This window comes from Ruegeria sp. AU67 (assembly GCF_900312795.1).
In the GTDB taxonomy this organism is placed as follows: Bacteria; Pseudomonadota; Alphaproteobacteria; order Rhodobacterales; family Rhodobacteraceae; genus Ruegeria; species Ruegeria atlantica.
This window is the reverse complement of the sequence record NZ_OMPH01000006.1, coordinates 1-55,564: the sequence shown is the minus strand read 5'-3', so window position 1 is coordinate 55,564 and position 55,564 is coordinate 1. Positions and strand designations below refer to the sequence as shown.

Annotated in this window: 59 protein-coding genes; 24 read left to right on the top strand and 35 right to left on the bottom strand. The window is 58.1% G+C overall.

All coding sequences use genetic code 11. From position 1 onward, the window contains the following. Positions 1–27: 27 nt before the first annotated feature. From DK510_RS01680 to DK510_RS01670, 3 genes are read left to right on the top strand one after another with little or no spacing between them, the layout of a single operon-like run. On the top strand, positions 28–1,239 hold the full coding sequence (locus tag DK510_RS01680) for a flagellar hook-length control protein FliK (protein ID WP_109310639.1): 1,212 nt from the start codon (positions 28–30) through the stop codon (positions 1,237–1,239). Beyond that, on the top strand, positions 1,236–1,907 hold the full coding sequence (locus DK510_RS01675; protein WP_234998852.1) for a flagellar hook capping FlgD N-terminal domain-containing protein: 672 nt from the start codon (positions 1,236–1,238) through the stop codon (positions 1,905–1,907). The genes DK510_RS01680 and DK510_RS01675 overlap by 4 nt, the downstream gene beginning before the upstream one ends. Positions 1,908–1,961: 54 nt before the next feature. Further along, positions 1,962–2,828, top strand: a complete 867-nt coding sequence (locus DK510_RS01670; RefSeq protein ID WP_234998851.1) for a phosphotransferase family protein — start codon at positions 1,962–1,964, stop codon at positions 2,826–2,828. Here DK510_RS01670 and DK510_RS01665 read toward each other — a convergent pair. The 5 genes from DK510_RS01665 to DK510_RS01645 all read right to left on the bottom strand — a co-directional run bounded on the left by DK510_RS01665 (position 2,825) and on the right by DK510_RS01645 (position 8,119). Further along, positions 2,825–4,135, bottom strand: coding sequence for an FAD-binding oxidoreductase (locus DK510_RS01665; RefSeq protein ID WP_109310638.1), 1,311 nt, complete (start codon positions 4,133–4,135; stop codon positions 2,825–2,827). The genes DK510_RS01670 and DK510_RS01665 overlap by 4 nt on opposite strands. Beyond that, the gene (locus DK510_RS01660; protein WP_058272596.1) at positions 4,132–4,950 is read right to left on the bottom strand and encodes an ABC transporter permease; all 819 of its coding nucleotides are present in this window, start codon (positions 4,948–4,950) and stop codon (positions 4,132–4,134) included. Before DK510_RS01660 ends, DK510_RS01665 begins: the two co-directional genes overlap by 4 nt. Next, positions 4,947–5,837, bottom strand: coding sequence for an ABC transporter permease subunit (locus tag DK510_RS01655; RefSeq protein ID WP_109310741.1), 891 nt, complete (start codon positions 5,835–5,837; stop codon positions 4,947–4,949). The genes DK510_RS01660 and DK510_RS01655 overlap by 4 nt, the downstream gene beginning before the upstream one ends. Next, on the bottom strand, positions 5,837–6,964 hold the full coding sequence (locus DK510_RS01650) for an ABC transporter ATP-binding protein (protein WP_109310740.1): 1,128 nt from the start codon (positions 6,962–6,964) through the stop codon (positions 5,837–5,839). Before DK510_RS01650 ends, DK510_RS01655 begins: the two co-directional genes overlap by 1 nt. A gap of 69 nt (positions 6,965–7,033) precedes the next feature. Then, positions 7,034–8,119, bottom strand: a complete 1,086-nt coding sequence (locus tag DK510_RS01645) for a polyamine ABC transporter substrate-binding protein (protein ID WP_108861091.1) — start codon at positions 8,117–8,119, stop codon at positions 7,034–7,036. Between the two features lie 140 nt (positions 8,120–8,259). On the opposite strand from DK510_RS01645, the gene DK510_RS01640 reads away from it, so the two are divergent. Beyond that, positions 8,260–8,943: a GntR family transcriptional regulator gene (locus tag DK510_RS01640; RefSeq protein WP_109310637.1), complete on the top strand. Its 684-nt coding sequence runs from the start codon at positions 8,260–8,262 to the stop codon at positions 8,941–8,943. A 76-nt stretch (positions 8,944–9,019) separates the two neighbouring features. Next, on the top strand, positions 9,020–10,417 hold the full coding sequence (locus DK510_RS01635; protein WP_109310636.1) for an aspartate aminotransferase family protein: 1,398 nt from the start codon (positions 9,020–9,022) through the stop codon (positions 10,415–10,417). Positions 10,418–10,809: 392 nt separating this feature from the next. On the opposite strand, the gene DK510_RS01630 is transcribed toward DK510_RS01635, so the two are convergent. The 3 genes from DK510_RS01630 to DK510_RS01625 all read right to left on the bottom strand — a co-directional run bounded on the left by DK510_RS01630 (position 10,810) and on the right by DK510_RS01625 (position 12,885). Further along, complete coding sequence (locus DK510_RS01630) at positions 10,810–11,943, bottom strand: lytic murein transglycosylase (RefSeq protein WP_234998850.1); 1,134 nt, start codon at positions 11,941–11,943, stop codon at positions 10,810–10,812. 10 nt (positions 11,944–11,953) lie between these two features. Continuing rightward, the gene (locus DK510_RS23100) at positions 11,954–12,100 is read right to left on the bottom strand and encodes a hypothetical protein (protein WP_234998849.1); all 147 of its coding nucleotides are present in this window, start codon (positions 12,098–12,100) and stop codon (positions 11,954–11,956) included. A gap of 71 nt (positions 12,101–12,171) precedes the next feature. After that, positions 12,172–12,885, bottom strand: a complete 714-nt coding sequence (locus DK510_RS01625; RefSeq protein WP_109310634.1) for a YafY family protein — start codon at positions 12,883–12,885, stop codon at positions 12,172–12,174. 82 nt (positions 12,886–12,967) lie between these two features. Between DK510_RS01625 and DK510_RS01620 the strand changes: the two genes are divergently transcribed. Together DK510_RS01620 and DK510_RS01615 are read left to right on the top strand one after the other, a co-directional pair. Then, positions 12,968–13,666: a glutathione S-transferase family protein gene (locus DK510_RS01620; protein WP_200833189.1), complete on the top strand. Its 699-nt coding sequence runs from the start codon at positions 12,968–12,970 to the stop codon at positions 13,664–13,666. Continuing rightward, positions 13,663–14,049, top strand: a complete 387-nt coding sequence (locus DK510_RS01615) for a DUF1801 domain-containing protein (protein ID WP_109310633.1) — start codon at positions 13,663–13,665, stop codon at positions 14,047–14,049. Before DK510_RS01620 ends, DK510_RS01615 begins: the two co-directional genes overlap by 4 nt. Here the strand turns inward: DK510_RS01615 and rnr are convergent. From rnr to dapE, 3 genes are read right to left on the bottom strand one after another with little or no spacing between them, the layout of a single operon-like run. Continuing rightward, positions 14,040–16,298 (bottom strand): ribonuclease R, encoded by a 2,259-nt coding sequence (rnr, locus tag DK510_RS01610; RefSeq protein WP_109310632.1) that lies wholly within the window; start codon positions 16,296–16,298, stop codon positions 14,040–14,042. The genes DK510_RS01615 and rnr overlap by 10 nt on opposite strands. 46 nt (positions 16,299–16,344) lie before the next feature. Next, entirely contained in the window at positions 16,345–16,920 is a 576-nt protein-coding gene (locus DK510_RS01605; RefSeq protein WP_109310631.1) for a TIGR04282 family arsenosugar biosynthesis glycosyltransferase, read from the bottom strand. Positions 16,921–16,923: 3 nt separating this feature from the next. Beyond that, positions 16,924–18,063, bottom strand: coding sequence for a succinyl-diaminopimelate desuccinylase (gene dapE / locus DK510_RS01600; RefSeq protein ID WP_109310630.1), 1,140 nt, complete (start codon positions 18,061–18,063; stop codon positions 16,924–16,926). A 209-nt stretch (positions 18,064–18,272) separates the two neighbouring features. Between dapE and DK510_RS01595 the strand changes: the two genes are divergently transcribed. Beyond that, entirely contained in the window at positions 18,273–19,331 is a 1,059-nt protein-coding gene (locus tag DK510_RS01595; RefSeq protein ID WP_109310738.1) for a transporter substrate-binding domain-containing protein, read from the top strand. On the opposite strand, the gene DK510_RS01590 is transcribed toward DK510_RS01595, so the two are convergent. Then, positions 19,328–19,672, bottom strand: coding sequence for a hypothetical protein (locus DK510_RS01590; RefSeq protein WP_058279829.1), 345 nt, complete (start codon positions 19,670–19,672; stop codon positions 19,328–19,330). The genes DK510_RS01595 and DK510_RS01590 overlap by 4 nt on opposite strands. A 114-nt stretch (positions 19,673–19,786) precedes the next feature. On the opposite strand from DK510_RS01590, the gene DK510_RS01585 reads away from it, so the two are divergent. After that, entirely contained in the window at positions 19,787–20,122 is a 336-nt protein-coding gene (locus tag DK510_RS01585; RefSeq protein WP_109310629.1) for a cupin domain-containing protein, read from the top strand. Between the two features lie 57 nt (positions 20,123–20,179). On the opposite strand, the gene dapD is transcribed toward DK510_RS01585, so the two are convergent. The 3 genes from dapD to DK510_RS01570 form a co-directional block, all read right to left on the bottom strand. Further along, positions 20,180–21,007 (bottom strand): 2,3,4,5-tetrahydropyridine-2,6-dicarboxylate N-succinyltransferase, encoded by an 828-nt coding sequence (dapD, locus tag DK510_RS01580; protein WP_058279709.1) that lies wholly within the window; start codon positions 21,005–21,007, stop codon positions 20,180–20,182. 109 nt (positions 21,008–21,116) lie between these two features. Continuing rightward, positions 21,117–21,716, bottom strand: a complete 600-nt coding sequence (locus DK510_RS01575; RefSeq protein ID WP_058279708.1) for a GntR family transcriptional regulator — start codon at positions 21,714–21,716, stop codon at positions 21,117–21,119. Between the two features lie 44 nt (positions 21,717–21,760). Beyond that, positions 21,761–22,678 carry a threonine/serine dehydratase gene (locus tag DK510_RS01570; protein WP_109310628.1) on the bottom strand — a complete coding sequence of 306 codons (918 nt, stop codon included), beginning with the start codon at positions 22,676–22,678 and terminating at the stop codon, positions 21,761–21,763. 79 nt (positions 22,679–22,757) lie between these two features. Between DK510_RS01570 and DK510_RS01565 the strand changes: the two genes are divergently transcribed. Together DK510_RS01565 and DK510_RS01560 are read left to right on the top strand one after the other, a co-directional pair. Next, a complete protein-coding gene (locus DK510_RS01565; protein WP_109310627.1) occupies positions 22,758–23,600 on the top strand; it encodes a TIGR00730 family Rossman fold protein in 843 nt (280 codons plus the stop codon). 3 nt (positions 23,601–23,603) lie between these two features. Beyond that, positions 23,604–24,704 carry a cystathionine gamma-lyase gene (locus DK510_RS01560; RefSeq protein ID WP_109310626.1) on the top strand — a complete coding sequence of 367 codons (1,101 nt, stop codon included), beginning with the start codon at positions 23,604–23,606 and terminating at the stop codon, positions 24,702–24,704. Here DK510_RS01560 and DK510_RS01555 read toward each other — a convergent pair whose 3' ends face one another. After that, positions 24,705–25,088: a hypothetical protein gene (locus tag DK510_RS01555; RefSeq protein ID WP_058272613.1), complete on the bottom strand. Its 384-nt coding sequence runs from the start codon at positions 25,086–25,088 to the stop codon at positions 24,705–24,707. Between the two features lie 158 nt (positions 25,089–25,246). Between DK510_RS01555 and DK510_RS01550 the strand changes: the two genes are divergently transcribed. Continuing rightward, entirely contained in the window at positions 25,247–26,164 is a 918-nt protein-coding gene (locus DK510_RS01550; protein WP_109310625.1) for a DnaJ C-terminal domain-containing protein, read from the top strand. Then, on the top strand, positions 26,161–26,505 hold the full coding sequence (locus tag DK510_RS01545; RefSeq protein WP_109310624.1) for a hypothetical protein: 345 nt from the start codon (positions 26,161–26,163) through the stop codon (positions 26,503–26,505). Before DK510_RS01550 ends, DK510_RS01545 begins: the two co-directional genes overlap by 4 nt. Before the next feature lie 7 nt (positions 26,506–26,512). Here the strand turns inward: DK510_RS01545 and DK510_RS01540 are convergent, their stop codons facing one another. The 5 genes from DK510_RS01540 to DK510_RS01525 form a co-directional block, all read right to left on the bottom strand. After that, positions 26,513–27,139, bottom strand: coding sequence for a cytochrome P460 family protein (locus DK510_RS01540; RefSeq protein WP_109310623.1), 627 nt, complete (start codon positions 27,137–27,139; stop codon positions 26,513–26,515). A 232-nt stretch (positions 27,140–27,371) separates the two neighbouring features. Next, positions 27,372–28,559 (bottom strand): 23S rRNA (adenine(2503)-C(2))-methyltransferase RlmN, encoded by a 1,188-nt coding sequence (gene rlmN, locus DK510_RS01535; RefSeq protein WP_109310622.1) that lies wholly within the window; start codon positions 28,557–28,559, stop codon positions 27,372–27,374. Between the two features lie 79 nt (positions 28,560–28,638). Beyond that, the gene (locus DK510_RS01530) at positions 28,639–29,016 is read right to left on the bottom strand and encodes a lysozyme inhibitor LprI family protein (protein ID WP_109310621.1); all 378 of its coding nucleotides are present in this window, start codon (positions 29,014–29,016) and stop codon (positions 28,639–28,641) included. A 147-nt stretch (positions 29,017–29,163) separates the two neighbouring features. Continuing rightward, the gene (locus DK510_RS22905; protein WP_186437396.1) at positions 29,164–29,331 is read right to left on the bottom strand and encodes a hypothetical protein; all 168 of its coding nucleotides are present in this window, start codon (positions 29,329–29,331) and stop codon (positions 29,164–29,166) included. A gap of 171 nt (positions 29,332–29,502) precedes the next feature. Next, entirely contained in the window at positions 29,503–30,036 is a 534-nt protein-coding gene (locus DK510_RS01525) for an invasion associated locus B family protein (protein ID WP_058272619.1), read from the bottom strand. Positions 30,037–30,214: 178 nt separating this feature from the next. Here DK510_RS01525 and DK510_RS01520 point away from each other — a divergent pair, with 178 nt between their 5' ends. Beyond that, the gene (locus DK510_RS01520) at positions 30,215–31,213 is read left to right on the top strand and encodes an asparaginase (RefSeq protein ID WP_109310620.1); all 999 of its coding nucleotides are present in this window, start codon (positions 30,215–30,217) and stop codon (positions 31,211–31,213) included. A 2-nt stretch (positions 31,214–31,215) separates the two neighbouring features. On the opposite strand, the gene DK510_RS01515 is transcribed toward DK510_RS01520, so the two are convergent. The 8 genes from DK510_RS01515 to hutI form a co-directional block, all read right to left on the bottom strand. Beyond that, positions 31,216–31,536: a YciI family protein gene (locus tag DK510_RS01515; RefSeq protein ID WP_109310619.1), complete on the bottom strand. Its 321-nt coding sequence runs from the start codon at positions 31,534–31,536 to the stop codon at positions 31,216–31,218. A 23-nt stretch (positions 31,537–31,559) separates the two neighbouring features. After that, the gene (locus DK510_RS01510) at positions 31,560–31,988 is read right to left on the bottom strand and encodes an SRPBCC domain-containing protein (protein ID WP_109310618.1); all 429 of its coding nucleotides are present in this window, start codon (positions 31,986–31,988) and stop codon (positions 31,560–31,562) included. Beyond that, positions 31,976–32,305 (bottom strand): helix-turn-helix transcriptional regulator, encoded by a 330-nt coding sequence (locus DK510_RS01505; protein WP_109310617.1) that lies wholly within the window; start codon positions 32,303–32,305, stop codon positions 31,976–31,978. The genes DK510_RS01510 and DK510_RS01505 overlap by 13 nt, the downstream gene beginning before the upstream one ends. A gap of 40 nt (positions 32,306–32,345) precedes the next feature. Next, positions 32,346–33,224 carry a phosphoserine phosphatase SerB gene (serB, locus tag DK510_RS01500; RefSeq protein WP_109310616.1) on the bottom strand — a complete coding sequence of 293 codons (879 nt, stop codon included), beginning with the start codon at positions 33,222–33,224 and terminating at the stop codon, positions 32,346–32,348. 68 nt (positions 33,225–33,292) lie between these two features. After that, a complete protein-coding gene (gene hutU, locus DK510_RS01495; RefSeq protein WP_109310615.1) occupies positions 33,293–34,975 on the bottom strand; it encodes a urocanate hydratase in 1,683 nt (560 codons plus the stop codon). Further along, entirely contained in the window at positions 34,972–35,790 is an 819-nt protein-coding gene (gene hutG, locus DK510_RS01490; protein WP_109310614.1) for an N-formylglutamate deformylase, read from the bottom strand. The genes hutU and hutG overlap by 4 nt, the downstream gene beginning before the upstream one ends. Then, on the bottom strand, positions 35,790–37,325 hold the full coding sequence (gene hutH / locus DK510_RS01485) for a histidine ammonia-lyase (RefSeq protein ID WP_109310613.1): 1,536 nt from the start codon (positions 37,323–37,325) through the stop codon (positions 35,790–35,792). The genes hutG and hutH overlap by 1 nt, the downstream gene beginning before the upstream one ends. Next, on the bottom strand, positions 37,325–38,530 hold the full coding sequence (gene hutI, locus DK510_RS01480) for an imidazolonepropionase (protein WP_109310612.1): 1,206 nt from the start codon (positions 38,528–38,530) through the stop codon (positions 37,325–37,327). The genes hutH and hutI overlap by 1 nt, the downstream gene beginning before the upstream one ends. A gap of 81 nt (positions 38,531–38,611) precedes the next feature. Here hutI and DK510_RS01475 point away from each other — a divergent pair, with 81 nt between their 5' ends. The 3 genes from DK510_RS01475 to DK510_RS01465 all read left to right on the top strand — a co-directional run bounded on the left by DK510_RS01475 (position 38,612) and on the right by DK510_RS01465 (position 42,301). Then, positions 38,612–39,967, top strand: a complete 1,356-nt coding sequence (locus DK510_RS01475; RefSeq protein ID WP_109310611.1) for a formimidoylglutamate deiminase — start codon at positions 38,612–38,614, stop codon at positions 39,965–39,967. A 29-nt stretch (positions 39,968–39,996) separates the two neighbouring features. Beyond that, a complete protein-coding gene (locus tag DK510_RS01470) occupies positions 39,997–40,701 on the top strand; it encodes a GntR family transcriptional regulator (RefSeq protein ID WP_109310610.1) in 705 nt (234 codons plus the stop codon). 82 nt (positions 40,702–40,783) lie between these two features. Continuing rightward, complete coding sequence (locus tag DK510_RS01465) at positions 40,784–42,301, top strand: malonyl-CoA synthase (RefSeq protein WP_109310609.1); 1,518 nt, start codon at positions 40,784–40,786, stop codon at positions 42,299–42,301. On the opposite strand, the gene DK510_RS01460 is transcribed toward DK510_RS01465, so the two are convergent. The 5 genes from DK510_RS01460 to DK510_RS01440 all read right to left on the bottom strand — a co-directional run bounded on the left by DK510_RS01460 (position 42,288) and on the right by DK510_RS01440 (position 47,932). After that, positions 42,288–43,025: a metallophosphoesterase family protein gene (locus tag DK510_RS01460; RefSeq protein WP_109310608.1), complete on the bottom strand. Its 738-nt coding sequence runs from the start codon at positions 43,023–43,025 to the stop codon at positions 42,288–42,290. The genes DK510_RS01465 and DK510_RS01460 overlap by 14 nt on opposite strands. 118 nt (positions 43,026–43,143) lie before the next feature. After that, positions 43,144–44,739, bottom strand: coding sequence for a phosphoglycerate dehydrogenase (gene serA / locus DK510_RS01455; protein WP_109310607.1), 1,596 nt, complete (start codon positions 44,737–44,739; stop codon positions 43,144–43,146). 58 nt (positions 44,740–44,797) lie between these two features. Next, positions 44,798–45,952, bottom strand: a complete 1,155-nt coding sequence (locus tag DK510_RS01450; protein ID WP_109310606.1) for a phosphoserine transaminase — start codon at positions 45,950–45,952, stop codon at positions 44,798–44,800. Between the two features lie 159 nt (positions 45,953–46,111). After that, positions 46,112–47,209 (bottom strand): Gfo/Idh/MocA family protein, encoded by a 1,098-nt coding sequence (locus tag DK510_RS01445; RefSeq protein WP_109310605.1) that lies wholly within the window; start codon positions 47,207–47,209, stop codon positions 46,112–46,114. Positions 47,210–47,221: 12 nt separating this feature from the next. Continuing rightward, positions 47,222–47,932, bottom strand: a complete 711-nt coding sequence (locus DK510_RS01440) for a GntR family transcriptional regulator (RefSeq protein ID WP_058272636.1) — start codon at positions 47,930–47,932, stop codon at positions 47,222–47,224. Positions 47,933–48,038: 106 nt separating this feature from the next. Between DK510_RS01440 and DK510_RS01435 the strand changes: the two genes are divergently transcribed. Genes DK510_RS01435 through dctP form a run of 6 tightly spaced genes read left to right on the top strand, consistent with a single transcriptional unit; the run spans position 48,039 to position 53,614 of the window. Then, positions 48,039–49,193 carry an LLM class flavin-dependent oxidoreductase gene (locus DK510_RS01435; RefSeq protein ID WP_058272637.1) on the top strand — a complete coding sequence of 385 codons (1,155 nt, stop codon included), beginning with the start codon at positions 48,039–48,041 and terminating at the stop codon, positions 49,191–49,193. Next, positions 49,193–50,083 carry an aldo/keto reductase family oxidoreductase gene (locus DK510_RS01430; RefSeq protein WP_109310604.1) on the top strand — a complete coding sequence of 297 codons (891 nt, stop codon included), beginning with the start codon at positions 49,193–49,195 and terminating at the stop codon, positions 50,081–50,083. Before DK510_RS01435 ends, DK510_RS01430 begins: the two co-directional genes overlap by 1 nt. Next, positions 50,083–50,598 (top strand): flavin reductase family protein, encoded by a 516-nt coding sequence (locus DK510_RS01425; RefSeq protein ID WP_058272664.1) that lies wholly within the window; start codon positions 50,083–50,085, stop codon positions 50,596–50,598. Before DK510_RS01430 ends, DK510_RS01425 begins: the two co-directional genes overlap by 1 nt. A gap of 52 nt (positions 50,599–50,650) precedes the next feature. Beyond that, complete coding sequence (locus tag DK510_RS01420) at positions 50,651–51,238, top strand: TRAP transporter small permease (protein WP_109310603.1); 588 nt, start codon at positions 50,651–50,653, stop codon at positions 51,236–51,238. Then, complete coding sequence (locus DK510_RS01415; RefSeq protein ID WP_058279679.1) at positions 51,239–52,528, top strand: TRAP transporter large permease; 1,290 nt, start codon at positions 51,239–51,241, stop codon at positions 52,526–52,528. 24 nt (positions 52,529–52,552) lie between these two features. After that, a complete protein-coding gene (dctP, locus tag DK510_RS01410) occupies positions 52,553–53,614 on the top strand; it encodes a TRAP transporter substrate-binding protein DctP (protein ID WP_109310602.1) in 1,062 nt (353 codons plus the stop codon). 34 nt (positions 53,615–53,648) lie between these two features. Here the strand turns inward: dctP and DK510_RS01405 are convergent, their stop codons facing one another. Further along, positions 53,649–54,119, bottom strand: a complete 471-nt coding sequence (locus DK510_RS01405) for a tetratricopeptide repeat protein (protein WP_109310736.1) — start codon at positions 54,117–54,119, stop codon at positions 53,649–53,651. A gap of 84 nt (positions 54,120–54,203) precedes the next feature. On the opposite strand from DK510_RS01405, the gene DK510_RS01400 reads away from it, so the two are divergent. Further along, positions 54,204–55,403, top strand: a complete 1,200-nt coding sequence (locus DK510_RS01400) for a cytochrome-c peroxidase (protein WP_370246097.1) — start codon at positions 54,204–54,206, stop codon at positions 55,401–55,403. Positions 55,404–55,564 lie beyond the last annotated feature (161 nt).

Here is a 55,564-nt window from a genome sequence, read left to right as displayed (position 1 = left end):
CGGTCACACAACCGGAGTCGGAGCAAAATGCCCAACCCTCTTTCAGTGATGTCATCCTCGCCGACCGCAACCGCCAAACCCCACGGAATCAATCCCGAGCAGGGGGATGAAAACGGCGCGACGTTTGAGACCGTGCTCAATCAACACAAAGGTGAGAACAAGGAAGAAGCAGCCGCTCTTAAAGGCGCTGAACCTGAACAGGACGTCGACGTTGAAACGGACGAGGCTGTCTTGCTTGAAGATGCAGAAGTGTCCGCTGATCGCAACCAGAGTGAGCGGACACCCCTTCTGGACACGCGTCTTGAAGTGAGCACAAAACGCGATCCTGCCGAAACACCCGTGTCAGCTGCGTTACCCGACTCGCGCAGTCCGAAAGTGCCTGAAACCGAGCAAACCGGCCTAGCCAACACGGTCGATAGACTGGATGCAGGCATCAATGATTCGCGCATAGTCACCCCGGATTTTCGGCACAGCGCGGCTCTGAGCCCTGCGTCACAACCAATGGCAACGCGGGGGCAGGCGGACCTCGCGACTTCTGTGTTTCAACCTGTGGGTATATCCCCAAAAGAGACCGCAGACCGGACCGTTCATCCAGAGCGGCACCAGCGTGAAACGCAACATCCGCCGCTAAGCAATCTTGCGCCTCAACAAACGACCAACCCGGATCGCGCACCAAGCATCGCTCAATTGCAGATGTTCGCGCCGGAAAAAACCCGTGCTCAGACTGACGCGCCAGCATTTCACGAGGTCGAAGACGTTCACGTCCTCAGAGCAGATTCGCCCGTTTCGGCGGGGCGGGATCCGGTAATTTCTACACAAGCCATGGCACAGACTGCCCGGGCCGAGACAACGCGCGCCGTCGCCGGGCAAATGGCTGCCGTCATCACCGCACAGCCGAAATCCGGTTCCGTTGAAATTGCGCTGAACCCCGAAGAACTGGGGCGGGTGTCCATCATTTTGAACGGCCGCGATGACGGATTGCATCTGACAATTTCCGCCGAGCGCCCGGAAACCCTGGATATGATGCGGCGTCATTTGGCGGTGTTGGAGGAAGAGTTCAAAAATTTTGGCTTGGGCGATCTGTCAATTGACCTTGGGACATCCGAAGACGCCGAGCATAACCGGACCGGCCACCAGGATGGATCGCCTACTGAGACCGCGCAACTCACCGATTCCTCTTCAAACGCATCACCCATTCCCAAAACCGGCCCCGTTGGCCGCATCGACATGAGGTTGTGAAATTGATTACCCCGACCCAACCCAACGCCCAACCGTCAGCCACAGCGCAATACAAAGACGCGCCAAAGCAAACAGGTCTGGCATCAGACTTTGAGACATTCCTTACAATGCTGACCGTACAGGCCCAGAATCAGGATCCTTTGAAACCATTGGATGCCTCAGAATATGCATCGCAACTGGCGCAATTCTCGATGGTCGAACAACAGGTTCAGACAAATGATTTGTTGGCGACACTTGGACAGGCGCTGGGTGGCGCAAATCTGGACAAACTCGGCAAATGGATCGGGATGAACGTGCGAGCGCCCGCGGCTTTCCAATATGAGGGCGAGCCTGTGACGCTGTTTGCCACACCTGCACCCGAGGCTGACAAGGCGGTCATGGTCAACCGCGACAGCGACGGTGCCGTTGTCGATCGTGTGGCTGTTTCCACGACCGACAACAAAACAGTTTGGACTGGTCAGGGAAGCGATGGGCAGCCTCTGGTGGCGGGAAGTTACTCGGCCACACTGGAAAGTTATGATGGCGACGAACTGTTATCGACACAGCTGGCAGAGACCTATGGCGAAGTTGTCGAAGCTCAGGTTACGGACAATCAGGTTATGCTGACCCTCGAAAGCGGGCAGGTTGTCGCTGCCACGACGGTAACCGGGGTCAGAGCCGGAACTTGATCTGCCGGGCAGGACAGTTCACACCTTGGCAGATTCGACTCGCTAACTGCATTGGTGACACTCCTGCCTGCCCTAACCCACCCCCCTTCTGATCTGATCGACGATCTGCGCGCCCGTGGCCTTGTTCAGCCCGGCGCAGAGTTTCAAACGTTGTATGGCGGGCGAACAAATCAGGTCTGGAAAGTACTGGGTGGCAGCGGTGACAAGGTTCTGAAGCTGTATCGCGCTACACCGCGCAATCCACTGTTTCGCAACGATCCCGAACTCGAAGCGCAATGCCTGCGCGCCCTTGAGCCCACCGGATTTGTTCCCCGCCTGCGTGCGACCGGAACACATGATACAGGCCATTGGGTGTTCTACGATCACGCCCCCGGATCACCGTGGCAAGAAGGGCCTGAGAGTGTCGCCGGTTTGCTGCGTGAATTGCATAGGCTTGATGTTTCGGTCCAAGCGCCGGATGGCTGCAATGGCAGCAGGGATCTGGCTGAACATGCCGAACGTATTCTCAGCGTCTGCACCACTGATACACGCGCACGGCTCGCGCAGCTGCGCCCCAAAGGCCATGTGCCCGCGACCGCACACACATGCCTGATCCATGGCGATACCGTGGCCGGAAACATCCTTGTCGCGCCGACTGGCATAACCCTGATCGACTGGCAGTGCCCGGCTTGGGGCGATCCGTGCGAGGACATTGCAATGTTCCTGTCCCCAGCCATGCAACGGCTTTACCGCGGCGCACCCCTGAGCGTGACCGAGGAAGAGCGGTTTCTGGCTGCATACGGTCACGATGAAACTGTCGCGCGATACCAGAATTTGCGCCCGTGGTATGCGTGGCGCATGGCCGCCTACTGTTTGTGGCGCATCGAAAACGGGGCTGCGGATTATGCCCAAACGCTCGAACTGGAAATCGCCGCGCTTTAGAGCGATAGCCGATCCGCGATTGCCATCGCGGCATAGGCGGGCGGCATCAAGGCGCGCCGCCAGAACCCAAGGGGAAACCGTCCCGGTGGCTGTGCAATCGGCGCGGGCAACTCGGTCTGTTTATCCAAAACCACGAGGGCAAGAGCGCCTCCGCAATACGTCCCCATGGCAACGCCGTTCCCGTGATAGGCAAAGGCGGCAAACATTCCGGGTTGATCGGGAACCGGCCCGACATAAGGCGTCAGCTTGCGCGACAGGCACACCATTCCGGACCACATATGGGTCACATCCACATCTTTCCATTCTGGAAACATGGCCTGAAAGTCCCGACGCATTGTCCGGCGAATGGCGGCCTCGGCCCGAGGGGACGACTGTAACCCTCCGCGCATGCCGAACAGGAACCTCCGATCAGGCATCAGGCGGAAATAGTGCAGCAGGTTTCGGGTGTCATAACACATCTGCTCCGAGGTCCACCCCTGCGCTTGCAACTCAGCGTCTGTCAGGGGCCGGGTCGCCAGAACCGTGGATTGCGTGGGCATGTAGCGTCCCGACAACCAGGGCGGCATATCCTCGCTGGAGTATCCGTTCGTACAAATCAGAACATTCGCGGCGCGGATGTGACTTGATCCGGATTCAATATCGAACCCGACCTGAGTTTTCCTGATGGTTTCAACCGGCGATTTCTGGAAAATCTGTACGCCCCGCGCCTGGGCGGCCCCTGCCAAGCCAAACAGATACTTTCGAGGGTTAAGGGCGAAACCAACCGGATTTGTATAGGCACCATGAAAGGAACCGCCCAGACCCAGGCGCTGCAGGTCACCAGAACCGTGCAAGACACCTGATGCTTCTGCGTTACGACGTAGCTTTTCCATCGCCCGTGCCGAATGGGCCAGTTGGGTTTCCCCTTTCGAATGGGTATCGGCGTCGATCTGATGCTGTTCCAGCAAATCCGCGACAAGCTGAACAGCATCTTCTTCCGCTTGTTCGTAGGACTGCGCAGCCTCAGCGCCAAACCCACGGACCAAAGACCCATGGCTCAGCTTGGACCCTCCGAGACAGCAAAATCCTCCGTTCCTGCCCGAGGCACCCCACCCCGGGGTTGCGGCCTCAAGAACCGCAACTTTCACTCCTGCCTCGGCCAGATGCAGGGCTGCCGAAAGCCCCGTGAAGCCGCCGCCGACGATTGCGACGTCAACGTTCAGATCACCTTTATGGGTCGGCCAATCAGGTGCCGAAATTGTCTGATCCCACCAGCAGTTCTGACGGGGTCCAGGCCCATAGGTGTAGTCCGGAAAAAGACGCTTCATTCGGTGCGCGCAGCGGCAAGTTCATCCTGCTTTTGCCGAACCATTGCGCGTTTCGTCACCAGCGAGGCGGTGATAACGCCAACCGTGACGACTGCAATCATGATGGTAGACAGCGCGTTGATCTCGGGGCTGACGCCCAGACGCACCGCCGAGAATATCTTGATCGGCAGCGTTGTCGCCGACGGGCCCGAGGTAAAGGACGCGATAACCAGATCGTCCAGCGATAGGGTAAAAGCCAGCAGCCAGCCTGAAATCACCGCGGGCGCAATGATCGGCAGTGTCACAAGACGGAACGCCTGCGCTGGCGAACATCCCAGATCCAAAGCGGCCTCTTCCAGCGATTTGTCAAAGGTCACAAGACGCGAGGACACGACGACCGACACAAAGCACATCGAAAAGGTTGTGTGGGCCAGAACGATGGTCAGAATGCCCCTGTCCAGCCCAATGCCGATAAACAGCAGCAGCAACGACAGGCCGGTGATCACTTCGGGCATTACCAGAGGCGCGTAAATCATTCCGGAAAACAGTGTCCTGCCAAAAAACCGCCCGCCACGGACCAGAACATATGCGGCAGCGGTGCCAAGAACCGTGGCCAATGTGGATGAGAACACCGCAACACGTATTGTCACCCAGGCCGCGTTCAGAAATGCCTCGTTTTGGGCAAGCTCACCGTACCATTTGGTCGAGAACCCCGCCCATACTGTGACCAGCTTGCTTTCGTTAAAGCTGAAGATGATCAGGATGACCATCGGGATATAGAGGAACGCAAACCCCAGTGTCAGAGACACCGCGTTGAACCAACTCAGCCTGTTCATTGCTCGGCCTCCGTCTGTTTCTGCTGGTTGCGCTGGAACAGCACAATCGGGATCACGAGGATAAGCAACAACACAACGGCAACGGCACTGGCCACCGGCCAATCGCGGTTTGAGAAGAACTCTTCCCACAGCACCTTGCCGATCATCAGCGTGCTGGACCCGCCCAACAGCGACGGGATCACGAATTCACCGATCACCGGGATCATCACTAGGAAACAGCCGGCAATGATGCCAGGGCGCGACAGCGGTATAGTCACCAGCCAGAACGCCTTCAGACGGGAACAGCCCAGATCTTCGGCTGCTTCGATCAGGGATTCATCCATGCGCTCCAACGACGAATAAATCGGCAGGATCATGAAGGGCAAATAGGTGTAGACGATACCGATGTAGACGGCAGTGTTGGTGTTCAAAATGGTCAGCGGGGTCGAAATGATACCCAGCCACAACAGAATCTGGTTCAGATAGCCTTCATTGCTGAGAATTCCCATCCACGCGTAAACGCGGATCAGGAACGAGGTCCAGAACGGCAGGATCACCAGCATCATCAGCGTCGGGCGCCATTCGGCTGGCGCACGGGCCATTCCATAGGCAATCGGATAACCCACCAGCAACGTCAGAACCGTCGAGATCAGAGCGATCTTGACGCTGGACAGGTAGGCTTTCCAGTAAAGGTCATCTTCGGTCAGCCAGACGAAGTTTTCGAAATCCAACTGGCTGAAAAAGTCGGTTATCCCAGCCCAACCCTGCGACAGATCCAGTGTCGGCGTATATGGCGGGATCGCCAGTTCGACATCCGACAGCGAAATCTTCAGAACGATAAAAAACGGTATCAGAAACAGGGCCAGCAGCCAGACATATGGAACAGCGATCAGAAGGGCGCGGCGCATCAGTTTGCCAACAAAACCGCAGCCGTTGCCGTCCATGACAGCCAGACCGGGTCTTCCCATGTAAACGAACGGCGCGAGATTCGGCGCGTGTTGGCCGATTGCGCCTTTATTATCGTGCCATTCGGCAATTCGACGTAGTAGGTGGACAGGTTGCCCAGATAGGCGATGTCAAGCACCTTGCCCTGTACCGCATTGATGGCATCCGCCGGGCGGTCGGCCGAGATCGTCACCTTTTCGGGGCGGATCGCCAGATGGCAGCTTTGCCCGTTCGAGAATTCTGTCGACGAGGTTGCGGTCAGCGGGGATTGCCCCTCGGCCCAGTCGATTTGGTAGGCTTCATCGCCGTTCGCGGTCGCCCGACCTTCGATGATATTCACATCCCCGATAAAGTCAGCGACATAGACTGAGTTGGGATTTTCATAGATCCTGTCCGGCGTCGATACCTGCATCAACTTGCCTTGATCCATCACGGCGACGCGGCTGGCGACAGTCATCGCCTCTTCCTGATCATGGGTCACGATCACAAAGGTGGTGCCGGTCTTTTCCTGAATGTCCATCAGCTCGAACTGGGTGTCCTGCCGGAGTTTTTTGTCCAGCGCACCCAAGGGTTCGTCCAGCAACAGCAGTTTTGGCGCTTTGGCCAGTGACCGTGCCAGCGCAACCCGTTGTCGTTGGCCACCAGAAATCTGGTGCGGTTTACGGCGGGCGAATTGCTCAAGCCGGGTCAGGCGCAACATCTCTTCCACGCGGTCTTCAAGATCCCGCTTGGGCATGTTGTCCCGGCGCAAACCGAAGGCGATGTTCTCCCAGATACTGAGGTGAGGAAACAGCGCATAGGACTGGAACATCATGTTCACAGCCCGCTTGTTTGGCGGGATCGGGTCGATGTCCTGCCCGCCCAGCATGATGTGCCCTTCGGTAGGCTTTTCAAACCCTGCCAACATCCTCATCATGGTCGTCTTGCCGCAGCCGGATGGGCCGAGCAAAGCAAAGAATTCCTGTTCGAATATGTCCAGTGACAGGTTGTCGATCGCCGTGAATCCGCCAAAACGTTTGGTCACATTCTGGAATTGGATCAATGGTTTCGCCTGTGGATCTTCCCACGGCGCAAAGACGTTTGTGTTCAAGGCGGCCCCCGTTCGACGGTCTGATTGAAAGGGCAAGGCGGTCGGGCCGCCTTGCTCAGATACTTCGGTTCAGGTGCCCGATTTGATTTTGGTCCACAGGCGGGTCACGCTCCGCTGCGTTTTGACGGGATAAGGCGTCGTGATGTAGAGATTCTGCATCGTGGCATCACTCGGGTAGATTGCCTGATCACCAATCACGTCTTCCTCGAGAAACTCCTGAGAAGCCTTGTTGCCATTGGCATAGTACACATAGTTCGATGCGGCAGCCATGTTGTTGGCGTCCAGAATGAAGTTCAAGAACTGGTGTGCGCCTTCCGGGTTCGGAGCATCCGCCGGGATGGCCATCTGGTCGAACCACATCAGCGAACCTTCAGCGAATGGGTGGTATTCAATTTCCACGCCATTTTCGGCCTCGGCCGCGCGATCCCGCGCTTGCAGGATGTCACCTGACCAACCGACAGCTACGCAGATATCGCCATTTGCCAGCGCGTTGATGTATTCCGAGCTGTGGAATTTCTGGATATGCGGGCGAACGCCAGCCAGGACTTCTTCGGCTTTACCGATCACATCGGTGTCATGGCTGTCCGGATCTTCTCCGATATACTGCAGCACCATCGGAATAATCTCGGCCGGAGCGTCCAGGAAATGGACGCCGCACGAGGCCAGCTTTTCCATATTCTCCGGCTTCAGAACCAAGTCCATGCTGTCCAAAGCAACGTCGTCGCCCAGCACTTCCTTAACCTTACCAACGTTAACGCCGAGGCCGGTCGTCCCCCACATGTAGTTGATCGAATAGGCGTTGTTCGGGTCATAGCCTGCGGTACGTTCCTGAATCACGTCCCAAAGGTTTCCTGAATTCGAAAGCTTTGCTTCGTCCAGTTCCTGAAAGGCGCCAGCCTGAATCTGACGCTGTAGAAACGTGCCCGACGGCACAACCACGTCATAGCCTGATCCACCGGCCAGCATCTTGGTTTCCAGAACCTCGTTGCTGTCAAACACGTCGTAGATCAGGGTCAGCCCTGTCTCTTCTTCGAATTTTTTCAGTAGATCCTCGTCGATATAGTCGGACCAGTTGTAGACGCGCACCTCTTCGGCAAAAGCCGCCGAAGTCCCCAGCGCGACAATCGCTGTCATCGTCAGCGTTTTGATTGACATATTTCTCTCCCTGCAAGTGTACGGGTATTCTCCCGTTTTTTTTGATTTGATCAAGTTTTGCGTTTTCCCCCGATCCATCGTATGGTTTCACGAGGTCAGGCGTCTGGCAAGTCGACACCACGCGAAACAGGGTAAACCACTTGGATTTGATCAAAAATAAAGCATCCAGCTCGAAGGTGGATGAGGGAAAAAGACCGGCGCATGAACAGGTGTACCAAACCCTGAGATCGCAGATCATGTACGGTGATCTGGTCCCGGGACAACCCGTCACGATACAGGGTTTGACCGAATCGCTCGGGGTTGGAATGACCCCCGTCCGCGAGGCGATCCGGCGACTGATTTCGGACGGCGCGCTGGTGTTTCAGGGCAATCGGCGCGTCAGCGTGCCTTTGTTGTCGGGCACCGATGTCGAGCAGATGATTTTTGCCAGAATATCAATAGAATCAGAGCTTTCCAGACGGGCAACCGCGAATCTAAAACCTGCTGATATCGATCAGCTCGAAAAGCTTGATCAGCGATTGGATCAGACCATCACAGACGGCGACGTCAGTGGTTATTTGCGCTTGAACCACCAGTTTCATGAAACGCTCTATGCGCATGCGGATGCTCCGATTCTCAACGATCTGGCCGAGCGGCTTTGGCTGCGGTTCGGCCCCTCACTACGCGTTGTCTGCGGACGGTTCGGAACACATAGCCTGCCGGATCGGCACAAAGACATCATCGCAAGCTTGCGGGCGAAAGATGCGGAAAAGGTCGCGAAAGCAACCGCTCAGGACATTGAGCAGGGTATGGAATTGATGTCGGACGCTTTGATCTCCGCCTGATTCAGGTCGATTCGATTGACACGAAAAAATTTGATCATATTGTGACGGGTAACCGCCTTTTGCAGGAGATTCTCTGATGTCGACCATCACCAATCACATGCCGACCGCCGAATTGCAGGCGCTGGATGCGGCGCATCATATGCACCCGTTTTCGGCCAACGGATCATTGGGCGAGGAAGGTGCGCGCGTCATCACTCGTGCCAAAGGCGTGTACCTGACCGATAGCGAAGGCGAAGAGATTCTGGACGCCATGGCGGGTCTTTGGTGCGTCAATATCGGTTACGGTCGTGATGAACTGGCCGAGGTTGCTGCCCGTCAGATGCGTGAACTGCCTTATTACAACACGTTCTTCAAAACGACCCATATTCCGGCCATTGCTTTGGCAGCCAAGATCGCAGAACTGGCACCGGGGGATCTGAATCACGTATTCTTCGCGGCAGGCGGGTCCGAGGCAAATGACACCAACATTCGCCTGGTGCGCACCTATTGGGCTGAGAAGGGTCAGCCGGACAAGAACATCATCATCAGCCGCCACAATGCCTATCACGGGTCCTCCGTTGGTTCGGCCTCTCTGGGCGGTATGGCGGGCATGCATGCGCAGGGCGGCATCCCGATCCCGAACATCCACCACATCAACCAGCCGAACTGGTGGGCAGAAGGCGGCGACATGGCGCCGGAAGAGTTTGGCCTGGCCCGCGCGCGTGAGCTGGAAGAAGCCATTCTGGAACTGGGCGAAGACCGCGTCGCGGCCTTTATTGCCGAACCCGTGCAGGGTGCGGGCGGGGTGATCGTTGCCCCCGATACCTACTGGCCCGAGATCCAGCGCATTTGCGACAAATACGATATCCTGTTGATCGCCGATGAGGTGATCTGCGGCTTTGGGCGCACAGGCAACTGGTTCGGGTCCGAAACCGTTGGTATCAAACCGCATATCATGACCATCGCCAAGGGCCTCAGCTCGGGTTACGCGCCCATCGGCGGATCCATCGTGAATGACGAGATTGCCGAGGTGATCGGCGGCACCGAGTTCAATCACGGCTATACCTATTCCGGCCACCCGGTCGCTGCGGCAGTCGCATTGGAGAACCTCCGCATCCTCGAAGAAGAAGGCATCGTCGACCACGTCCGCGACGTGGCCGCCCCCTATCTGAAAGAGAAATGGGAGGCCCTGGCCGATCATCCACTCGTCGGTGAGGCCAAGATCGTCGGCATGATGGCCTCGATCGCGTTGACGCCGGACAGGGCCAGCCGCGCCAAATTCGCGTCCGAGCCCGGTACGGTCGGCTACATCTGCCGCGACCGCTGCTTTGCCAACAACCTGATCATGCGCCATGTGGGCGACCGGATGATCATCTCACCCCCGCTGGTCCTGACTCCTGCGGAAATCGACGAGATGTTCGTGCGGATTCACAAGTCACTGGACGAGGCGCAGGCCGAGATCATCGCGCAGGGGCTGATGAAAGCAACGTCATAGTCCAGATTGCTACTTTCCGGGTTTAAGGGGCGCACTAAAATGCGCCCCTTCTCACTTTCTAAATCGCAATTACACGTCAATCGATCCAGCTCAATTGCTGAACACAGCTAGATTCAATCAAATCGATCGACAAAAAGAAGTAATCTTGTATCGCGCGGCAACTAAAAATTTATCGCGCGATAAATATCTTGATTTGATGTATTTCAGATTCAAGTATGCGAATGCGAGTCGGTTATTTGTATTACCTCTACCGGCGTCGCGACCCGCTCTTCTGCTGGGTCCACCTCCCGTCTATCGTAGTGAGTGCCGGTAGTCGGGAGGTTGCACAGCTAATAACTGAGAGAGTATCCGCGGCGCATACCCAGCAATAGATCAACGCCCCTACATTATTGTCACCGCAACGCTTCCAAGAGGTTCAGACTGGCATATCCGTCTGGCAGCAACCCCTGTGCCAATTGATAAGCCCGAACAGCTTTGACTGTGTTTGGCCCTGTGCGCCCGTCGACGCCTTGGGTATCAAATCCAGCCTCTGTCAGTCGGGATTGCAGTTCCTTTTTCTCGGTGAAACTCAACACCCGGTCACCTCGCGGCCATTCGGTCTGGAACGACCCACGTCCAGCCAGACGGTCGGACAGATGGCCGATGCCGATCACATAGGCGTCGGCACCATTGTATCTCTCGATGACTTTGAAATTATCGAAGATCATCAGCGCGACGCCCTGCCCTCCGGCAGGCAACAGGATCGCCGCCTGCCCGTGATCCGATACAGGCGCGCCGTTCGCCGCCGCCACGCCACGTGCGGCCCATTGTGAGGGCATCAATGTGTGATCCCGCCTTGCGGTGGAATAGTCAAACCCTTTGGGCAGGGTCACCTCAACGCCCCACGGCTGCCCCTTGGTCCACCCATGCCGCGCCAGATAGGCGGCGGCCGAGGCCAGCGCATCGGTTGGATCGTCCGACCAGATATCGCGTCGCCCGTCCCCGTCAAAATCAACCGCATGGTCCAGAAACGAGGTTGGCATGAACTGCGTATGCCCCATCGCCCCGGCCCAGCTGCCCTTCATGTTGCGAGGGCTGACGTCGCCCGCCTGAATGATCTGCAATGCGGCGATTAACTGGGTTTCGAAAAACTGGGCCCGCCGTGCGTCATACGCCAAAGTTGCCAGAGATCGGATGGTGTGGTCGTTGCCACGAAACGTTCCAAACGACGTCTCAAGTCCCCAGATCGCTGTCACGACCTCTTTTTCGACGCCGTACTTGGCTTCGATGCGGGTCAGTGCTTCGCGATGGCGCTCCAACCCCGCCCGGCCGTTCCTGATGCGCGTGTCTGAGACGGCAGAATCCAAATACTCCCAAATTGGTTTCGAAAATTCCGCCTGATTGCGGTCGCGCCTGATCACGTCCTTATCGTAGGTCAAACCCGCCAACGACCTGTCCAGTGTTGAGGCTGAAATCCCCTGCTCGGACGCCCGTTCACGAAATGCTCCAAGCCACGCCTGAAACCGCGCGTTTCCTTCCGTCGACACCCGGTACTCCTTAGCTGAGGGTCTTAAAACTGGCCGGATCGATATCGCCACGCCAGCTGACGCCAGCTGTATGGCCTGTGATCCGCCCAGAGTATTGATAGATTCCGCCTGCACAATGGATGCCCATAATGCGGCGGTCATAACGCCACCTATGCATTTACGCATTCCGAATTTTCCTGGTTACTGCTCGACTTCAGAATACCTCAAAATTCGCGTTTTCCAAAGCGTTCAGCTTGACCCATCGCGATCTTTTGCTTTGTGCTGTGCGCGGATCTGGGCAAGGGCCTCGCGCAACAAAGGGATACGGTTCGGCCTAAAGCTTTCATCTGTCACGGACATTTCGCGGATCCGATCCAGCCGGAAGACGCGGAAATCCTGCCTCAGATGGCACCAGGAAATCAGAACGTTGGAGCGATCCATATAGACGATACTCAGCGGGTTCACCTTGCGGCGCGTGTCATCGCCCTTGGCATCGGTGTAGGCAAACTCGATCGTGCGTTCGTCCCATGTGGCCTGCCGCAGGTCAGCCACCGCGATGGTGGGCTTGGCCGGGCGACCAAACCGCGTCGCTGTCAGCACTGCATGGGACAAGCGGTGTGATTGGCGCTGCGGCAATCGCCCCTGCAATTTGCGCAACGTATTGCTGGCGGCGTCTGCCAACCCAGGATCGCCTATGGCCTGAACCTCTCGCAGCCCCAAAACCAGCGCTTCAAGTTCATCATCTGTGAACCCAAGCGGCGGCAGGGTTGCGTCTTCGATCAGGGTAAAGCCAAAACCGGCCTCACCGTCGATCACCGCCCCAAGCCCGCGCAACGATTCAATATCGCGATGCACGGTACGCGGCGAGACGCCCAGATCCTGCGCCAGTTGCTGGGACGTCTTCGGCGAAGGACCAGAGCGCAAGGCTTGCATCAATTGGAACAGGCGGGCGGTTCGGGACATAGTGCAGATTAATCTAAACCTGATGACAGAAACTGTCATCAGGCAAAGCTATTCCTCGGGCATCCCGAATTTGGAGCCTCCGATGTTGACCCTTATGATTTACCCTTCGGCCTTTGGCCTGTTCAGCGCCAGCCCCTTTTGCGTCAAGGCCGCTTACATGTTGGAACACGCGGGCCAGCGTTGGCAGCGGTCCGATATGTTGGACCCCCGCAAGATGCCCCATCAGAAACTGCCGGTTCTGCGCACGCCAGAGCGTCTTGTCCCCGATAGCGACCTGATCCGCGATTGGCTTGAGGCGCAGGGCGCAAACTTCGACGCTGGGCTAAGCGACATACAAAAGGCGCAGGCGCGAACGCTGATCCGCATGTCAGAAGAACATATCTATTTTCAGGTCGTCCAGGACAGATGGGCCAATGACGAGTTTTGGCCAATTCTGCGCAAGACCTTCTTTTCGGTCATTCCTGCGGTGATCCGAACGCCGGTGTCGAACTCAGTCCGGAAAAAGGTCGTACAAGGATTGGGGTTTCAGGGTGTCGGCCGGTTCTCACCTGCTGAGCGTCAGGATCGATTGGAGCGGGACCTTGAAGCGATATCCGCTTATTTGTGGCAATCACCGTACCTTATGGGCGACCGGCCAACCTCAGCAGATATGAGCGTTGTGCCTATGTTGGCCGCAATGCGCGCAACACCGGTGGAAACCCCGCTGACCCAGCGGATCAAACAGGATAGGCTGCTCAACGACTACGTAGACCGAATGGAGCAGGCAATACCGCTGCCATGACACCTTTTGACGACCCTGCGGTGCAAACCGCCTTTGAAGCGTTCCCCGAAGACACCCGTTCGGGTGTTCTCGTCTTGCGCGAGCTGGTGTTTTTAACCGCTGGGACTTTGCCTAAAGCTCAGCCATTGAATGAGGCGTTGCGTTGGGGCCAACCCGCCTATCTGGCGCCCAAAGGGTCAACCATCCGGTTGGGCGGGCACAAGTCGGCACCCTTTGCCCTGTTCGTGCATTGTCAGAGCCGACTAATGGGTGATTTCACCACCGCCTTTCCGGGCGAGGATCGGTTGGACGGCAACCGGGCCATTCTGTTTGATGACCCGGATCAGATTGATGAAACCCGTCATGGCTGGCTGATCGCACGGGCGTTGACCTATCACCTTTGACGGCGTTTGCGTTCGACCTTGCGCTTGATCTTGTCTTTCTTGCGCTTGGTACTGACGGCCTTGCGTCTTGCACCCCGCTTAGCAGGCCCGCCTCCGCGTGGCAGGGCCTGATCGTCGATGGACAGCAGCTCAAGTTCCAGCCCGCCGGTGACGGGCGTGGCCTCGGTCAGGCGCACGGTGACGCGCTGACCGATAGCAATGATCAACCCGGTGTCCGAGCCCATCAACGTTCCGGCTTCGCGGTCGAAATGGAAAAACTCCCGCCCCAATGATCGGACGGGGACCAGCCCATCTGCACCAGTTTCATCCATCTTCACAAATGCGCCGAACCGGGCGATGCCGCTGATGCGACCAGAGAATTCGTTGCCTACACGCTCGCTCAGATAAGCGGCGAGGTAACGATCCGTTGTATCCCGTTCCGCCATCATTGAGCGGCGCTCGGTGTCCGAAATATGCGTCGCCGTTTCATCAAGGCGCGCGATCTCATCCTCGGTCAGCCCGTCATCGCCCCAGCCATGCGCCGTGATCAGTGCGCGGTGCACGATCAGGTCCGCATAGCGGCGAATGGGCGAGGTGAAATGCGCATAATTCCGCAGCGCCAGACCGAAATGTCCGAAGTTTTCCGGATTGTAATAAGCCTGTGCCATCGAGCGCAGGGTTGAAAGGTTGATCAGCTCTGCATCCTCGGTCCCGGCGGCAGCGTTCAGCAATGCATTCAGGTGCCGGGTTTGCAGCACCTGACCCTTGGCCAGGTTCAGACCAGCTGCCTGCGCGGTTTCCCGCAGGCTTTCTAGCTTTTCTTGCGCCGGTTCCTCGTGCACACGGAACAGCAACGGGCGGCGCTTGGCGATCAATGTCTCGGCGGCGGCCACATTGGCGAGGATCATAAATTCCTCAATCAGCTTGTGCGCGTCCAGCCGGTCGCGGAAAGCCACACTTTGGACCTCGCCCGCGTCACTGAGAACGATCTTGCGTTCGGGCAGGTCCAGTTCCAGCGGCTGCCGTTCTGCCCGCGCTTTCTTTAGCGCGGCATAGGCATCATAGAGCGGCTTCAAAACAGGCTCTAACAACGGCCCTGTGCGGTCGTTTGGATTGCCGTCGATAGCGTCTTGAACTTCGGCATAGTGCAGCGAGGCGGCCGAGCGCATCAGACCACGTACAAAGCGATGAGCAATCTTGTTTCCATCCGCATCGATCTGCATTCGAACAGCGATACAGGCGCGCGGAACACCTTCGTGCAACGAACACAGGTCTCCAGAGAGGCGATCCGGCAGCATTGGCACAACTCGATCCGGGAAGTAGCTGGAGTTGCCGCGCTTGCGCGCCTCACGATCCAGTGCGGTACCGGGCTGCACATAGGCCGCAACGTCGGCGATGGCGACCCAGATCACATGCCCGCCTGGGTTCTTGGGGTCATCGTCGGCGTGGGCATAACAGGCATCGTCATGATCCCGCGCATCTGACGGATCGATGGTTAGCAAAGGTATATCCCGCAGGTCTTCGCGGCCTTTTAGACCAACCGGTTTGGCCTTATCGGCCTCGGCAATCACCTTGTCGGGGAAATCATCCGGAATACCGTGCTGATGAATTGCAATCAGTGACACAGCCTTGGGCGCCGATGGATCACCCAGCCGTTCCACAATGCGCGCGCGCGGCAGGCCCATTCGGTTCTTTGGCCCAGCCTGTTCAGCCTCGACCAATTCTCCATCCTTGGCACCCAATACGGCCCCATCAGCAACCAGCCATTCGGTCTGACCGGCTTTGTCGATGGGCACGATCCGTCCGCCTTCCGCCCCTTTGCGAAAGATGCCCACGATCTTGCGCGGGTTCGTCCCGACACGTCGGATCAGGCGTGCTTCGTAATTGTGGTCTTCTTCATGCACAACCGTGAGGCGGGCCAGAATGCGATCGCCCTCGCCCAGCGCAGGATCGCTGGCACGGGTGATGAGCAGAATGATCGGCTCGACCCCTTCGCCAAGCCATTCCAAGGGCCGTGCGAACATGTCGCCATCCGCATTCGGAGCCTTCACCTGCAGCACGCTGACCGGTGGCAGGCGGTCCGGGTCGCGATAGCTGCGCTTGCGCTTTTCCAGATGCCCTTCGGCCTCAAGCTCTTTGAGGATACGCTTCAGGTCAATCCGATCCGCGCCCTTGATACCAAAGGCTTTGGCGATATCGCGTTTCGAGGTCAGGGTGGGGTTCGCCGAGATCCAATCTAGGACCTCCTGCTTGGTAGGTATGCGAGTCATATCTCCGGCCTATCACGGGTATGCGACCGCGTCATGACCAAAAAGTTCAGGGCGTCAAGTCGGCCACCGTATCAACGTCGCGCAAATGGTCCAGCAATCCTACGCGGCACCCCGGAACTGAGGCCAGAGTGTCAGCCAGCGCGGTTTCAGTAGACCAGCGTACATTACGAAACAGGCTTGTCGGCAACGCCTTGTACCGCTGAGCCCCTACCAACCAATAGCCACCGTCCGGCGCAGGGCCAAATACAAATTCCGACTGTCCCAATTCCTTGAAGGCTCGTGCGATATGCTGGGATGTGATCCCGGGAATGTCCGCGCCGATCAGACAAACCGGTCCCTGCGGCATGCCGCGCAACATGCGCCCCATGCGGTCGCCCAGATCACCGTGCCCTTGAGCCGCGCGAGGCAGGTCAACGGGCCAGATGCGGCTGGTCAAACCTTCGCGATCCGGGGCAACGGCAAGCACAATCTGCCAGCGTGGGTCCCGCAATCGCCGGATCAGCGCGCGCGTCTGGTGACGGAACCACCACGCGGCACCAACCATGCCAATGTCACGCCCCAGCCGCGTCTTGACCCGACCCGGGCGGGGTTCTTTCACCATGATGACCAATGTTCGTTGCATGGATCAGGCGAAATAGTCCTGAAGGATACGCGAATAGATCGCTTTGAGCTGTTCGATCTGCGCGACCTCGACGCATTCATCGACCTGATGCATTGTTCGGCCGACAAGGCCAAACTCTACCACCGGACAATGGTCTTTCACAAACCGCGCATCCGATGTGCCACCTGTTGTCGACATCTCGGGCCGAACGCCGGTCTCGGCCTCGACCGCTGTCGCGACCAGCCCCGACAGGGGGCCGGGCGGGGTCAAAAAGCTCTCGCCTGAGATCTTGATCCGGACGTCGATCGCGACATCGTAGGTTTCAGCCACGGCTTTGGCTTCGGCCTGCAACCACTCGCTGAGGCTGGCGCCCGAGTGCAGATCGTTAAAGCGAATGTTCACGGCTCCTATACATTGCGCCGGGATCACGTTGGTAGCTGCGTTGCCCGTATCCATGTTCACAACAGCCAGGGTTGAGGCATCGAAATGGTCCGATCCCTGATCCAGTTCGTGGCTGGCCAGCTGATGCATCAAACGCGCCAGAGCGGGCAGAGGGTTCTTGGCCCGATGCGGATAAGCCGAATGCCCCTGTACCCCGGTCACGGTAAACCAGGCGGTCATCGAACCACGCCGCCCAATCTTCATCATCTCGCCCATTGTATTGGGGCAGGTCGGCTCGCCTACCAAACAGGCGGACATGCGTTCTCCGGCCTCGGACATGTAATCAAGCAGTGCCGTGGTGCCATCCACTGCGTCCGCCTCCTCATCGCCCGTGATCGCAAGAATAATCGCCCCGTCCGGGGGTGTGTCGCGCACGAAATCCACAGCGGCCGCCGCAAAGGCCGCCACGCCGGATTTCATGTCTGTGGCCCCGCGCCCATACATCACACCTTCGCGGATTTTTGCACCGAACGGGGGCATCGTCCAGGCCGCTTCGTCCCCCACCGGGACAACGTCTGTATGCCCGTTGAACCCAAAGCTGCGCGGATGGGCTATCGGCCCCCAGCGCGCGTACAAATTGCTGACATCGCCCCGGTCCGCGCGGGTGCAGTCGAAGCCTGCGTCGGACAGAAGCTTCTCCAGCAACACAAGCGCACCACCTTCCTCAGGTGTGACTGATGGGCAACGGATCAGGTCCGCCGTCAACTTTACCGGATCTGTCATTTCTGGGCCCTTTTGGTTGGTTCAATCGCGGGATCGTGCACAGATTCAACGAATTGGACCAATTGCCAACCCCTCGCCACTGGTTTCCGGGCGCTTTTTTTCGCCAGTCTTGAAATGACACCCCAATAAAACATGGCGGTTTACCTTGCGGCCACCTTGCCGTGCCTTTCAAATCTGCGTTAGAGGGCCGCGAAACAGGTGAATTGACGATGATACGTGCGCTTCTCGTTTGGATCTGCCTGACTTTCGCCGTTCTTGCACAGCAAAGCCAGGCGCAGACGCTTTCGGTCACGACCGTGACCCGCCCCCCGTTTTCCTATGTCGAGGACGGGGCCCAAACCGGTTTTTCAATGGACCTGCTGCAAGCCCTGTCCGAGGCACTGAATTGGGACTACTCGGTCACCAGGGTCGAGGCCTTCAGCGATATGCTGGGTGCCGTGCAGGAAGGAACCGCGGACCTGGCTGTGGCCAATATCTCGATCACGGCTGCGCGTGAAACGCAGATGGATTTCAGCCAGCCCATATTCGAGGCCGGTCTGCAGATCATGGTGCCATCGGATGCAGCGCGCAGACCATCGCTGCTGCACGCTTTGCTGTCCGTTGAATTGTTCATCGCCATCGGACTGGCCTTTGCGATCCTGCTTGGCGGCGGGATGCTGATGTGGGGGTTTGAGCGTCGAGCCCAGCCCTATTTCGACCGTAAGCTGAATGAGGCATGGTTCCCGTCATTCTGGTGGGCGCTGAATCTTGTGGTCAATGGCGGATTCGAGGAACGCATGCCGCGCACTCCGTTCGGACGGTTGCTGGGCGTGGTACTGGTGGTGTCCTCACTGTTCATCGTATCGGTCTTCACAGCGCGCATCACGTCGGTCATGACCGTGGATGCCATCAGCGGCAACGTGAACTCAATCAATGATCTTTACGGCAAGCAGGTGGGCACAATCTCGAACTCAACTGCCGCATACTTCCTGAACCGGCGCGAGATTGAATTTTCCGGTTATAAAAACCTGGATGATGTGCTGACCGCATTTCAGGATAAGGAGTTGGACGCCGTTGTCTTTGACGCGCCGATCCTGTCCTATTACGCGGCGCATGAAGGACGTCGGATCGCATCGATGACTGGCGGTGTTTTTCTGCGAGAGAATTACGGGATCGCGTTCCCAACCGGCTCGCCATTGGTCGAGGACGTGAACCAGGCTCTGCTCGCGCTGCGCGAAGACGGCACCTATGATGAAATTTACCGCAAATGGTTCGGGGTGCGAAACTAAGCCGGTTCTTCATCCCCGAAAAACGGCGTCATTTGCGCCACGATAACGGCGTTTTCGTCTAAGGCCCGCTGCATCAAGTCGCGTTCGTCCGGGTCGATGTCGTGCCCCTGCGCCTCACGCTCGGCCAGAGTTCCATAACCGGTGACGTCCAGTGGCGCGGTGTCGGCCTGTTTCAGGATCGCCACGGTTTCACGCACCGCTTCAGCCTCATCCACGCCGCTAGCAAAACACATCAGCGCCGCTCCGGTCGCGCCTTCGGGCAGGCCGTCGCCTTCTTTGCGGCCAATCTGAACGAGCAATGTATAAACTTGCTGACGGGACGGTTTCTTTTGCTTTTCCATGCAGGGGGCCATAGCCGCGCGTCTGTCCGTGGTCAAGCAGCCGGGAATTGCGGGAAACCCCCAGCACGTCCATAGTACCCGCGAAAACCCATTTCAAACTGCAAAGGATTTTTCATGGCCTACCCAGATTTCATCACAGATTTCCCAAGCCTCGACGTCCCATTCCCCGAGGACGTGGTGCAAACCGCCGTCATCCGGTCAGATGCGGGTTTGGTCGCGTTCTTCACCTTCCTCAAGGATTTCGAACTGCCACCGCATTCACACAAGGCGCAATGGGGCACGGTGGTCGAGGGCGAGGTTGAACTGACAATCGGCGGAGAAACTAAGACCTATCGCCCCGGCGACAGTTACTCGATCCCGTCTGGTGTTGAACACGGCGGGAAAATCAAAGCCGGAAGCCGCGTGATCGACGTGTTTGAGGAACCCGACCGATATCCAGTCAAAGGATAAACAAAAAAAGGGCTGCAGCGAGATACGCTACAGCCCCGTTTCAAATCCGCACTTAATTTAGTCGCGCAGCAGTTCGTTAATCCCGGTTTTCGAACGGGTCTTCTCGTCCACACGCTTTACGATCACGGCGCAATACAGGTTGACGTTGTTCTTGGACGGCATCGAGCCCGCGACAACCACCGAGTACGGTGGAACTTCGCCATAAGTGACTTCGCCGGTTTCGCGATCCACGATCTTGGTGGATTTGCCGATAAAGACGCCCATTCCCAAAACCGAGCCTTCGCGCACGATGCAACCTTCGACCACTTCGGACCGCGCGCCGATAAAGCAATTGTCTTCGATGATGGTCGGGCCGGCCTGCATCGGCTCCAGAACGCCGCCGATGCCAACACCGCCTGACAGGTGTACGTTCTTACCAATCTGCGCGCAGGAACCAACGGTGGCCCAAGTATCGACCATGGTGCCTTCGTCGACATAGGCACCCAAATTCACGAAGGACGGCATCAGAACCACACCGGGTGCGACATAGGCCGATTTGCGCACAACACAGTTCGGCACTGCGCGGAAACCGGCTGCGCGCCACTGGTTTTCACCCCAGCCGGCGAACTTGCTGTCCACTTTGTCCCACCAGCCGCCATCCTGTGGACCGCCTGTCTGGATTTCCATATCCTTGATGCGAAAGCCCAGCAGAACTGCCTTCTTGGCCCACTGGTTCACATGCCAATCACCGCTTTCCAGCTTTTCAGCAACCCGCAGCGAACCGCTGTCCAGCGCGGCCAGCGTATCCTCGATCGCCTCGCGTTGTTCGCCGGTGGTGGCGGGCGTAATGGTGTCGCGCGCCTCCCAGGCGGCTTCGATAGCGGTTTCCAGTTGCGCGTTGGACATCGGATGGCTCCCTGCAGAATCTGTTCACGTTTGTTTGGCCTATACGCAACTGCACCTCGCGGTGCAATGCGACGCAGAAGGTACGATTTGCGGCTAGCTTGACCTGTGTTCAGCTTGCGCGGCGGATATGGCGGGTCAGAATGGCCGTCGCCGTGGCCGCGTCCTTGCGCTTGAGCGCCTGAACGATGGCTGCGTGATCACCATCCGCACGGTGTACCCACTTGGGACGCCAATGGGCAAACAGGTGGCGCGCGCCGGCGATATGCAGGTCATCAATCGCATGCAGCAGGCGTGGCAACCCGCACGGCGTCAGGATCGAGCGATGAAAGGTACGGTTGCACGCTTCCCACTCGGGCATCGTTTGCGCAGCATCACAGGCGATCCGAGCATCATCCGCCTCTTTAAGCGCGCCAGGCGTCATATTCTGTACCGAATGCTGCAAGGCCAGGGATTCCAACGCGACACGCATTTCAACCACTTCGCGCACTTCTGCCGGGTCCAGCGCCGAAACACGCATACCGCGGCGCGGCTCACTTTGGGCCAACCCGTGCGCTTCAAGACGCAGCAATGCCTCGCGCACCGGTACATGGCTGGTCTCAAAGGCCCGCGCGATGTGATCCTGACGCAGCTTTTCACCGGCAAGCAATTCGCCGGTGATAATCTTCTGTCTGAGGTTTTGGTAAATTGTGTCGGCGATCGTAGTGGTCATAGATTATCGATAAAATCCTTAACCACCTTCCACAAGTCGATAATTCACCCCATCAGCGGGTCCGGGGTAATATTTCCCCCGCACAGCAGAACCGCCACGCGTTCGTCTGGTTCTGGCTTATAAACACCTGAGGTCAAAGCCGCCAACGCGGTCGCCCCGGCCGGTTCGACCAATATGCGATGGGTCTGCCACAGCGCCTTTTGCGCGGCTGCAATCGCCTCGTCTGAGACAAGAATAGATGTCATTCCTTGCGCAAGATCGAAACAAATCCCTCCGATCCGCCGCGCGCCCAGCGCGTTGGCTGCTATCCCCGAGACCGAGACATCCACCGGTTCACCCGCCTGCAGCGCCGCGTTCAGCGCGCAGGAGGTTTCCGGTTCGACTGCTACGACCTTGCGCGCGCCATCAAACCAACCCAAAGCCCCGCCAATCAGGCCACCGCCGCCCACGGCAACCAAAATGGTGTCAGCCTGCAGTCCCTGCGCCTCCCATTCGGCAAAACACGTGCCCTGCCCTGCTACGGTTGCGGGGGCATCATAAGCGTGGATTTGCATCGCCCCGGTCGCAGCCTCATGCGCCTTGGCCTCGCTCAGTGCGTTTGCGTATTCACCTTGCACCACCGTCAAATCCGCGCCCGTCTGTTCAATCAGGGCGATCTTGGATGGTCCGGCAAGGTCTGGCACGAAAATCTTGGCCGGATATCCCAGCGTTTGTGCCGCATACGCCGCCGCCGCACCGTGATTGCCGCCCGAAGCCGCCACAACGCCAGCCTCGGGCACGTCCAAGCTGAGCAGCGTATTAAACGCCCCGCGCGCTTTGAAACTGCCCGTGTGCTGCATATGCTCCAGCTTCATTTCGACCGGATAATCCAATCCGGGCACGCGGCTTTCAATCACCGGGGTCACCTGCGCATACCCATTGATCCGTTCGGCGGCGGCCGAAATTTCACTCTTCCAATTCATTCTTGTTCTTCCGTGACTGGCACTCTGCCTGCGAACCCTATAGCTGTTTTATGAACACGCAAGCAGGGAACCATCACCCATGAGAGAAGACCGCCTCAGCCCTTTCCGCGACGCCCAGACAGACCGCTCGACCGCGAGCGAGGTGCCGGACACGCCGCAGACGCGCTCACCCGCCTATCGCCTTGCCTTTGCAGACGATGATTTCCTGTGCCGGGATGAGCTGCGCCCCGTGCGTTTGCAGCTGGAGTTGCTGAAGCCCGAGATGATCATGACCGAACGTGAGATCACCTCGACCATCGTCATGTTCGGTGGCGCACGCATTCCTGAGCCGTCGCAGAAACACACTGCGCGAACCCAGACGCTGGCCAACCTGTCGCAATATTACGACGAAGCGCGGGAATTCGCCCGTCTGATGACCGAAAAATCCAATGAAACCGGCTGCCGCGAGAACGTGATCGTCACCGGCGGTGGCCCCGGCGTGATGGAGGCCGGAAATCGCGGTGCCCAGGATGCTGGCGGTTGTTCGATTGGCCTGAACATTGTGCTGCCGCACGAGCAGGCGCCGAACCTGTATGTAACGCCCGATCTCAGCTTTAATTTCCACTATTTCGCCATTCGCAAGATGCATTTCCTGATGCGCGCCCGCGCAATCACCATCTTCCCCGGCGGCTTCGGCACGATGGATGAGCTGTTCGAGTCGCTGACGTTGATCCAGACTGGCCGGATGGAACGTGTACCGTTCCTGCTGTTCGGTCGCGATTTCTGGGAAAAAGTCATCAACTGGGAGGCGCTGGCCGATGCGGGCACGATCTCGGACGAGGATCTCGATCTGTTCCGCTTCGTGGATACCGCGCAAGAGGCGGTCGATATTATTGAAAACTGGGAACCGGCCCCACCGCGCGACGAAATACCGGGGCGCTGAAACATGAAGCCGCCAAAAACCGGTGAGATGCTGCACCTGCGTGGGAACGCACTGAACAAGGGCGATCCGGTGGCCCTGCCGCTGACGCAAAGCAGCATGTACCACCTGCCCGGCGCACCGGACGGGCATCCGACCTATGGCCGGGTCGACAACCCGACATGGGTACATCTGGAACATGTGCTGGCACATCTGGAAGACGCGCCCTGCCTGACCTTTCCGTCAGGTATGGGGGCGATCTCTGCGGCTTTGTTCGCGACGGTCAAAGCCGGGTCCCATATCCTGATCCCCTCGGACGGGTATTATGTCACACGACTGCTGGCCGATCGGTTCCTGTCCAATCTGGGCGTCTCGGTTACTGAGCGTCCGACGACGGCGTTTGCCGAAGGCGGGTTTGACGGCTTCGACGTGGTCTTTTTGGAAAGCCCCTCGAACCCCGGGCTGGATATGATGGACCTGCCCGCGATCGCTAGCGCCGTTCGCGCAGCCGGCGGCCTCACGATTGCCGACAACACGACGATGACGCCACTGGGCCAACGCCCGTTGGATTTGGGCATCGACGTGGTGGTCGCTTCGGATACCAAGGCAATGGGCGGGCATTCGGACCTGCTAATGGGTCATGTCGCCAGCCGCAACGCGCAGATCATGGAACGGGTCGAGGAATGGAGGCGCGTTTCCGGCGCGATCCCCGGCCCGCATGAGGCATGGCTGCTGCATCGCGGGTTGGAAACGCTGGACGTTCGTTTCGACCGGATGTGTGCATCGGCGCAAGTGCTCGCGGAACGGTTGGCAGAACATGTGGCCGTGAAACAGATCCGCTATCCCGGCCTGTCGGATGACCTGTCCTATGCTCTGGCCAAGGCGCAGACGTCCCGGTTTGGGTTCTTGTTGTCGATCACGTTAGAGACGGAGGAAAAGGCCGAAGCTTTGATCAACACCTGCCCGATGCTGCGACCGGCCACATCATTTGGCGGTGTTCACAGTTCTGCCGAAAGACGCGCACGCTGGGGCGATGACGTCGATCCGGCCTTTATCCGATTGTCTGTCGGCTGTGAACCAATAGAGGAATTGTGGCAGTCGTTTGAGAGCAGCCTGAACGCGCTGTGATTACTTCTTTGGTTCGCGCAACTCGGTGAACACGTAGATCGGCAGCAGAACGCTGGCGATCAACGCGCCCAGCCAAACGAGCAGGGTCGCCGCTAACAGGTTGGCAACGCCGCCAACTGTCAGCCCTGCCGTAATCAGATCCGTCACCAACAGACCGACAAACGTTACGATCAAGGCAATCCCACCTTTGATCGAGGGGGCTTTTTTCTCACCCAGTTTCAGGATCAGCGGCTCGGCCACCACCTGCACCAGGGTGAACACGATCACCACGACGATGAATGAAATCGGTTTGATCGCAAACCCCGACAACAACAGCGTCGCAAGCAACAACCCGATGGCATTCCCGGCCAACAGGGCCAGTGCGGACTTGATTCTGCGCGTCATGGGGTTCTCCGTAAATGTTCAGTTAGAAACATGCAGATATTAACAGGCTCGCGCGATTTTGCGAGCGGTTTCAAAAGCCGCTTTCTTTTGGGTCATTGAAATCGCATGATAAAACACATTCATAAAGATCAGACCCACCCCCATCGACGAGAGATGTGATGAGCGACGATCCCTATACCGTTCTTGGTGTCGCCAAAGACGCCAGCGCCGCCGAGATCAAAAAGGCTTATCGGCGCATCGCCAAAGAGTGCCACCCGGACCTGAAACCCGGGGATGACGAGGCTGAAGCCAAGTTCAAGGCCGCCGCTTCGGCTTATGACCTGCTGAAAGATGCGGACACACGCGCGCGTTACGATAGTGGCGAAATTGATGCCTCGGGTCAGGAACGTCCCCAGCAGCAGTATTATCGCGAATATGCCGAGGCCGCCGGGAACCCTTATCGTGGGCGCGCAGCAGACCCGGATGACATGTCAGACATCTTTGCCGAATTTATGCGTGGCCGCGGAGGATACCAGCAGCGCACGCACGAATTTCACGCGCCGGGCCACAATCGCGCTTACAACCTGCAGATCAGTTTCCTGGATGCGGTGTTCGGCGCCAGCCAAAAGCTGACGCTGCCAGATGGTGACCGGATCGAGGTGAAGATTCCTGCGGGCATCACCGATGGACAAACCATCCGCCTGCGCGGCAAAGGCGATCCGGGTTTTGGCGAAGGCCCGCCCGGCGATGCTTTGGTCACTGTGTCAGTGGCTAAACACCCGGTCTTTGATCGTCAGGGCGATGACATCCATATCACTCTGCCCATCACAATTGACGAGGCCATTCTGGGTGGCAAGGTACCCGCCCCCACCATTGATGGCGGCGTCAATGTCAGTGTCCCCGCAGGCACCAGCAGCGGTCGGACGTTGCGCCTGCGCGGCAAGGGGGTCAAGAAGCGCGGCTCGTCCGATCGCGGCGATCAGTTGATCGAACTGACCGTGTCCATGCCCGATCAGATTGATGACGAGTTGAAGCAATTCATGGAGACATGGCGCGAAACCCACAGCTATGATCCACGGAAAGGAATGCCGTCATGACCCGCGCCCTGACCGAAGAGCAGCTGATCGCAACCGTCACGCGCCTGACCTCAACCCGGCTGACCGAATACCTGGCTGCCGAGATCGTCATTCCCGAGCAAACCGAGCAGGGGTTGGTGTATCACACCCTCGACGTGGCGCGGTTGGAGCTGGCGTGCGAGCTGCACGACCAATACGAGATGGAGCCTGATGCGCTGTCGATGATGATCTCACTGATCGACCAGATGCACGGCCTTCGGGCCGAGTTACGAGAGGTTCTGAATGCGGTAGAAACGCAACCGGAGCCGGTGCGTCAGACATTGATCGAGGTAATTGGAACGGCGCGGTTCGGTCGCAAGTAACCCGCGCTTAGTTGCCGACAACATACTCTTCGGGAACAAAGAAAGTGTAATCCCGATCAGCCACCGCTTCGTGACAATCATGGCAATAGACAACAGCGTCCGAACGCGCGCCCATCGTGTCACCAAACAAAGACCCGTCCGGCATGACCATGATATAGCGCCAGTCCGCAGTTTCCGGGCTGGTGCCTTCAGCGAGTTTTTCCATCACGAACAAAGCCCCGGGATGGACATTGCCCTCGTCCGTGACCGTGACGCTGTCCTTGGCCAGCACTGACCCCATCGGCAGCTTTTCACCCTCGGCCAAATTGCCATAGTTGTGCGCCATGCGGTTGGCATAGCTGTTCACATAGCGCTGCCCATGGGTTGCCGAGATGTAAGGGGCATTGTTGAACAGCGGCCATGCCTGATAGTTCATCAGCAAATCTAACTGCGCGGCGGCATAGCCACGCTCCATCCGTCGCTGCAGGGACTTGTAGATGCCCAAAGCTTCTTCTTTGGACAGCTCGGCAGGATTTTCAATGGCAAGGTGAGCATCCTCACCACTGGATTGAGCGCCAGCCTGATGCGCAGCAAGCCCCACCACAAACAAAGCCGCAAGAGATGTCGGAAACAGTCTAATAAATCGTACAAACATGTATTTGGCCCACCTGCTTCAAAAGGTTCGCCTGAACGCCGCAAGTTACGTGTAAAATGATAGCGGCCATGAACAAACGCGCCACGACCGGAATGCGACTCTCACTGCTTTGTGCGCAAACGTGAGGCCTAGGCAGCCGGTTTCAGCACCCAAAACATATCAAATTGTGCATACAAATAACAGCGGCCAGAAAATTAATTTCTTGGCGTAGTTTGCACGAAGTTTGGGCTTGTCAGCTCTGCAATCCCGCTTCGGCTTCGATCTGCTTGCGCGACTTGCGCGCGCGCTCTGTGGCCGATTTCAACTGACCGCAAGCTGCCATGATGTCCTCGCCACGCGTCTTGCGAATGGGAGAGGCATACCCCGCCTGATAAATGATGTTCGCAAACGCGCGGATGCGGTTATTCGAGCTGCGCTTGTAAGGCGCGCCGGGCCATTCGTTGAACGGAATCAGGTTGATCTTGGCGGGAATGTTGTGGCTTTTGATGTGGTCGATTAGGCGATGCGCATCTTCGTCACTGTCATTCACACCATCCAGCATCACGTATTCAAAAGTAATCCGCTCGGAATTGGACACCTTGGGATAATTTGCCAATGCCTGCAGCAGTTCTTGGATGTTCCAGCGCTTGTTGATGGGCACCAGAAAATCGCGGATTTCATCCGTTGTCGCGTGGAACGAGATCGCCAGCAAGCAGCCGATCTCGTCAGCTGTGCGCGCAATTTCCGGCACCACGCCGGACGTCGACAAGGTGATCCGACGGCGTGACAGAGAAATGCCTTCGGGGTCCATGGCGATCTTCATCGCGTCGCGCACGTTTTCGAAGTTATAAAGCGGCTCACCCATGCCCATCAGAACGATGTTCGACAACAGGCGTGTTTCGTCTTTTGGCGCACCTGGGGTCGGCCATTCGTCCAGATCGTCGCGGGCCATCATCACCTGACCGACGATTTCTGCAGCCGTCAGGTTGCGCACCAGTTTCTGCGTGCCCGTATGGCAGAAGGAACAGGTCAGCGTGCAGCCAACCTGAGACGAGATGCACAGCGTCCCGCGATCCTCTTCGGGGATGTAGACAACCTCAACCTCATGGCCACCCGCGATGCGGCACAAGTACTTGCGCGTGCCGTCTTCGGACACCTGCCGAGTCACGACTTCGGGGATTTCCACAACGAAATTCTCAGCCAGTTGCGCACGATACGCTTTGGCGAGGTTGGTCATCTCGGCAAAATCGCGCACGCCCCATTGATAGATCCACTGCCAGATCTGCCCGGTCCGCATCTTGGCCTGCTTTTCCGGCGTGCCATGTTCGATCAGAGCGTCACGCAACTGATCACGGGTCAACCCGACTAGGTTGATCTTCCCCTCGGGCAGTTTGCGGGGGATGGTCATGACATCTTGAGTGATCGGCGCTTTGGGCGACATGTTGCTATCTCAACGAATTCGGGCTTGGGATGCGCCTCTATATAGGATCGCGCGCAAAGATCAAAAGAATTCGTATCATTTAATTTGCCATGCGCAGCAATTCGTCCGCGCGCGCCCGGCCCAGATCGACGCGACAAGACGCGATGGCGATACCGGTGCCAGAGCCGCCGCCGTATGAAGCCCCCACTGCTTCACATTGCGCATCGCGATATCCTCTCCATGCCTCTTGTGCAGCCTCAAGTGCCGGTTGTGCGACCACACGGTCTGTGACCTCGTCCAACTCAACTGCGGACTGCATGGCGAAGCCATAGCTTGTCTCAACAGCCATATTCACGCGTTTCTCCATCTCCCCAACGCAGGCTCCGATTTCGACCTGCGAACCTGCGTCGAAACATTCCAGGCTGGGATCTGCCCACGCGGCCGAAGCGAAAAGCACTGCAATCAAGACGTAACGCATTATCCGTTTCCACATATGAACCCTTGTATGTGGCCACCGTAGCACGCGTTGCGCCGTAGTCCCAATTGCAAGTCGGCCGCAAAGGCCAAACCGATGCGACCGAACTATCTGCATTGCGATTGCGAGGAATCAGATCAGGTAAACATATCAGATCCCTGCTGGCAGAATGTCGCAATCATCCGCGTCCAAAGTTTGCACGGGATCTTTCGGACCGCATTGCTCGCCAGAAACCGGATAGGTTTCGTTGTTTTTTTCACATGCGCTCAGAAAGACGGCGGCGACGACCAACACGGCAGCAAGAGGTTTGTTCAGCATGGATAAGCTCCTTCCATATATTTGAACTGATTGGTTCAGAAAGATGGATCGCTTGCCTTGATGCGGATCAATTTGAGGTGGTGGACGTGGCGTAAAGATCGGATGACACGTATGATCGCCCACGAAAAAGCCCCGCCAAATGACGGGGCTGCGTAAATCTATTGTCCTTGCTTATTGGGTGCAGCGCTTTTCGGCGTCTTCGATCGCAGCGCTGAAACCCAACAGCGAGAACGTGTCTTTGGTCTGGGTTCCGCGCTCGGACCGGGCGGTCAGAACGGCCTCGGTGCCGCGCTTCATCGCTGCGACGACCTTCAGGTCTTCGCCTTCGGTTGCCGGCCAGGCCCATTCACCTTCGGTGATCAAAGCGAACTCGGTGCCGTCAATCTCAAGGGTGACCGTCGATCCTGCCGCGAAAGGATAGCCGCCGGTAAAGGTCACCTGACCTTTGACTTCGGCATTCGGGCGGTAGAACACGAACAACAGGATGTCGCTGCGGCGCACCGAAACCACGCGTCCGCCTTTGGTGTTCACAGTCTCTTTGGGCGCGGATACGCTCCAGCACTCTGTGGGATCTTTCTCCACAAAAACGCTCCAGTCGGTCTTCGCAGCAACCCGATTGGTGCTGGTCGCCTGCTGAGCGATTGCGGTTGTGGCCATTCCTGCCACGCACAGACCCGCAATTGTGCGGACGAGTTTTAATCCCATCTGTCCAGCCTCCTAGCTCGACCTAATACCTCATACCCATCGAGACCGCATACGAACTCTGTCGGTTCGTCTGTAAGTTGCGTATTCCGATGATTGTCGACATACACACACTAACGCAGGTTTCGCCACAGGCGAAAGGGCGATTGGCAGATTTTTGCGCATATAATGGAGGGGCCAGATGACGCAGCCGGTACCAATGACAGAACTATGGCGAGGCCCCTTGTTGGAAAGCCTGCATCTGGGCCACGCAGTGATCTGTGACGACAGCGGCCAAATCGTACGCAGCTGGGGCGATCCGGACGCGGTGATTTACCCTCGGTCGTCTGCAAAAATGATCCAGGGGCTGCCGCTGATCACATCGGGTGCAGCCGCCAAATATGGCCTGAACTCCGAGCATCTGGCCCTCGCCTGTGCCTCGCATAGCGGCGCACATATCCATACCGACAGGGTTACTGCCTGGCTGGATCACTTGGGCTTGACCGAACACGATCTGCGCTGCGGTCCGCAAGAACCGCAGGACATGGCCGCGCGCGACGGGCTGATCCTTGCCGATGACACGCCCTGCCAGATCCACAACAATTGCTCGGGCAAACATTGCGGGTTTCTGACGGTTGCACAGCACATGGGCGCGGGACCGGAATACCTTGAGATCGACCACCCCGTACAACAAGCCTGCCTGTCCGCGCTGGAAGAAACCACTGGGGAAACCAGCCCTGCCTATGGAATCGATGGATGTTCGGCCCCGAACTTTGCGACATCACTGGTGGGACTGGCACGTTCGATGGCGTGGTTTGCCTCGGCCGCTGACCGGTCGGACCGTGCCAGCGACGCAGCGCAACAACTTACGACTGCGATGATCAAGCACCCCGAACTGGTGGCGGGCGAAAGCCGCGCCTGTACCGAGTTGATGCGCGCTATGGACGGTCGCGCCGCAATCAAAACCGGGGCTGAGGCGGTGTTCATTGCCATCATCCCGGAAAAACGAATGGGTGTTGCGCTGAAAATCACTGATGGCACCACCCGCGCCAGCGAATGCGCAATCGCCGCGATACTGGTAAGCCTTGGTGTGCTGGAGGCCGATCACCCGGCCACCCGCAAATTCATGAATGCCACGCAATACAGCCGTCGCGGGCTGGAATGCGGCGTAATCAGACCTGCGCCGGGGTTCCCCGGCTAAGGTTACATTTCGATTTCATGCACCTCGGCCACCTCGACCGAGCCCGAACCGTTGACCACCATGGGACAGCCCTTGGCCATTTCGGTCGCGGCATCAATGCTGTCGGCCTTAATGACGGTAAAACCGGACGCCGGGTTTGCTCCGCCATTGTCGACGACGCTTCCGTTGCTGACCGTATAGGATTGACCAACCGGATTGCCGGGTATGTCCAGCGCCTCACCCATGCCTTGAAACCATGCGCCCCAGGCGGCCATAGTTGCTTCGACTTCGGCAGGGTCGGTTGGTGTAGTTCCGCCGTGATAGACAAACAAATATAGTGGCATGTTATTTCCTCCCTAATGAAAACTTATCCAAACTGCGCCTCAAGCTTGGCCAGCGACGATGTCCAGCCCATGTTGTGGTTCGCTGCAGCCTCGGCATCTGCCAGTTCGCGGTGGTCCAGAACCAACCGCGCGCCGTTTTCCGTTGCGACGACCGAAAACGTGACGTGGCTTTCCGGCCCGCGCTGATCCTGATCGTCATGCCAGGCCCAGGTGAACCCAACCGAAATGGGCGGATCAACATGGGTGACATAACCGGACACTTTGAATGTCTGGCCTTCTGCATTCTTCATTATTGAATACCAAGGCCCTGTGCGTGAGAAATTCAGGTCATGCTCGGGCACATGCACCCCTTCGGGGCCCCACCACTGCAACAGCTTCGCCCCATCACTGACCCAGGCAAACAGGTTTTCGGGGGTGGTCGGGAACTCACGTTCCAGTTTCAGGTCGGCCATGAGTTTTCCCTTTCAATGAGGTCGCCCAGACGATCGAGGCTGTTTTCCCAGAACTGACGTTTTGAGATGGTCCATTCGGCGATTGCCCGCAGCCCGTCAGCTTGGATGGAATACATCCGCTGGGTGCCGTGGACGCGCTGATGCACCAATCCGGCCTCGCGCAGCACTTTCAGGTGGCGCGATATCGCTGCGCCCGACATGCCGCGCCCTTGGATCAGGTCACCGGCAGGCAGCTCTCCGTCCTGCATCAGTTGCTCAACGATCGAGAACCGAGTGGAATCGGACAAAGCAGAAAAAGCATTTATCAGAGTGTTCATAGCCTTTATTTAACACGTACGTTAAATAAAGGGAAGACCTTTAACCGGACACAAATTCCGAGCGGCTATAGCCCTGAACGTACAGCAATGCTGTCAGATCGCCATGGTTGATCCGAACCTCGCATTGCTCGGCAACCGTGGGCTTGGCATGCAGGGCCACCCCTGTTCCCGCGCGGTGCAGCATCCCCAGATCGTTGGCCCCGTCGCCTACGGCAATAACGTCTTCTTCACGCAAGCCCAGTCGCGCGGTGATCTGTTCCAAGGCATCCACCTTGGCTTGACGCCCCAAAATGGGCCGCAGTACATCCCCAGTCAGTTTTCCGTTTTGGGCCAGCAGGGTGTTGGCACGGTTCTCGTCAAAGCCCAGCACCTCGGCCACTTTTGCGGTAAACGCCGTGAAACCGCCCGAGACCAAGGCGGCATAGCTTCCGTTCTGGCGCATCGTCGCGACCAGTTCCTTGCCGCCCGGCATCAGAGTGATGCGTTCATCCAGTACTTTACCGATCACCGCCTCATCCAGACCTTTCAACAGACCAACCCGTTCGGTCAGCGCGCCCTCAAAGTCCAACTCGCCATTCATGGCGCGTGCGGTGATATCCTTAACGCGGTCGCCGACGCCGGCCTCATCCGCCAGTTCGTCGATGCATTCCTGTTGGATCATGGTGCTGTCCATATCGGCCAACAGCATCTTGTTACGGCGGCCCTCAGATTGTTGGACAACCAGATCCACGCCCATTTGCTGCAGGTCCGCCCAGACATCCCACCGGTTGCCCGGCATTTCGCTAAGATGGAACTCTGCTGCTTCATCCGGGCTGAGCCAAACGATCTCACCACCGCCCCATGCGTTCCGCAAGGACTCGACCAACGCCAAATCCAGATTAGACACATCGGGGTTGGTCAACAGGGTGGCAACGTACATATTCAATCTCCGGCAAGCTCACCTGCGCATATCGCAGGTGCAGCATTTTCGCCAGAGTCTGTTTCGAACTAGCCCAAAATACCCGGCAGGCGCAGCCCGTGGGCCCGCGCACAATCCTTGGCGATGTCATACCCAGCATCCGCATGGCGCCAGACGCCCGAGGCCGGGTCATTCCAGAGAACCCTCTCCAACCGACGCGCGGCATCTTCGGTGCCATCGGCACAGATCACAACACCCGCATGTTGGCTAAAGCCCATCCCGACGCCACCACCGTGATGCAGAGACACCCATGTCGCCCCGCTCGCCGTATTGATCAGCGCATTCAGCAACGGCCAGTCGCTGACCGCATCCGAGCCATCCAGCATCGCCTCAGTCTCACGGTTGGGGCTGGCCACAGACCCCGAGTCCAAGTGGTCGCGTCCGATCACCACCGGCGCCTTTAGCTCGCCATTGGCGACCATCTCATTGAACGCAAGCCCAGCCCGGTGTCGGTCGCCAAGCCCGATCCAGCAGATACGCGCCGGCAGACCCTGAAACGCGATCCGCTCCTGCGCCATGTCGATCCAGCGATGCAGGTGTTCATTTTCGGGGAACAGTTCCTTCATCTTGGCATCGGTTTTGTGGATGTCCTCGGGGTCGCCCGACAGAGCACACCAGCGGAACGGGCCGATGCCTTTGCAGAACAGCGGGCGGATATAAGCGGGTACAAAGCCGGGGAAGGCAAAGGCGTTCTCAAGCCCCTCATCCTGCGCGACCTGCCGGATGTTATTGCCGTAATCCAGCGTTGGAACGTCCGCGTTCCAGAAATCCACCATCGCCGCAACATGCTGCTTCATCGAAGCGCGAGCGGCTTTTTCCACCGATTTAGGATCTGTTTCACGCTTCTCGCGCCACTCTCCCATAGTCCAGCCCAATGGCAGATAACCGTTAATCGGATCATGCGCGCTGGTTTGGTCGGTGACGATATCAGGACGCATCCCGCCCGCCTGCATCCGAGCATAGATCTCGGGGAAAACCTCTGCCGCATTGCCCAGCAGACCAACCGACTTCGCTTCGCCCGCCTTGGTCCAGCGGTCGATCATCTCAAGCGCTTCGTCCAGCGTTTCGGCCTTTTCGTCGAGGTATTTGGTCCGCAGGCGGAAATCGATGCTGTCCGGGTTACATTCAACAGCCAGACATGAGGCGCCTGCGAACACGGCCGCCAGCGGTTGCGCGCCGCCCATTCCACCCAGACCTCCGGTCAGAATCCACTTGCCTGTCAGGTCACCGTCGTAGTGCTGACGCCCTGCCTCGGCAAAGGTCTCATAGGTGCCCTGAACGATACCCTGCGTACCGATGTAAATCCACGAGCCAGCGGTCATCTGGCCGTACATCATCAGGCCCTTCTTATCGAGCTCGTTGAAGTGATCCCAGGTCGCCCAATGTGGGACAAGGTTGGAATTGGCGATCAGCACCCGAGGCGCATCCTTGTGCGTGCGGATGATCGCGACCGGCTTGCCGGACTGGACGATCAGCGTCTCATCTTCCTCCAAATCCTTCAGACCGGCAACAATAGTGTCGAAATCCTGCCACGTGCGGGCCGCGCGGCCGATGCCGCCATAGACGACCAGTTCGTGCGGGTTCTCGGCCACATCAGGGTGCAGATTATTCATCAGCATCCGCAGCGGGGCCTCGGTTACCCAGCTTTTGGCGTTCAACTCGGGGCCGGTCGGTGGATAGATGTCGCGGGTGTTTTTGCGCGGATCGCTCATTTCTGGGCTCCTTGTCTGGTCAATGCGCCCGAGAGGGCAAGATCGTTGAGGCGGGTCAGCATGGTTTTCAAATGGGGGCGCAGTTTCGCAGCGCGGTTCTCGCGCCATGTCCACGGGGGTGTCTCGTCCATGTAAGCCCGCTGCGCGATCTCCATCTGGATGGCGTGTATGCCATCAGAAGGGCGACCATAGTGGCGGGTGGTCCATCCCCCGCGAAACCGGCCATTCAGGACCGAAGTGAACCCTTGGGCCTTGCTCGCCACGTCGTGCACGGCTTGCTCAATGGCCGTGTCACACGTCAGCCCATCATTGGTTCCGGTGTTGAACACCGGCAATTCGCCTTCGAACAGAAACGGGATCAGCGATCGGATCGAGTGGCAGTCAAACAAGATCGCCACTCCGTGCCGGTCCCGCACGCGGTTCAGTTCATCCAGAAGGGCAGCGTGATAAGGTGCGTGATATTTGCGCCGTCGATCTTCGACTTCATCCTCGGATGGTGATTGCCCGTCATTCCAGATCTGCTGCCCGTCGAAATCGGTCAGAGGCACAAGTGTGGTGGTATTCTGGCCCGGATATAGCGAGGCTCCGAACGGATCACGATTAGCGTCGATGACGTAGCGATGAACGTGCGACTGCACGACCGTGACATCATCCAAAGTTCCTTTATAGAGCCTGTTTATGTGCCAGTCCGTATCGGCCAAACCGCGCCCGTTGTCATTCAGACGGACCGCTGTTTCGTCTGGCACATAAGTTCCGCCATGGGGTTGCCCCAGCACAATGGGACCGTCCCCGCGCTGAACACTGAACACCTGCATCAGAACAGCCCCGGCATCTGGGCACCCACTGCCCCAAGGATGTCACCCTCAGCCACCAAGCACTTGGATGTTTCCAGATCGGGTGCCAAATAACGGTCTTCGTTCAGTGTTGGGATCTCTGCTCGTACTCTGCGCATGACGCGTTGCAATGGTTCGCTGGTTGCCAGCGGTGCACGGAACTCCACCCCCTGAGCGGCACAAAGCAACTCAACACCAAGAATGTAGTTCAGGTTTTCGACCATCCGCGTCAGACGCCGCGCACCATGTGCAGCCATCGACACGTGATCCTCCTGGTTGGCCGAGGTCGGTGTGCTGTCAGTCACGCAAGGATTGGCAAGGTGCTTGTTCTCGCTCATCAAGGCGGCGGTCGTGACTTCGGCAATCATCAGGCCCGAGTTCAACCCGGGATCAGGCGTCAGGAACGGCGGCAGATCAAAGCTGAGCGTCGGGTCGACCATCAAGGCAATGCGCCGCTGCGCAATCGCGCCGACCTCGGACACCGCCAGCGCAATCATGTCTGCGGCAAAGCCAACGGGTTCGGCATGGAAGTTCCCGCCTGAAACGATGGCACCCGCCTCAGTCAGAACCAGCGGGTTGTCGGTGGCCGCGTTCGCCTCGATCTCAAGCGTGGTGGCCGCTTGGCGCATGACATCCATGGCCGCGCCGGTGACCTGCGGCTGACAGCGGATGCAATAAGGGTCCTGAACGCGCGTGTCACCGTCCCGGTGGCTTTCGCGGATCTCGGACCCGGCCAGTGTGGCGCGCATGGCGCTGGCGGCCTCGGTCTGGCCGCGGTGGCCACGCAAGGTATGGATTTCGGGCTGCAAGGGCGCTGTCGACCCCATGATCGCATCCGTCGACAGGGCCGAGATGACCAGAGCGCTTTGCGCTGCACGCCAGGCTTCGAACAAACCGGCCAGCGCAAAAGCAGTCGAGAATTGCGTGCCGTTGATAAAGGCAAGCCCTTCCTTTGGACCGAGTTGAATAGGCTCTAATCCAACTGATTTTAGCGCTTTTCCCCCCGGCAGGATGGTTCCGTCAACCTCGGCTTCACCTTCGCCGATGACTACGGCTGTCATATGCGCCAGGGGCGCAAGATCGCCCGAGGCCCCGACCGACCCCTGCGCGGGAATAACCGGGGTCACGCCCTTGGCCAGCATCTGCTGCAACAGGTCGATCAGCTCCCAACGCACACCCGATGCTCCGCGTCCGAAGGACAACAGTTTTAGCGTCATCATCAGCCGGGTCACACGGCGTGGCACGGCCGAACCAACGCCGCAGCAATGGCTAAGGATCAGGTTGCGCTGAAGGGTCGAAGTGTCCTTGGCCGCGATCTTGTGGCTGGCCAACTTTCCGAACCCGGTGTTAACGCCATAAACCGGGTCTTCCCCGGCCGCAGCTTCGAGAATGCGATTGGCTGCAGCCTCCACCTTGGGTTTGCACCCGTCATCCAGCGATACCGCGGGCTGCGACCAATACACTTCAGACAAATCTGACAGCGTAACCTGACCGGGCACAAGCGACAGGGTCTTCATTACAAACCTCCGAAAATGCGGGTGTGCAGCGGGTTGAAGCCGATCCGATAGGACAGCTCGGCTGGGTGCGTGATGTCCCATACCGTCAGGTCCGCGCGTTTGCCTTCAGTTATTGTGCCAGTGTCGGTCAGGCCCGAGGCTTGCGCCGCATTGCGGGTCACGCCAGCCAATGCCTCCTCCGGCGTCAGGCGGAACAAGGTGCAAGCCATATTCATGGTCAGCAGAAGCGACGTCAGAGGGGACGAGCCGGGGTTGCAATCCGTCGCCAGCGCAATCGGCACCCCATACTGGCGCAGCAGTTCAACCGGCGGCGCCTGCGTTTCGTGCAGCGTATAGAACGCCCCCGGTAGCAGCACACCCACGGTTCCGGCCTGTGCCATGGCGGCCACGCCAGCCTGGTCCAGATATTCGATATGATCTGCCGACAACGCCCCGTACGAAGCCGCCAGGGTTGCCCCTCCGAGGTTCGAAAGCTGCTCTGCATGCAACTTGACGGGAAGGTTCAATTCTTTCGCCACATCGAAGACCTTAGCGATCTGAGACGGATCAAAGGCGATCCCCTCGCAAAAGCCATCAACGGCATCCACCAGCCCCTCTTCATGCGCCAAACGCAGAGTCGGGATGCAAACATCGCGAATGTAGGCATCGGCGCGCGCCTGAAACTCAGGCGGCACCGCATGGGCTCCTAGAAAACTTGTTTTCACTCGCACCGGGCGCACCTCGCCGATCCGGCGTGCGACGCGCAGCATCTTGAGCTCTGAGTCGGTGTCCAGTCCATAGCCCGACTTGACCTCGATGCACGACACGCCCTCGGCCAGCAGGGCGTCCACTCGCGTCAGGGCATCCTCTAACAGGGTCTCTTCGCTGGCCGAACGGGTCGCTGTGACAGTCGACAGAATCCCACCACCTGCGCGCGCGACCTCTTCATACGAGGCACCATTCAGGCGCATTTCGAACTCGACCGCCCTGTTGCCACCAAAGACGACATGGGTGTGGGCGTCGATTGGCGCCGGCGTTATCAGCCGGTCGCCATAGTCCACGGTCGGCCAGTCAGAATAGTCGGTTGGCAGCGCATTCCGTGGTCCAATCCAGGCAACTTTCTCGCCATCAACAGCAAGTGCTGCGTCCTGAACCATCCCATAGCGCTCGGCACCATCGTCCATGGTCGCCACCCGCGTGCTCAAAAGGACAGACTTTTTGGCCATATCGATTCTTTTGGGCTCCCTTTGTCGTTAGATTTTTCGTATACTTATAAAAGTTTAAAGTCTACACAAAATGGAAATACGATGCCCATCCATGCGAAAACCGCTTTATTAGGCTCTGATTGGGTCAGTAACTTGCGGGTAGAAATCGCGCACGGTCAGATCCAAAGCTTGGAATCACAAGCGACCGCGCGATCCGGAGACACACAGGTTGATGTCTTGCTGCCTGCCTTGGGAAACCTGCACAGCCACGCCTTTCAGCGCGCTATGGCCGGTATGACAGAAGTGCGTGCCGCCGGGCGCGAGAGCTTTTGGACCTGGCGCACCTTGATGTACCGGTTCCTGGATAGATTGACGCCGGATCACGTAGAGGCCATTGCCGCTTTGGTCTATCTGGAGATGCAAGAGGCCGGATATGCCTCGGTCGGTGAGTTTCACTATGTCCATCACCAGCCGGGCGGTGAGCGCTACGACCACGTGTCGGAACTGAGCCAGCGCATATTTGCCGCAGCCACCCAAACTGGAATCGGACTGACGCACCTTCCGGTTCTCTACACCTACGGCGGTGTCGAACAACAACCCTTGGCTGGCGGTCAGCTACGCTTTGGCAATTCTGTGGATCAGTTTCTGATTTTGGTCGACGAATGCCGCTTGGCCCTACCGCATGCGGATTCTGTGATCGGAATCGCCCCGCATTCTCTGCGGGCAACATCGCCTGCCGATTTGAGCAAGGTTCTGAATGCCACTTCTGATGGTCCCGTCCACATCCACATCGCCGAACAGCTGAAGGAAGTGGCCGATGTCGAGGCTGCGCTTGGACAGCGGCCGGTCGAGTGGCTGCTGGACCATGTCGACGTCGATGACCGGTGGTGCCTTATCCACGCAACTCATATGACAGATGCCGAAACACGCGCCGTTGCGCGTTCGGGCGCCGTTGCCGGGTTGTGCCCGATTACCGAGGCGAATTTGGGCGACGGTATTTTCAACGGGGCAGTTTATGTCAAAGAAGGTGGTCGCTTTGGCGTGGGATCAGACTCTAACATAAGGATTTCTCTGCCTGAGGAACTGCGGACTTTGGAATATTCCCAACGCCTGCGGGACCATTCGCGGACGGTTTTGGTCAAAGACGAAGGCTCTGTCGGTCAGGCGTTGTATACAGGGGCCGCACAAGGGGGCGCGCAAACATTGGGACGAAATGCAGGGGAAATCACGGTCGGCAAGCTGGCCGACCTTGTTGCGATCGACCGATCTCATCCCACGATCTGCGCACTAACTGACGAACAGGTGCTGGACGGGCTGTGCTTTGCAGCGCCGGACGGGTTGGTGACGGATCTTTGGTCAGCGGGGCGTCATATGGTGCAGCAAGGCCGCCACATCGAACGGGATCGGATAATTCCAGCGTACCGGTCGGTGATTGCCGATCTTTTGGCAGACGTCTAAACGCACCTATTCAGGTAACCAGAGGCACCATGACCCAATCGAACGAAACTACCAGCTACAGGGACATCAAGGAAACCGTGCTGGCGCGCATTCGGTCGGGTGAGTGGCAGCCGGATTCGCTGCTGCCCAACGAACAGGATCTTGCAGTCGAATTCTCATGCACGCGGACGACTGTGAACCGTGCCTTGCGGGAGCTGGCCGATGAGGGGTTTCTGGAACGCCGACGCAAAGCCGGAACGCGGGTTCTAAGTGCGCCGCAAAGGCAGGCCCGTTTCACGATCCCCATGGTGCGGGACGAGGTTGAGGCGTTGGGCGGAATCTATCGCTATGCGCTGGTCTCGTCAGTTGCCGAGCGAGCGCCCGAATGGCTGTGCGCAAGACTGGCGCTGAAACCGAACCAACACGTGATGAATGTTCGCTGCATGCATTTTAACGGCAATACTCCGTTTCAATACGAAGACCGGTGGATCGTCATAGACTCGGTTCCGGAGGTGGTGAATGCGGACTTCGCCTCAATAGGCCCGAATGAATGGCTTATACAGACCGTTCCCTTCACCAATGTCGAGCTGAGTTTCCTGGCCAGTCGCGCCGATGACTCGGTGGCCGCATTCCTGGACCTGCCCATCGGCGAGCCGGTGTTCACGGGCGAACGGATCACATGGCTTGAGGGCGAGCCTGTCACCTTTGCAAAGATGTACTTCGCCGCCGGGTACCGGATGACCACTCAGTTCTGAGCTGACCGCGATTTCTGCTTTACCGTACCCCTAATCCACGCCAGATTCAGCGTATTCTGATCCTGCGCGAAGGAAATATGGGATGGGTAACCCACTCTATGATCGGTTGTTTGGCATCCATGCAGGCAAGGATACGCCTTTCCTTCTTCTGCCCGACGGCCAGACCATTACCCACGCGGCTTTTCTGGCCACGGCAGCCCGAATCGCTAACGCTTTGAATGGGTACGAGCTTGAGCCCGGAGACCGAGTTGCTGTTCAGGTGGAAAAGTCACCAGAAGCGCTGGCGCTCTACGCGGCTTGCGCCCAAACCGGGCTGATCTTTTTGCCGTTGAACACGGCCTACACATCCGGCGAGCTTTGCTATTTCATCGAAAACAGTGGGGCTGCGCTGGTGGTTTGCGATGCCGCCAAACAAGCGGAACTGAAGCCCATCGCCGAGGCGCAAAACGCAAGGTTAGAGACGCTCAACGCAGATGGGTCGGGCAGCTTGATGCGGCGGGCATTGGGTATGCTTCCTGCCTTCGAACCAGTCAAGCGAACCGAAGGTGATCTTGCCGCATTCCTCTACACCTCTGGCACGACCGGGCGCTCCAAAGGTGCGATGCTGACGCAAGCCAACCTGCTGTCCAATGCCGAGACGCTGGTGGACGAATGGCGGTTTACGCAGGATGATGTGCTGCTGCACGCCTTGCCGATCTTTCATACCCACGGGTTGTTTGTAGCGACAAACGTTATTCTGGCTTCGGGCGGTTCGATGATTTTTCTGCCGAAGTTTGATTTGGATGATGTCCTGCGCCTGATGCCCAATGCGACCTCGATAATGGGTGTGCCGACCTTCTATACCCGATTGCTGGCGGATGATCGGTTCACCGGTGATCTGGCGCAGCACATGCGGTTGTTCATCTCGGGTTCGGCCCCACTGCTGGCCGAGACGCATGAACGGTTCGAGGGCCGAACCGGACACCGCATCCTTGAACGCTATGGTATGACGGAAACCAATATGAACACCTCGAACCCTTATGACGGTGAACGTCGCGCAGGAACTGTCGGGTTCCCGCTGCCGGGTGTCGAACTAAAGGTAACCAACCCTGAAACCAGCGAGGCATTACCGCAAGGCGAGATAGGAATGATCGAAGTGCGCGGACCAAACGTCTTCGAAGGTTATTGGCAAATGCCCGAAAAAACCGCTGCGGAATTGCGCGAAGACGGGTTCTTTATCACCGGTGATCTCGGGCGCGTGGACGTGGATGGTTACGTACACATCGTGGGTCGCGGCAAGGACCTGATCATTTCGGGCGGGCTCAACATCTACCCCAAGGAGGTCGAACTGGTGCTGGACGACCAGCCCGGTGTACTGGAAAGCGCCGTGATTGGCGTACCACACGCTGACTTCGGCGAAACCGTTCTGGGTATTTTGGTTGCAGAACCGGGCCGGGCGCCTGACCTTGATGCCATTATGGCCAGCGTTCAGAACCAACTGGCGCGGTTCAAACACCCCAGCCAACTGATCGTGCTGAATGAGCTGCCCCGAAACACCATGGGGAAAGTGCAAAAGAACGCCTTGCGCGAGCTTTACAAAGATATGTTTACCGCGGATTAGGCTCTAACGGGACCCGGCCGGCGTCCGTCAGCAACCAGCACTGACGCCCTTCGAACACGGCTGCTGCCAGTGGTCGACCATAACCTGCCCCTGCGTCCAGATTGACACGATTGCCGCAATGCTCCGCCGCATCCACGGGTGTGTGCCCATGCACGATCAGCCAGGGGTAAGGGCGGGCATCGCGCAGGAATTCCTGGCGTATCCAAACTAGATCGTCTTCGGCTTGCCACTTTAACGGAAGGCCGGGTCGAATGCCTGCATGCACGAACAACAGCTCGTCTTCCTGATGATACAACGGCAAGTCATTCACAAAATCAATATGTTCCTGGGGCACGGCGGCCCTTGCCCTTTCATTTACCTGAAGAATCCGGTCTTTGTCGATCACCTCAACACCGTAAGATGCCAGCGTTTCCCGGCCACCCAAACGAGGGTCCAGCCAATTCAAAGTGCTTGGCAAACGACTATCTGCAATCTCGCAATGCTGAACAAAACGCGACATCATCCGATCGTGGTTGCCTTTGACCATGACCCAATTCCGCCCCGCCTTGCGCCCTTCGATCAGCAGATCCAGAACCTCGCGGCTGTTCGGGCCACGATCCACATAGTCCCCAAGAAAGACAACACGCGCATTCGGCCCGCCATCCGCCTGGATCCGGGATAGCGCGTTTTGCAGCATGCCCATTTGCCCATGGATATCGCCGACCGCGTAAATTGGGATGCTCAAAACGCTACCTCTTGAAATATGTCAGTCACTTTGTGCAACAACTCGGTTGCAGAAAAAAGACAATGCCCGCACATTTTTTGCACGGGCATCGCCAAGGTCACAATTTTCGGACAGAATCTTATGCTACATCAAATTCCAGCGGTTTGATCTGAGTGAATAGCCCCGTTTCCGCCAGTTTCGCCCGCGCTTCGGCCGGAACAGGTTCGTCCACGTACAGCAAAGCAATCGCTTCTCCGCCCGCTTCGGCACGGCCCAGCGTAAAGTTAGCGATGTTCACGTCGTTCTCGCCCATGGTCTGACCCAACGCGCCGATGATTCCCGGAACGTCTTCGTTGGTGGTATAGAGCATATGGGCACCGACCTCGGCGTCGATATTGATGCCTTTGATCTGGATAAAGCGCGGTTTGCCATCGCTGAAAACCGTACCCCCGATCGAGCGTTCGCGCTTGTCGGTTACCACAGTCACCTTGATGTAGCCGTCAAAGACACCGGTCTTGTCCTGATTGGTGGTCGATAGCTGAATCCCGCGCTCTTTCGCTACAACCGGGGCCGACACCATGTTCACTTCCGGGTTGAATTTTTTCATGATCCCGGCAACCACGGCGCAGTTCAGGGCAGCCAGGTTCATCTCAGCCGCGACACCGTCATACAGGATGTTAATTGCCTTAACCGGTTCATCGGTCATCTGACCAATGAAACTACCCAGATGACCGGCCAGCTTGATCCAAGGGCCCATGACCTTGGCCTCTTCGGCAGTGACGCTGGGCATGTTCAGCGCGTTTTCCACCGCGCCAGTCAGCAGATAGTTCGAGATCTGTTCGGCCACCTGCAGGGCAACATTTTCCTGCGCTTCGGTCGTTGCAGCACCAAGGTGCGGCGTGCAGACGACGTTCGGCAAGTTGAACAGCGGGTTGTCCTTTGCCGGTTCTTCTTTGAACACATCAAACGCGGCCCCTGCCACATGGCCGGATTGCAGCATCTCGGCCAGCGCCTCTTCGTCGACCAGACCACCACGGGCGCAGTTGACGATGCGTACGCCGGGCTTGGTCTTGGCCAGGTTTTCACGGCTCAGGATATTGCGCGTCTGGTTGGTCAGCGGCACGTGCAGTGTGATGAAATCGGCGCGGGCCAGCAATTCGTCCAGCTCGACCTTTTCGACGCCCATCTTGGCGGCTTTCTCTTCGCCAAGAAAGGGATCGTAGGCGACGACCTTCATTTTCAGGCCCAGCGCGCGTTCACAGACAATACCGCCAATGTTGCCCGCGCCAATAACGCCGAGGGTCTTATTGGTTAGCTCGATGCCCATGAATTTGGACTTTTCCCATTTGCCTGCATGGGTCGAAGTGCTGGCCTCGGGGATTTGACGCGCGACGGCGAACATCATCGCAATTGCGTGTTCAGCGGTGGTGATCATGTTGCCAAACGGCGTGTTCATGACGATCACACCTTTTTTCGACGCGGCATCCTTGTCGACATTGTCGGTGCCGATACCAGCGCGACCGATCACTTTTAGATTGTCGGCTTTTTCCAGCAAGGTCGGCGTAACCTTGGTGGCCGAACGGATGGCGAGACCATCATACTGGCCAATCAACTCGGCCAGCTTGTCCTTATCCTTGCCCAGATCAGGCATGAAATCCACGTCGATGCCGCGGTCGCGGAAGATCTGCACGGCGGTTTCGCTGAGTTTGTCGGATACGAGTACTTTGGGGGCCATGTTTGTGGTCCTTGAATGTCATGAAAAATCCGGGCCTGAGACGGCCCGGTAAAAAGGGTCAGGCGGCTTCTGTCTGCGTCGCGATCTCGGCCTCAAAGGCCCATGCCAGCCAGGGCAACATCGCCTCGATATCCGAGGTTTCAACCGTGCCACCGCACCAGATGCGCAGGCCTGCGGGTGCGTCTCGGTAGGCGCCGATATCCAATGCGATATTCTCGGCCTCAAGCCGCTTGGCCACAGCTTTGGCGAATGTCGCACCGTCCTGAATGCGTGTGTCGGTGAACTTTAGGCAGACCGAAGTGTTCGACTGTGTCGCCGCATCCTCTGCCAGATTGGCGATCCAGTCGTTTTGGTCGCAGAATGCGTGAACCGCACCGACATTGGCATTCGCACGGGCGATCAGGCCCTGCAAACCACCAACCGAGCGCGCCCAGTCCAATGCGAACAAGTAATCTTCGACCGCCAGCATCGAGGGCGTGTTGATCGTTGCACCGGTAAATATACCGTCGATCAGCTTGCCGCCCTTGGTCAGGCGGAAAATCTTGGGCAGGGGCCATGCGGGGGTGTAGCTTTCCAGCCGCTCCACTGCACGGGGGCTCAGGATCAACATCCCATGCGCCGCTTCACCGCCCAGCACTTTCTGCCAGCTAAACGTGGTCACATCCAGTTTGTCCCAAGGCAGATCCATCGCAAACGCAGCCGAGGTCGCGTCACAAATCGTCAGACCCTGACGGTCATCCGCGATCCAGTCGCCATTGGGAACCCGGACGCCCGAGGTAGTGCCGTTCCACGTAAAGACAACGTCATTGGCAAAATCAACCGAGGCCAGATCAACGAGCTGACCATAATCCGCCGTCTTCACCTCGGCGTCGATCTTCAGCTGCTTGATGACATCCGTCACCCAGCCGGAACCAAAGCTTTCCCAGGCCAACATCTCGACCTTGCGTTCGCCCAACAGCGACCACAGGGCCATCTCAACCGCGCCTGTGTCCGAGGCGGGAACGATGCCGATCTTGTAATCCGCCGGAATGCCCAGCACCTCACGCGTACCTTCGATCGCGGCCTTCAGCTTGTCCTTGCCGACAGCTGCACGGTGCGACCGGCCCAGTGCGGCATCGGCCAGTTTGGTCAGATCAAATGTGGGGGGTTTGGCGCAGGGGCCCGAGGAAAAACGCGGATTTGCCGGCCGCGTCGCCGGTTGTTTAATGCTCATGTGTATTACCCTTACAGATACACGCCCCTCGTTGGGGAGGGGTGTCCCACAGACAGAGCTATTGCCTCGAACGACGCCCAGCAAGCGGAAAAGACGCATCGGGTGCCAAAAACGACACCCGATTATGTGCGTATCTGGAACGCGGGTTTCCTATCGGCATCAAGACGAGAGGCGCACAGTCTCTCCGGTTTCCAATGCCTGTTGCGCCGCCAAACCGATGCGCACGGCCCAAAGGCCATCATTCAGGGTGACGTCAGGTTGTGCCTTTTCGCCTCGTAGAACAGCTAAGAACCCCTGATGTTGGTAGAAAGTTGAACCATTGTGGTCCCCAGCGGCCAATAGGCGCGGATCGACGGGGATCTCCTTGGTGACCGGACCTTTTGGGGCACGTGGGCTGACAATGATCTGCGGGACCGGCGGCGTGCCAAGATGTTCCGGCCAGAACCGCCCCGGCCCCGGCACCAACGCTTCGATTTTGGCGTCTGGCCCAACGGCCGAGATTTCCTCTTGATACCGTGATCCTTCGGCAAACATGCACAGCTCTAGCATCGCACGCGCGCCCGAGGCGAAGTCCACGATGACATAGCCATGGTCAAGGATATCGGGCGCTTCGCCCTCATAGGTCTCGTCCAGATGGTTGACCGCCTGCCCGCCGCTAGCTGTAACGCGAACCGGATCGGATTGCAGGATCAAACGCATCAGGTCGAAGAAATGGCAGCACTTCTCGACAAATGTTCCACCGGTATTCCGGTTGAACCGGTTCCAGTTCCCGACTTTTTCCAGAAACGGAAACCGATGCTCGCGGATCGACAGCATCTTAACGCCGCCCGTGGCCTCAGCCTCGGCAATCAGCGCGGCAATGGGCGGCATATAGCGGTATTCCATCGCAACCCAGATCGGGTGCGGATAATCACGCTGCAGCGCCTCAAGCCGCGCCGCATCCACCGGATCTGTGAAAAGAGGTTTCTCTACCAACAACGGCAACGGGCGCGTCCGGGCAATCTCTTCGATTTGATCCACATGCAGGTGGTTGGGGCTAACGATGACGACGCAGTCCAGATCGTCGACCGCAAGCAATTCTTCGACCGAAGACACCATCACCGCGTCAGGCGCAATCGCCTGCGCAGCCTTCGCCATCTCAGCGTCAGGCTCAAAGATCGCTGAAACGCGCGTGTCGTCCAGCAGGGCAATATTGTGCAGGTGTTCCTGCCCCATCATACCGCATCCGATCAGCCCGTAGTGAATGGTCCGGGTCATGCGCAGTTCCTTTTACTTCAGTCGTTGGACATAAGTGGCCCGATCCGGGTCGAACCATGTTTTTGAAAACTCAACCGGTTCGGGTTTTTCCGACCAGCTGAACCGCTCGATGTAGCCAACCGTTTCTCCGGCTGGCCTGGTGAAATCAGGGGGCGTCCAATCCGGCAACATCCCGAGGGAAACCCTGTCTTCCGCACGCGTGATCCAGAACCCCAACTGGTGCTGGTAGTACCGATAAAGCGAGTCGGACAGCAGCTGTCGATCAATCAAACCAGCGGACTCATCCAGCCAGATTTCTTCAACCGCGATAATTGTATCATTCAGGTAGCGCATTCGACGCACCCGCGATCCCATGTCCGAGGCACCAAATCGCGGCAAATCTGTGGGCTTTTTCAGATGGTCAACTGACAGGATATCCGCCCGCGGCAACCCACCGCCTTCAGGCAGCTCCAGTCGGAACATTGCATAGACGCTGTTTTGCGTTCCAGTCTCACGTACATAATTGCCCGATCCCTGAATACGCTCCAGCATCCCCTTTTTCTCAAGCTCAGCCAGCGATTTTCGCAGGGTCCCTACCGATACCTTCAGTTCCGCGGCAAGGTCCCGTTCGGGCGGCAAACGCTCACCATCAATCAGGCGACCTGCGGCGATGTCGCGGATCAAAAGCTCGGCAATCTGAACATAAACCGGCAGGGCGTTCGGGTTTCGGTTGGCAGAAGACATCTTTTGGCGCTTCACTCGGTCGCAGGAAAAATTGATACACCATTGATCTACATCAATGTGATTGCTACGCAAGAGGAAAGTCACAGCCACGTGGAGAGCGAATCAGATGACCATCGTCCCCATCACCTCACCCGATCTGAATGCGGCCGAGGTTTCGTGGTTCGCGGCGCTGTGTTCGGACGATTACCAGTTTCTTGGAATGCCCGATGGTGGCCTGCGATCCAGCTGGGATCACTGTTCAGGCATCGTGAAAGAGGCCGAGGCGCAAGGGTTTAGAAACATCCTCTGCCCGTCGTCCTATCAGGTGGGGCAAGACACACTTAGCTTTGTGGCAGGCTGCGCGCCGATCACCGACAAAATCAACATGCTGGCTGCGGTGCGCTGCGGCGAAATGCAGCCCATTATGCTGGCCCGCACCATCGCAACGCTGGATCACATGCTGCAGGGGCGTTTGACGGTCAACATCATCTCATCCGATTTCCCTGGAGAGAAAGCCGACAGCGCCTATCGTTATCAGCGTTCTCGCGAAGTGGTCGAGATCCTGAAACAGGCGTGGACGCAGGATGAGATCAATCATGCGGGCGAGGTCTATAGCTTCTCGGGCCTGACGACCGACCCGGCGAAGCCATATCAAACCGGCGGGCCGCTACTGTATTTCGGGGGCTACTCCCCATCCGCTCTGGAACTGTGCGGTGAACATTGCGACGTCTACCTGATGTGGCCCGAAACCAAAGATCAACTGGCCGAACGGATGAAAGCCGTCCACGCGGTTGCCGAGAACTACAACCGCACACTGGATTACGGCCTGCGCGTGCACATGATTGTCCGCGATACCGAGGCCGAAGCGCAGGAATACGCCGACTACATCGTATCGAAACTGGATGACGAATACGGTCGCGCCATCCGTGAGCGTGCTTTGGATTCGACATCACTGGGCGTCGCGCATCAGGCCAAGAACCGCGATCTGGCGGATGAGTATGGCTATGTCGAACCCGGCCTTTGGACCGGCGTTGGCCGCGCGCGGTCTGGGTGCGGTGCAGCACTGGTCGGATCGACCGATCAGGTCATGTCCAAGATCGAAGAGTATCAGAAGATGGGCATCCGCGCCTTCATCTTCTCGGGATACCCACACATGGACGAAGCTCGCCATTTTGGCAGCCGTGTTATGCCTAATCTGAAAACCTGCTCCCTTCCCGAAGCCTACGGAAGGGTCCCTGCAAATACCCCGGCCACACCGCTGGGCAACGGAGTTCGTCGCTGATGCAACGTGTGAAACTATCTGACACGCTGGATATGAGCCGCCTTGTCTATGGCATGTGGCGACTGGGCGACGACGACGACACTTCGACGGGTCATGTCGAGGCCAAGATTCAGGCCTGTCTGGATCAGGGCATCACCACCTTCGATCAGGCCGATATCTATGGCGGCTACGCGGCCGAGGCTGTTCTGGGCAACGCCTTACGCGCAAATCCAGGCCTACGCCAGCGGATGGAAATCGTCACCAAATGTGACATCGTCGCGCCGATGGGTCGGTATGCGGACGCCAAGTGCAAATACTATGACACCTCGCGCGCGCATATCCTGAAATCGGTTGAGACATCGCTGTCCGAAATGGCCATCGATCATATCGACCTGCTGCTGATTCACCGCCCAGATCCATTCATGGATCATCACGAAACAGGTGCCGCGCTGGACGAAGTTGTCGCCAGTGGCAAGGTCGGCGCGGTTGGCGTGTCCAATTTCCGCCCATGGGACTGGAGCCTTCTGCAATCGGCGATGAACACCCAATTGGTGACCAACCAAATCGAGATTTCTCTGGGCGAAATCGGCCCCTTCACCAACGGTGATCTGGCGTTTCATCAGCAGCATGGCCAGCCGGTGATGGCGTGGTCACCCTTGGGTGGCGGGTTGCTGATGGCTGGAAACCCTCCGGTCGGGGTTGTAGCGGACGAAGTCGCCGAGGAATTCGGCGTGGATCGCGCCGCCGTGGCGGTGGCGTTTCTTCTGGCCCACCCTGCAGGCATTCTTCCGGTCTTGGGCACCAACAATCTTGACCGGATCAAGCGCATCTCTGACGCACTGAAAGTCAATCTGGATCGCGAGAGCTGGTACCGCCTGTATGAGGCGGCACTGGGGCATGAGGTACCATGATGAACGCAATCTCAAAGGACATGACCCGCACATTCGTTCCCCACAGGGACGACACCCGAACCTTGCGCGACGCTTTTGGTCGTTTTGCCACCGGTGTCACCGTGGTCACCTGTGACAGCACAGACGGGCCGGTCTGCATCACCGCCAACAGCTTTTCGTCCCTTTCGCTGGACCCACCACTTGTCATGTGGGCAGGCGATCGCAACTCGCGCCGGTTCCGTTATTTCCAAGAAGCACGGCATTTCAGTGTTCACGTCCTTTCAGCAGAACAGGCCGAGCTTTGCTTTGGATGTTCGAAAGACGCGTTTGCGCTTCAGGATATCGACCACGAGCGCTGTGAAAACGGAACCCCGCTGCTGCCCGATTGCCTGGCCCGTTTCGAATGTGAGCAACACGCTTATCACGACGCTGGCGACCACGTTATCGTTATTGGAAAGGTCCTGCGTGCCAGTATGGCGGACGGAGACGCATTGACCTTCTACGCCGGAAAGCTCGGCCAATTCGCGCACCAGTAAGCGCGGAATAACTGTCGCGGTGAAAGCCCGCGGCTGAAAAGGGAGGATCCGCATGGGCGGATTGACGTCGGTGCTTGCGCCGATCGCGTTTGTTAATGAAACCGTGCTGCGATTGGGCCGCGCGGTTGGTGTCGTTGCGATTGCGCTTATGGTAACCGCGATCCTGATTCAGGTGTTTTTCAGATACGTTCTGGGCAACGCGCTGCCTTGGCCGGATGAGGCCGCTCGGTTCTGCATGCTATGGATGACCGGCCTGATGGCCCCCACGGCATTTCGGCGCGGCGGGTTTGTCGCTATCGACATGGTGCCCCTGATGCTGCCGCGAGGGGTTGGGCAAACCCTGAACATCCTGCTGCTGCTGGTTTCGCTGGCCGTTTTGCTGGTGGCCGTCAAAATCGGCTGGTCCGAGGTCACCGGGTTTGGCGGCAAGTTCGCCACCGCTGCGTTGTATCTGCCAACGTCCTTTGGGTTTGACGAGTGGTACCGCATTCCGCGCAGCTGGATGATGGCCTCACTGTTGGTTGGGGTCATCCTGCTGATTTCAGTCAATATCGAGCTGATCTTGCGCGCCGTCGTGACCCTGTTGGGCGGCGGTCATCTGCTGCCAGACATTGCCGATGCACCTGTGGGGGCCGAATAGATGCTGATATGGTTCCTGCCCACATTTCTGGTGTTTCTACTGATCGGTCTGCCGGTCTTTTTCGCATTGCTGGCCGCGCCCGGCATTCTGCTTTGGCTGAACGGTCAAACAGCCGACATCACGCTGCTGTATCGCAATGTCTACAACGGCATGGACAGCTTTCCGCTGATGGCGATCCCCTTCTTCATGCTGGCCGGAGAGTTGATGAACCGCGGCGGCATCACAATCCGTCTGGTTGAGTTCAGCCAAGCCCTGATGGGCCATTTTCGGGGCGGTCTGGCGCATGTAAATGTGCTGAGTTCGATCCTGTTTGCCGGGCTGTCAGGCTCAGCCGTGGCCGATACGTCGGCGCTGGGTTCAATGCTGATCCCAGCGATGGAAAAACAGGGCTATACCCGCAAGTTCGCCGCCGCGATCACGGCGGCCAGTTCGGTGATCGGCCCGATCATCCCGCCCTCGGGTATTATGATCATCTATGCCTATGTCATGGGTGAAAGCGTTGCCGCTCTGTTTCTGGCCGGCATCGTGCCCGGCGTGATGGTCGGCGTCGGCCTGATGCTGATGATCAAGGTTATGGCTGACAAGTACGACTTTCCCGTCGCCAGCCGGAAATACACGTGGGGCGAGCGCCGACAGGCCAGCCTCAAAGCGTTCTTCCCACTGCTGACGCCTGTCATCATTCTGGGCGGTATTCTGGGTGGTATCTTCACCCCAACCGAGGCCGCGGCGGTCGCCGTCGGCTATGCGTTCCTCATCGGCTTTTTTGTCCTGCGCACGCTGACGCTGAAAGAGGTGCCTGAAATTCTCAGCAATGCGGGTCTGACCTCGGCCGTCGTTTTGTTGCTGGTCGGCGCGGCGATGGCCTTCAAAACCGTGGTCAGTCTCAGCCATGCGCCCGAACAACTGGCCGAGTTGATCCTCAGCCTGTCAGAAAACCCGCTGATCCTGCTGTTCCTGATCAACCTGCTGCTGTTTGTCGTTGGCATGTTCCTGGACGCAGGTCCCGCGATCATCATCCTTGGCCCGATCCTTGCGCCGATCTTTACCAGCCTAGGCGTCGATCCGATCCACTTTGCCATCATCATGAGCGTCAACCTGACCGTTGGCCTCGCCACGCCGCCAATGGGGCTGGTCCTATTCGTTGCTGCCGCTGTGTCGCGCGAAAAGGTCGAGACAATCGCAAAAGCGATCCTGCCGTTTCTGGCCGTCGAAATCATAGTGATCTTCCTGATCACCTATATCCCCGCACTATCCATGACGATCCCGCGCATAACGGGATTTGCAAACTGACTGAGTATCACAGGGAGGAAACGCATGCTCGGAAGATTTATCAAAACAGCAGCCTTAGCGGCATCGCTGGTTGCCGCATCGGCCATCGCGGCCACGGCAGCCGACTACACGCTGCGCGCCACTGCCAATTCGAATGAAAACGATGAGGACTATGACGGTCTGATCGTCTTCAAGAACTATGTCGAAGCGGCCTCAAACGGCGCGATCGAGGTCGAGCTGTTCATCGGAACGCAACTCTGTTCAAACGGGGCGGAATGTCTGCAGGGTGTAGCTGATGGCACCATCGACATCTACATCTCTACCTCAGGCGGCGCGTCGGGCATCTTCCCATATGTGCAGGTTCTCGACCTGCCCTACCTGATGGCGGATGATCGCGTGGCCGAGCGTGTTCTGTCCGGTGACTTCACCCGCACGATGCGCGAAATGGCGCTGGAGGATTCCGGCGGTGCGATCCGCCTGATGACCATCGGCAATACCGGTGGCTGGCGGAACTTCGCGAACACGCAACGCCGGATCGCAGAACCTGCCGACATGGAAGGCCTGAAAATCCGCACCGTGGTCGCCGACCTACCACAGGAACTGGTCAAGGCTCTGGGCGCGTCACCCACCCCGATCCCGTGGCCGGAACTGTTCACCAGTTTCCAGACTGGCGTTGTTGAGGGATCCAAGAACGGCATCACCGACATCATGGGCATGAAGTTCCCGGATGCGGGCCTGCAATACGTCACGCTGGACGGCCACGCCTACATGGGTGCACTGTGGTGGATGAATAATGCCAAGTTCCAGGAGATGCCCGAAGAACTGCGCCGTGTTGTGGTGGATGGGTTCTATGCCCTGCAGCAAGCGACCTTTGCATCGCCCAAGCGCAAGTCGATCCAGGCCTATGAAGATTTCGTCGCAGGTGGTGGTGATCTGTACGTTCCAACTCCCGAACAGAAAGCCGCGTTCAAAGACGCAGCAACACCGGTTTACGAGTGGTTCCAGTCCAACGTGGCCCGTGGGGATGAGATCTTTGCCGCGCTGACCGAGGCCGTGTCCATCGCCGAAGGCGAGATCAATGCGTCGCGCGATGCGGACCTGAATTAATCGATTGTGGGTCGGGCCTTATGGCCCGGCCCTTTTACCGAAACGGGTACATCCACCCTTTGTAGTCGTTGACCAGAACATGCGCTTTTTCGATCTGCTCCTGCGACATTTTCTTGACTACTTCCTCAAGGCTGATTGCCGCATCGGGATCGCCGCCAATGGCGCTGAGCGTGTACCACATGTAAGCCCGCACCAAATCAGGCGCGGGCATGCCAAGGCCCAACTCATAGTACCAGCCAACGCCGGACTGCGCCCCCGGATGCCCTTTCATCGAGGCGCGCAAATACCATTCAAACGCCCTTTCATAGTCTTGCTCGACGCCCAGCCCAAGGCCGTACATCACGCCAATCAGTTCCTCTGCCTCGGCATTGCCCGATCGGGCAGCGGGCATCAGTTCCTCGCGCGCGGCCTCGAACGCGCCGGCCTCCATCATGTCACGGGCCTGCTCCAGTTCGGCCAGCGCCGGGGTCGCAAGACAGCAAAGGGCAAATACAAACTGGCGCATGGGGCTGTTTTCCTTTTCGTCGGTGCGGCGGCAGCGCAGGAATTACCGCGCCCGCTGACGGATAATGACTTCATCGCCTTTGATATGGAACAGGCCGCCATCGGTCATCAACTGTTTTACGATCCGATCCTGTCCGGCAATCAGAACATCACCTGCGCCCATTGCCATCACCCGGATTTCGGCACGTCCGACGGGCTATCGCTAGGTATTGGCGAGGGTGGTCAGGGGCTCGGCCCAGACCGAACCCCTGGAACCGGAGCGGAAAAAATCCGCAAACGTATTCCGCGCAATTCGCCGGGTCTATGGAACCTTGGGGCAAAAAACATTCATACGGTATTCCACGATGGCCGCCTGAGTATTTCAGAGGTGTATGGCAACGGCTTCAACTCACCTGCGCAGGAATGGTTGCCTTACGGGTTGAATTCGCTGTTGGCCGCGCAAGCGCTGTTCCCACTGACCTCGCAATTCGAAATGGCCGGGAATGTCGCCGAAAACCAGGTCACGGGCGCGGTCCATGATCGCATCGACAAGGGTTGGCCGATTTTGGCAAAACGCGTCCGCACCGATCCGCGCTATGGCCCGGCAATGGTCGCCGCGTTTGACGAGGTCGAGACGACCGAAGACATCTCGATCACACAAATCGCCAACGCGCTGGCGGCGTTCATGGCCACCGAATGGCGCAGCACCGACAGCCCATTTGATCGGTATCTGGCCGGAGACGCAAATGCCCTGTCGCCGACCCAACTGATCGGAATGAACCTTTTCTACGGAAAGGCGCAGTGCTCTGACTGCCATTCCGGCCCGCTGATGTCCGATCAGAAATTCCACGCTTTGGCCCTACCCCCATTTGGTCCCGGTCGTACCCGGCAGTGGGATCCCTATGTTCGCGACGTGGGCCGGATGGGCGAAAGTGACCGGCTTGAGGATGCCTATCGCTTCCGTACTCCGATGCTGCGCAACGTGGCCTTGACCGCACCTTACGGCCATAACGGCGCCTTTCCTGACCTTGAAAGCATGATCCGCCATCATTTGGACCCTGTGTCCAGTTTCGCAAACTGGACACCCGAGACTGCGGCACTGCCCCACGTACCATGGCTACAAAAGGCAGATTTTGTTGTTTGGCACGACCGGTTTGAAATGCAGCGTGTACGCAGCAGAATTGACATTACGCCGCTGGAATTTTCTGAAGATGAGATCAACAGCCTCGTCGAGTTTCTGCACGCCCTGACCGGGACCAGCGTGGACACGCCACCCTTTGGCGTACCCGTTGACTTCGCACCCTAAGAAAAACCCCCGCTTTTCAACGGGGGCTTTGATTTTACTCAGCGGCTTCTTCGTAAGCGTCCATTGGGGGGCATGTGCAGATTAGGTTTCTGTCGCCATATGCGTTGTCGACGCGGTTTACGGGGGACCAGTATTTGTCGACGCCCATGGAGCCTGGGGGG

What these genes read in the sequence shown, in the direction of transcription:
- hutI (WP_109310612.1), bottom strand. Translation starts at nt 38,530, where the DNA reads ATGGCCAAAAAGTCTGTCCTTTTGAGCACGCGGGTGGCGACCATGGAC.
- DK510_RS01440 (WP_058272636.1), bottom strand. Translation starts at nt 47,932, where the DNA reads ATGTCTTCTGCCAACCGAAACCCGAACGCCCTGCCGGTTTATGTTCAG.
- DK510_RS01435 (WP_058272637.1), top strand. Translation starts at nt 48,039, where the DNA reads ATGACCATCGTCCCCATCACCTCACCCGATCTGAATGCGGCCGAGGTT.
- DK510_RS01470 (WP_109310610.1), top strand. Translation starts at nt 39,997, where the DNA reads ATGACCCAATCGAACGAAACTACCAGCTACAGGGACATCAAGGAAACC.
- DK510_RS01555 (WP_058272613.1), bottom strand. Translation starts at nt 25,088, where the DNA reads ATGACGCGCAGAATCAAGTCCGCACTGGCCCTGTTGGCCGGGAATGCC.
- DK510_RS01560 (WP_109310626.1), top strand. Translation starts at nt 23,604, where the DNA reads ATGAAGCCGCCAAAAACCGGTGAGATGCTGCACCTGCGTGGGAACGCA.
- serA (WP_109310607.1), bottom strand. Translation starts at nt 44,739, where the DNA reads ATGGCCCCCAAAGTACTCGTATCCGACAAACTCAGCGAAACCGCCGTG.
- DK510_RS01475 (WP_109310611.1), top strand. Translation starts at nt 38,612, where the DNA reads ATGCCCATCCATGCGAAAACCGCTTTATTAGGCTCTGATTGGGTCAGT.
- hutU (WP_109310615.1), bottom strand. Translation starts at nt 34,975, where the DNA reads ATGAGCGATCCGCGCAAAAACACCCGCGACATCTATCCACCGACCGGC.
- DK510_RS01625 (WP_109310634.1), bottom strand. Translation starts at nt 12,885, where the DNA reads ATGTCCCGAACCGCCCGCCTGTTCCAATTGATGCAAGCCTTGCGCTCT.
- DK510_RS01425 (WP_058272664.1), top strand. Translation starts at nt 50,083, where the DNA reads ATGAACGCAATCTCAAAGGACATGACCCGCACATTCGTTCCCCACAGG.
- DK510_RS01645 (WP_108861091.1), bottom strand. Translation starts at nt 8,119, where the DNA reads ATGTCAATCAAAACGCTGACGATGACAGCGATTGTCGCGCTGGGGACT.
- DK510_RS01585 (WP_109310629.1), top strand. Translation starts at nt 19,787, where the DNA reads ATGGCCTACCCAGATTTCATCACAGATTTCCCAAGCCTCGACGTCCCA.
- DK510_RS01430 (WP_109310604.1), top strand. Translation starts at nt 49,193, where the DNA reads ATGCAACGTGTGAAACTATCTGACACGCTGGATATGAGCCGCCTTGTC.
- DK510_RS01605 (WP_109310631.1), bottom strand. Translation starts at nt 16,920, where the DNA reads ATGCAACGAACATTGGTCATCATGGTGAAAGAACCCCGCCCGGGTCGG.
- DK510_RS01595 (WP_109310738.1), top strand. Translation starts at nt 18,273, where the DNA reads ATGATACGTGCGCTTCTCGTTTGGATCTGCCTGACTTTCGCCGTTCTT.
- DK510_RS01465 (WP_109310609.1), top strand. Translation starts at nt 40,784, where the DNA reads ATGGGTAACCCACTCTATGATCGGTTGTTTGGCATCCATGCAGGCAAG.
- DK510_RS01615 (WP_109310633.1), top strand. Translation starts at nt 13,663, where the DNA reads ATGACACCTTTTGACGACCCTGCGGTGCAAACCGCCTTTGAAGCGTTC.
- DK510_RS01450 (WP_109310606.1), bottom strand. Translation starts at nt 45,952, where the DNA reads ATGAGCATTAAACAACCGGCGACGCGGCCGGCAAATCCGCGTTTTTCC.
- DK510_RS01590 (WP_058279829.1), bottom strand. Translation starts at nt 19,672, where the DNA reads ATGGAAAAGCAAAAGAAACCGTCCCGTCAGCAAGTTTATACATTGCTC.
- DK510_RS01660 (WP_058272596.1), bottom strand. Translation starts at nt 4,950, where the DNA reads ATGAACAGGCTGAGTTGGTTCAACGCGGTGTCTCTGACACTGGGGTTT.
- DK510_RS01505 (WP_109310617.1), bottom strand. Translation starts at nt 32,305, where the DNA reads ATGAACACTCTGATAAATGCTTTTTCTGCTTTGTCCGATTCCACTCGG.
- DK510_RS01620 (WP_200833189.1), top strand. Translation starts at nt 12,968, where the DNA reads ATGTTGACCCTTATGATTTACCCTTCGGCCTTTGGCCTGTTCAGCGCC.
- DK510_RS01415 (WP_058279679.1), top strand. Translation starts at nt 51,239, where the DNA reads ATGCTGATATGGTTCCTGCCCACATTTCTGGTGTTTCTACTGATCGGT.
- DK510_RS01545 (WP_109310624.1), top strand. Translation starts at nt 26,161, where the DNA reads ATGACCCGCGCCCTGACCGAAGAGCAGCTGATCGCAACCGTCACGCGC.
- DK510_RS23100 (WP_234998849.1), bottom strand. Translation starts at nt 12,100, where the DNA reads ATGCATAGGTGGCGTTATGACCGCCGCATTATGGGCATCCATTGTGCA.
- DK510_RS01445 (WP_109310605.1), bottom strand. Translation starts at nt 47,209, where the DNA reads ATGACCCGGACCATTCACTACGGGCTGATCGGATGCGGTATGATGGGG.
- rlmN (WP_109310622.1), bottom strand. Translation starts at nt 28,559, where the DNA reads ATGTCGCCCAAAGCGCCGATCACTCAAGATGTCATGACCATCCCCCGC.
- DK510_RS01530 (WP_109310621.1), bottom strand. Translation starts at nt 29,016, where the DNA reads ATGCGTTACGTCTTGATTGCAGTGCTTTTCGCTTCGGCCGCGTGGGCA.
- dapD (WP_058279709.1), bottom strand. Translation starts at nt 21,007, where the DNA reads ATGTCCAACGCGCAACTGGAAACCGCTATCGAAGCCGCCTGGGAGGCG.
- DK510_RS01635 (WP_109310636.1), top strand. Translation starts at nt 9,020, where the DNA reads ATGTCGACCATCACCAATCACATGCCGACCGCCGAATTGCAGGCGCTG.
- DK510_RS01565 (WP_109310627.1), top strand. Translation starts at nt 22,758, where the DNA reads ATGAGAGAAGACCGCCTCAGCCCTTTCCGCGACGCCCAGACAGACCGC.
- DK510_RS01405 (WP_109310736.1), bottom strand. Translation starts at nt 54,119, where the DNA reads ATGCGCCAGTTTGTATTTGCCCTTTGCTGTCTTGCGACCCCGGCGCTG.
- DK510_RS01655 (WP_109310741.1), bottom strand. Translation starts at nt 5,837, where the DNA reads ATGCGCCGCGCCCTTCTGATCGCTGTTCCATATGTCTGGCTGCTGGCC.
- DK510_RS01680 (WP_109310639.1), top strand. Translation starts at nt 28, where the DNA reads ATGCCCAACCCTCTTTCAGTGATGTCATCCTCGCCGACCGCAACCGCC.
- DK510_RS01575 (WP_058279708.1), bottom strand. Translation starts at nt 21,716, where the DNA reads ATGACCACTACGATCGCCGACACAATTTACCAAAACCTCAGACAGAAG.
- DK510_RS01665 (WP_109310638.1), bottom strand. Translation starts at nt 4,135, where the DNA reads ATGAAGCGTCTTTTTCCGGACTACACCTATGGGCCTGGACCCCGTCAG.
- DK510_RS22905 (WP_186437396.1), bottom strand. Translation starts at nt 29,331, where the DNA reads ATGCTGAACAAACCTCTTGCTGCCGTGTTGGTCGTCGCCGCCGTCTTT.
- dctP (WP_109310602.1), top strand. Translation starts at nt 52,553, where the DNA reads ATGCTCGGAAGATTTATCAAAACAGCAGCCTTAGCGGCATCGCTGGTT.
- rnr (WP_109310632.1), bottom strand. Translation starts at nt 16,298, where the DNA reads ATGACTCGCATACCTACCAAGCAGGAGGTCCTAGATTGGATCTCGGCG.
- DK510_RS01400 (WP_370246097.1), top strand. Translation starts at nt 54,204, where the DNA reads ATGGAACAGGCCGCCATCGGTCATCAACTGTTTTACGATCCGATCCTG.
- DK510_RS01570 (WP_109310628.1), bottom strand. Translation starts at nt 22,678, where the DNA reads ATGAATTGGAAGAGTGAAATTTCGGCCGCCGCCGAACGGATCAATGGG.
- dapE (WP_109310630.1), bottom strand. Translation starts at nt 18,063, where the DNA reads ATGACAGATCCGGTAAAGTTGACGGCGGACCTGATCCGTTGCCCATCA.
- DK510_RS01510 (WP_109310618.1), bottom strand. Translation starts at nt 31,988, where the DNA reads ATGGCCGACCTGAAACTGGAACGTGAGTTCCCGACCACCCCCGAAAAC.
- DK510_RS01515 (WP_109310619.1), bottom strand. Translation starts at nt 31,536, where the DNA reads ATGCCACTATATTTGTTTGTCTATCACGGCGGAACTACACCAACCGAC.
- DK510_RS01540 (WP_109310623.1), bottom strand. Translation starts at nt 27,139, where the DNA reads ATGTTTGTACGATTTATTAGACTGTTTCCGACATCTCTTGCGGCTTTG.
- DK510_RS01550 (WP_109310625.1), top strand. Translation starts at nt 25,247, where the DNA reads ATGAGCGACGATCCCTATACCGTTCTTGGTGTCGCCAAAGACGCCAGC.
- serB (WP_109310616.1), bottom strand. Translation starts at nt 33,224, where the DNA reads ATGTACGTTGCCACCCTGTTGACCAACCCCGATGTGTCTAATCTGGAT.
- DK510_RS01525 (WP_058272619.1), bottom strand. Translation starts at nt 30,036, where the DNA reads ATGGGATTAAAACTCGTCCGCACAATTGCGGGTCTGTGCGTGGCAGGA.
- DK510_RS01420 (WP_109310603.1), top strand. Translation starts at nt 50,651, where the DNA reads ATGGGCGGATTGACGTCGGTGCTTGCGCCGATCGCGTTTGTTAATGAA.
- DK510_RS01520 (WP_109310620.1), top strand. Translation starts at nt 30,215, where the DNA reads ATGACGCAGCCGGTACCAATGACAGAACTATGGCGAGGCCCCTTGTTG.
- hutG (WP_109310614.1), bottom strand. Translation starts at nt 35,790, where the DNA reads ATGCAGGTGTTCAGTGTTCAGCGCGGGGACGGTCCCATTGTGCTGGGG.
- hutH (WP_109310613.1), bottom strand. Translation starts at nt 37,325, where the DNA reads ATGAAGACCCTGTCGCTTGTGCCCGGTCAGGTTACGCTGTCAGATTTG.